The organism is Lysinibacillus sp. RU7, assembly GCF_057837305.1.
Map to the genome: position 1 here is coordinate 1 of NZ_JBYQFK010000020.1, position 57671 is coordinate 57671.

The 57671-nt window shown below is 35.3% G+C and carries 61 protein-coding genes and 1 pseudogene (1 of these 62 running past the window's edge); 40 read left to right on the forward strand and 22 right to left on the reverse strand.

The features are described from left to right. Nucleotides 1-233 (reverse strand): annotated as a pseudogene (locus AC3II9_RS14515) (hypothetical protein); the annotation flags it as partial. A 415-nt stretch (nt 234-648) separates the two neighbouring features. On the opposite strand from AC3II9_RS14515, the gene AC3II9_RS14520 reads away from it, so the two are divergent. Beyond that, nucleotides 649-1314 carry a hypothetical protein gene (locus tag AC3II9_RS14520; RefSeq protein ID WP_489156539.1) on the forward strand — a complete coding sequence of 222 codons (666 nt, stop codon included), beginning with the start codon at nt 649-651 and terminating at the stop codon, nt 1312-1314. Between the two features lie 40 nt (nt 1315-1354). On the opposite strand, the gene AC3II9_RS14525 is transcribed toward AC3II9_RS14520, so the two are convergent. Continuing rightward, entirely contained in the window at nt 1355-2827 is a 1473-nt protein-coding gene (locus AC3II9_RS14525; protein WP_489156541.1) for a DHA2 family efflux MFS transporter permease subunit, read from the reverse strand. Nucleotides 2828-2985: 158 nt separating this feature from the next. Between AC3II9_RS14525 and AC3II9_RS14530 the strand changes: the two genes are divergently transcribed. Further along, nucleotides 2986-3867 (forward strand): TetR/AcrR family transcriptional regulator, encoded by an 882-nt coding sequence (locus tag AC3II9_RS14530; RefSeq protein ID WP_489156543.1) that lies wholly within the window; start codon nt 2986-2988, stop codon nt 3865-3867. 139 nt (nt 3868-4006) lie between these two features. Here AC3II9_RS14530 and AC3II9_RS14535 read toward each other — a convergent pair whose 3' ends face one another. Continuing rightward, a complete protein-coding gene (locus AC3II9_RS14535) occupies nt 4007-4777 on the reverse strand; it encodes an ABC transporter substrate-binding protein (protein ID WP_489156545.1) in 771 nt (256 codons plus the stop codon). A gap of 12 nt (nt 4778-4789) precedes the next feature. Further along, complete coding sequence (locus AC3II9_RS14540) at nt 4790-5557, reverse strand: NRDE family protein (RefSeq protein WP_489156547.1); 768 nt, start codon at nt 5555-5557, stop codon at nt 4790-4792. Between the two features lie 286 nt (nt 5558-5843). On the opposite strand from AC3II9_RS14540, the gene AC3II9_RS14545 reads away from it, so the two are divergent. Then, nucleotides 5844-7256, forward strand: coding sequence for a polysaccharide deacetylase family protein (locus tag AC3II9_RS14545; protein ID WP_489156549.1), 1413 nt, complete (start codon nt 5844-5846; stop codon nt 7254-7256). A gap of 98 nt (nt 7257-7354) precedes the next feature. Here AC3II9_RS14545 and AC3II9_RS14550 read toward each other — a convergent pair whose 3' ends face one another. Then, nucleotides 7355-7567 carry a hypothetical protein gene (locus AC3II9_RS14550; RefSeq protein WP_489156550.1) on the reverse strand — a complete coding sequence of 71 codons (213 nt, stop codon included), beginning with the start codon at nt 7565-7567 and terminating at the stop codon, nt 7355-7357. Between the two features lie 122 nt (nt 7568-7689). Further along, nucleotides 7690-8112, reverse strand: coding sequence for a ferritin-like domain-containing protein (locus AC3II9_RS14555; RefSeq protein WP_489156552.1), 423 nt, complete (start codon nt 8110-8112; stop codon nt 7690-7692). Nucleotides 8113-8342: 230 nt separating this feature from the next. Between AC3II9_RS14555 and AC3II9_RS14560 the strand changes: the two genes are divergently transcribed. Beyond that, nucleotides 8343-9077, forward strand: coding sequence for a polysaccharide deacetylase family protein (locus AC3II9_RS14560; protein ID WP_489156554.1), 735 nt, complete (start codon nt 8343-8345; stop codon nt 9075-9077). Nucleotides 9078-9141: 64 nt separating this feature from the next. On the opposite strand, the gene AC3II9_RS14565 is transcribed toward AC3II9_RS14560, so the two are convergent. Then, the gene (locus AC3II9_RS14565; RefSeq protein WP_489156556.1) at nt 9142-9828 is read right to left on the reverse strand and encodes a DUF421 domain-containing protein; all 687 of its coding nucleotides are present in this window, start codon (nt 9826-9828) and stop codon (nt 9142-9144) included. A gap of 1174 nt (nt 9829-11002) precedes the next feature. Beyond that, on the reverse strand, nt 11003-11869 hold the full coding sequence (locus AC3II9_RS14570) for a hypothetical protein (RefSeq protein WP_489156558.1): 867 nt from the start codon (nt 11867-11869) through the stop codon (nt 11003-11005). A 219-nt stretch (nt 11870-12088) separates the two neighbouring features. Here AC3II9_RS14570 and AC3II9_RS14575 point away from each other — a divergent pair, with 219 nt between their 5' ends. The 3 genes from AC3II9_RS14575 (at nt 12089) to AC3II9_RS14585 (ending at nt 13789) form a co-directional block, all read left to right on the forward strand. Then, nucleotides 12089-12520 (forward strand): ASCH domain-containing protein, encoded by a 432-nt coding sequence (locus tag AC3II9_RS14575; RefSeq protein ID WP_489156680.1) that lies wholly within the window; start codon nt 12089-12091, stop codon nt 12518-12520. Nucleotides 12521-12604: 84 nt separating this feature from the next. Next, nucleotides 12605-12772 (forward strand): hypothetical protein, encoded by a 168-nt coding sequence (locus tag AC3II9_RS14580; RefSeq protein WP_489156688.1) that lies wholly within the window; start codon nt 12605-12607, stop codon nt 12770-12772. Between the two features lie 774 nt (nt 12773-13546). After that, nucleotides 13547-13789, forward strand: coding sequence for a hypothetical protein (locus AC3II9_RS14585; protein WP_489156560.1), 243 nt, complete (start codon nt 13547-13549; stop codon nt 13787-13789). Nucleotides 13790-13861: 72 nt separating this feature from the next. On the opposite strand, the gene AC3II9_RS14590 is transcribed toward AC3II9_RS14585, so the two are convergent. Together AC3II9_RS14590 and AC3II9_RS14595 are read right to left on the reverse strand one after the other, a co-directional pair. Then, complete coding sequence (locus tag AC3II9_RS14590) at nt 13862-14050, reverse strand: hypothetical protein (RefSeq protein WP_489156562.1); 189 nt, start codon at nt 14048-14050, stop codon at nt 13862-13864. A gap of 113 nt (nt 14051-14163) precedes the next feature. Beyond that, on the reverse strand, nt 14164-14352 hold the full coding sequence (locus AC3II9_RS14595) for a hypothetical protein (RefSeq protein WP_489156564.1): 189 nt from the start codon (nt 14350-14352) through the stop codon (nt 14164-14166). Between the two features lie 208 nt (nt 14353-14560). Between AC3II9_RS14595 and AC3II9_RS14600 the strand changes: the two genes are divergently transcribed. The 8 genes from AC3II9_RS14600 to AC3II9_RS14635 all read left to right on the forward strand — a co-directional run bounded on the left by AC3II9_RS14600 (nt 14561) and on the right by AC3II9_RS14635 (nt 18489). Next, nucleotides 14561-14779 (forward strand): hypothetical protein, encoded by a 219-nt coding sequence (locus tag AC3II9_RS14600; protein WP_489156566.1) that lies wholly within the window; start codon nt 14561-14563, stop codon nt 14777-14779. An 85-nt stretch (nt 14780-14864) separates the two neighbouring features. After that, complete coding sequence (locus AC3II9_RS14605) at nt 14865-15062, forward strand: XtrA/YqaO family protein (protein WP_489156568.1); 198 nt, start codon at nt 14865-14867, stop codon at nt 15060-15062. Nucleotides 15063-15065: 3 nt separating this feature from the next. Continuing rightward, the gene (locus tag AC3II9_RS14610; RefSeq protein ID WP_489156569.1) at nt 15066-15593 is read left to right on the forward strand and encodes a hypothetical protein; all 528 of its coding nucleotides are present in this window, start codon (nt 15066-15068) and stop codon (nt 15591-15593) included. A gap of 270 nt (nt 15594-15863) precedes the next feature. Beyond that, nucleotides 15864-15923 carry a hypothetical protein gene (locus AC3II9_RS14615; protein WP_489156681.1) on the forward strand — a complete coding sequence of 20 codons (60 nt, stop codon included), beginning with the start codon at nt 15864-15866 and terminating at the stop codon, nt 15921-15923. Next, nucleotides 15920-17137: a hypothetical protein gene (locus AC3II9_RS14620; RefSeq protein ID WP_489156570.1), complete on the forward strand. Its 1218-nt coding sequence runs from the start codon at nt 15920-15922 to the stop codon at nt 17135-17137. Before AC3II9_RS14615 ends, AC3II9_RS14620 begins: the two co-directional genes overlap by 4 nt. 134 nt (nt 17138-17271) lie before the next feature. Beyond that, the gene (locus AC3II9_RS14625; RefSeq protein WP_489156572.1) at nt 17272-17451 is read left to right on the forward strand and encodes a hypothetical protein; all 180 of its coding nucleotides are present in this window, start codon (nt 17272-17274) and stop codon (nt 17449-17451) included. A 13-nt stretch (nt 17452-17464) separates the two neighbouring features. Beyond that, nucleotides 17465-17908 carry an ArpU family phage packaging/lysis transcriptional regulator gene (locus AC3II9_RS14630; RefSeq protein WP_489156574.1) on the forward strand — a complete coding sequence of 148 codons (444 nt, stop codon included), beginning with the start codon at nt 17465-17467 and terminating at the stop codon, nt 17906-17908. Next, nucleotides 17905-18489 (forward strand): tyrosine-type recombinase/integrase, encoded by a 585-nt coding sequence (locus AC3II9_RS14635; protein ID WP_489156576.1) that lies wholly within the window; start codon nt 17905-17907, stop codon nt 18487-18489. The genes AC3II9_RS14630 and AC3II9_RS14635 overlap by 4 nt, the downstream gene beginning before the upstream one ends. A 412-nt stretch (nt 18490-18901) precedes the next feature. Here the strand turns inward: AC3II9_RS14635 and AC3II9_RS14640 are convergent, their stop codons facing one another. Beyond that, a complete protein-coding gene (locus tag AC3II9_RS14640; protein WP_489156578.1) occupies nt 18902-19705 on the reverse strand; it encodes a hypothetical protein in 804 nt (267 codons plus the stop codon). 545 nt (nt 19706-20250) lie between these two features. Here AC3II9_RS14640 and AC3II9_RS14645 point away from each other — a divergent pair. The 5 genes from AC3II9_RS14645 to AC3II9_RS14665 all read left to right on the forward strand — a co-directional run bounded on the left by AC3II9_RS14645 (nt 20251) and on the right by AC3II9_RS14665 (nt 24600). Next, complete coding sequence (locus AC3II9_RS14645; RefSeq protein ID WP_489156580.1) at nt 20251-21585, forward strand: potassium channel family protein; 1335 nt, start codon at nt 20251-20253, stop codon at nt 21583-21585. A gap of 318 nt (nt 21586-21903) precedes the next feature. Then, entirely contained in the window at nt 21904-22485 is a 582-nt protein-coding gene (locus AC3II9_RS14650; protein WP_489156582.1) for a hypothetical protein, read from the forward strand. Next, on the forward strand, nt 22454-23236 hold the full coding sequence (locus AC3II9_RS14655; protein ID WP_489156584.1) for a phage terminase large subunit family protein: 783 nt from the start codon (nt 22454-22456) through the stop codon (nt 23234-23236). The genes AC3II9_RS14650 and AC3II9_RS14655 overlap by 32 nt, the downstream gene beginning before the upstream one ends. Nucleotides 23237-23389: 153 nt before the next feature. Next, nucleotides 23390-23821 carry a BrxA/BrxB family bacilliredoxin gene (locus tag AC3II9_RS14660; RefSeq protein ID WP_431030067.1) on the forward strand — a complete coding sequence of 144 codons (432 nt, stop codon included), beginning with the start codon at nt 23390-23392 and terminating at the stop codon, nt 23819-23821. Then, nucleotides 23809-24600, forward strand: coding sequence for a class I SAM-dependent methyltransferase (locus tag AC3II9_RS14665; RefSeq protein WP_489156585.1), 792 nt, complete (start codon nt 23809-23811; stop codon nt 24598-24600). Before AC3II9_RS14660 ends, AC3II9_RS14665 begins: the two co-directional genes overlap by 13 nt. A gap of 198 nt (nt 24601-24798) precedes the next feature. Here AC3II9_RS14665 and AC3II9_RS14670 read toward each other — a convergent pair whose 3' ends face one another. After that, nucleotides 24799-25002 (reverse strand): hypothetical protein, encoded by a 204-nt coding sequence (locus tag AC3II9_RS14670; protein WP_489156587.1) that lies wholly within the window; start codon nt 25000-25002, stop codon nt 24799-24801. Continuing rightward, the gene (locus AC3II9_RS14675) at nt 24999-26171 is read right to left on the reverse strand and encodes a DUF418 domain-containing protein (RefSeq protein WP_489156589.1); all 1173 of its coding nucleotides are present in this window, start codon (nt 26169-26171) and stop codon (nt 24999-25001) included. Before AC3II9_RS14675 ends, AC3II9_RS14670 begins: the two co-directional genes overlap by 4 nt. Before the next feature lie 104 nt (nt 26172-26275). On the opposite strand from AC3II9_RS14675, the gene AC3II9_RS14680 reads away from it, so the two are divergent. Beyond that, a complete protein-coding gene (locus AC3II9_RS14680) occupies nt 26276-26977 on the forward strand; it encodes a response regulator transcription factor (RefSeq protein WP_489156591.1) in 702 nt (233 codons plus the stop codon). Next, on the forward strand, nt 26974-28614 hold the full coding sequence (locus tag AC3II9_RS14685) for a sensor histidine kinase (protein ID WP_489156593.1): 1641 nt from the start codon (nt 26974-26976) through the stop codon (nt 28612-28614). The genes AC3II9_RS14680 and AC3II9_RS14685 overlap by 4 nt, the downstream gene beginning before the upstream one ends. Nucleotides 28615-29201: 587 nt before the next feature. On the opposite strand, the gene AC3II9_RS14690 is transcribed toward AC3II9_RS14685, so the two are convergent. Further along, nucleotides 29202-30290, reverse strand: coding sequence for a serine hydrolase domain-containing protein (locus tag AC3II9_RS14690; RefSeq protein WP_489156595.1), 1089 nt, complete (start codon nt 30288-30290; stop codon nt 29202-29204). 1095 nt (nt 30291-31385) lie between these two features. On the opposite strand from AC3II9_RS14690, the gene AC3II9_RS14695 reads away from it, so the two are divergent. From AC3II9_RS14695 to AC3II9_RS14715, 5 genes are all read left to right on the forward strand, one after another. Then, the gene (locus AC3II9_RS14695) at nt 31386-31565 is read left to right on the forward strand and encodes a hypothetical protein (protein ID WP_489156597.1); all 180 of its coding nucleotides are present in this window, start codon (nt 31386-31388) and stop codon (nt 31563-31565) included. Nucleotides 31566-31748: 183 nt separating this feature from the next. After that, nucleotides 31749-31943: a hypothetical protein gene (locus AC3II9_RS14700; protein ID WP_489156599.1), complete on the forward strand. Its 195-nt coding sequence runs from the start codon at nt 31749-31751 to the stop codon at nt 31941-31943. A gap of 494 nt (nt 31944-32437) precedes the next feature. Then, entirely contained in the window at nt 32438-33043 is a 606-nt protein-coding gene (locus AC3II9_RS14705) for a YpjP family protein (protein ID WP_489156601.1), read from the forward strand. Between the two features lie 362 nt (nt 33044-33405). Then, nucleotides 33406-36279: a hypothetical protein gene (locus tag AC3II9_RS14710; RefSeq protein ID WP_489156603.1), complete on the forward strand. Its 2874-nt coding sequence runs from the start codon at nt 33406-33408 to the stop codon at nt 36277-36279. A gap of 1147 nt (nt 36280-37426) precedes the next feature. Further along, a complete protein-coding gene (locus tag AC3II9_RS14715) occupies nt 37427-37621 on the forward strand; it encodes a hypothetical protein (protein WP_391370048.1) in 195 nt (64 codons plus the stop codon). 73 nt (nt 37622-37694) lie between these two features. Here the strand turns inward: AC3II9_RS14715 and AC3II9_RS14720 are convergent, their stop codons facing one another. From AC3II9_RS14720 to AC3II9_RS14740, 5 genes are all read right to left on the reverse strand, one after another. After that, complete coding sequence (locus tag AC3II9_RS14720) at nt 37695-39665, reverse strand: FtsX-like permease family protein (RefSeq protein WP_489156605.1); 1971 nt, start codon at nt 39663-39665, stop codon at nt 37695-37697. Further along, nucleotides 39655-40413, reverse strand: a complete 759-nt coding sequence (locus tag AC3II9_RS14725; protein WP_489156607.1) for an ABC transporter ATP-binding protein — start codon at nt 40411-40413, stop codon at nt 39655-39657. The genes AC3II9_RS14720 and AC3II9_RS14725 overlap by 11 nt, the downstream gene beginning before the upstream one ends. A 119-nt stretch (nt 40414-40532) precedes the next feature. Then, nucleotides 40533-41552, reverse strand: a complete 1020-nt coding sequence (locus tag AC3II9_RS14730; RefSeq protein WP_489156609.1) for a sensor histidine kinase — start codon at nt 41550-41552, stop codon at nt 40533-40535. Then, nucleotides 41549-42295, reverse strand: a complete 747-nt coding sequence (locus tag AC3II9_RS14735; RefSeq protein WP_489156611.1) for a response regulator transcription factor — start codon at nt 42293-42295, stop codon at nt 41549-41551. The genes AC3II9_RS14730 and AC3II9_RS14735 overlap by 4 nt, the downstream gene beginning before the upstream one ends. 220 nt (nt 42296-42515) lie before the next feature. Next, on the reverse strand, nt 42516-43481 hold the full coding sequence (locus tag AC3II9_RS14740; protein ID WP_489156613.1) for an alpha/beta hydrolase: 966 nt from the start codon (nt 43479-43481) through the stop codon (nt 42516-42518). Between the two features lie 231 nt (nt 43482-43712). On the opposite strand from AC3II9_RS14740, the gene lepB reads away from it, so the two are divergent. From lepB to AC3II9_RS14765, 5 genes are all read left to right on the forward strand, one after another. Continuing rightward, the gene (lepB, locus tag AC3II9_RS14745) at nt 43713-44276 is read left to right on the forward strand and encodes a signal peptidase I (protein ID WP_489156615.1); all 564 of its coding nucleotides are present in this window, start codon (nt 43713-43715) and stop codon (nt 44274-44276) included. A 126-nt stretch (nt 44277-44402) separates the two neighbouring features. Next, on the forward strand, nt 44403-45167 hold the full coding sequence (locus AC3II9_RS14750) for a CPBP family intramembrane glutamic endopeptidase (RefSeq protein WP_489156616.1): 765 nt from the start codon (nt 44403-44405) through the stop codon (nt 45165-45167). Between the two features lie 338 nt (nt 45168-45505). Continuing rightward, on the forward strand, nt 45506-46690 hold the full coding sequence (locus AC3II9_RS14755) for a GGDEF domain-containing protein (RefSeq protein WP_489156618.1): 1185 nt from the start codon (nt 45506-45508) through the stop codon (nt 46688-46690). Between the two features lie 290 nt (nt 46691-46980). Beyond that, nucleotides 46981-47325 carry a DUF4288 domain-containing protein gene (locus tag AC3II9_RS14760; protein WP_489156682.1) on the forward strand — a complete coding sequence of 115 codons (345 nt, stop codon included), beginning with the start codon at nt 46981-46983 and terminating at the stop codon, nt 47323-47325. Nucleotides 47326-47730: 405 nt separating this feature from the next. Next, nucleotides 47731-48669: a thymidylate synthase gene (locus AC3II9_RS14765; protein WP_489156620.1), complete on the forward strand. Its 939-nt coding sequence runs from the start codon at nt 47731-47733 to the stop codon at nt 48667-48669. An 89-nt stretch (nt 48670-48758) separates the two neighbouring features. On the opposite strand, the gene AC3II9_RS14770 is transcribed toward AC3II9_RS14765, so the two are convergent. Continuing rightward, nucleotides 48759-48911, reverse strand: coding sequence for a BH0509 family protein (locus AC3II9_RS14770; protein ID WP_489156622.1), 153 nt, complete (start codon nt 48909-48911; stop codon nt 48759-48761). Nucleotides 48912-49931: 1020 nt separating this feature from the next. Here AC3II9_RS14770 and AC3II9_RS14775 point away from each other — a divergent pair. After that, the gene (locus AC3II9_RS14775) at nt 49932-50690 is read left to right on the forward strand and encodes an IclR family transcriptional regulator (RefSeq protein ID WP_489156624.1); all 759 of its coding nucleotides are present in this window, start codon (nt 49932-49934) and stop codon (nt 50688-50690) included. Nucleotides 50691-50738: 48 nt separating this feature from the next. Here AC3II9_RS14775 and AC3II9_RS14780 read toward each other — a convergent pair whose 3' ends face one another. Together AC3II9_RS14780 and pxpB are read right to left on the reverse strand one after the other, a co-directional pair. After that, entirely contained in the window at nt 50739-51728 is a 990-nt protein-coding gene (locus AC3II9_RS14780) for a 5-oxoprolinase subunit C family protein (protein WP_489156626.1), read from the reverse strand. Further along, a complete protein-coding gene (pxpB, locus tag AC3II9_RS14785; RefSeq protein WP_489156628.1) occupies nt 51719-52459 on the reverse strand; it encodes a 5-oxoprolinase subunit PxpB in 741 nt (246 codons plus the stop codon). The genes AC3II9_RS14780 and pxpB overlap by 10 nt, the downstream gene beginning before the upstream one ends. 274 nt (nt 52460-52733) lie before the next feature. On the opposite strand from pxpB, the gene pxpA reads away from it, so the two are divergent. The 7 genes from pxpA to AC3II9_RS14820 all read left to right on the forward strand — a co-directional run. Beyond that, on the forward strand, nt 52734-53498 hold the full coding sequence (gene pxpA, locus AC3II9_RS14790; protein WP_489156630.1) for a 5-oxoprolinase subunit PxpA: 765 nt from the start codon (nt 52734-52736) through the stop codon (nt 53496-53498). Between the two features lie 19 nt (nt 53499-53517). Further along, nucleotides 53518-54753: an NRAMP family divalent metal transporter gene (locus AC3II9_RS14795; RefSeq protein WP_489156684.1), complete on the forward strand. Its 1236-nt coding sequence runs from the start codon at nt 53518-53520 to the stop codon at nt 54751-54753. Nucleotides 54754-54818: 65 nt separating this feature from the next. Beyond that, complete coding sequence (locus tag AC3II9_RS14800) at nt 54819-55610, forward strand: putative hydro-lyase (protein WP_489156632.1); 792 nt, start codon at nt 54819-54821, stop codon at nt 55608-55610. A gap of 220 nt (nt 55611-55830) precedes the next feature. Further along, nucleotides 55831-55986 carry a hypothetical protein gene (locus tag AC3II9_RS14805; RefSeq protein WP_489156634.1) on the forward strand — a complete coding sequence of 52 codons (156 nt, stop codon included), beginning with the start codon at nt 55831-55833 and terminating at the stop codon, nt 55984-55986. A 232-nt stretch (nt 55987-56218) separates the two neighbouring features. Next, entirely contained in the window at nt 56219-56434 is a 216-nt protein-coding gene (locus AC3II9_RS14810) for a hypothetical protein (RefSeq protein WP_489156636.1), read from the forward strand. Nucleotides 56435-56608: 174 nt separating this feature from the next. Beyond that, nucleotides 56609-57064 carry an AraC family transcriptional regulator gene (locus AC3II9_RS14815; protein ID WP_489156638.1) on the forward strand — a complete coding sequence of 152 codons (456 nt, stop codon included), beginning with the start codon at nt 56609-56611 and terminating at the stop codon, nt 57062-57064. A 109-nt stretch (nt 57065-57173) separates the two neighbouring features. Then, a protein-coding gene (locus AC3II9_RS14820) for an enoyl-CoA hydratase-related protein (protein ID WP_489156640.1) crosses the window boundary here: on the forward strand, nt 57174-57671 show its 5' portion. The gene runs 288 nt beyond the window's last position; 498 of the gene's 786 nt are visible here — the first part of the coding sequence; its start codon is at nt 57174-57176; its stop codon lies beyond the right edge, outside the window.

The window sequence follows — 57671 nt, forward strand, 5'->3', positions numbered from 1 at the left end:
AGACCAGCTCGGCTTAAAAAGACGTTTTGTTTCATAAACAGGGCACATAATTTAAATAAACTGGGGTTGATGAAATCACCTTTACATTCAAAAAGGACCATCAGGAAGGCAAATGGATGGAGTGAACGCTGGCGTTGAATGAACCCACTTTCGGTCGCGAGTTGGATGACTTTTTTCGGTCCGATCGCTTGAAACACCTGTTGTAGTAAGGTAATAGATGTTTTCTTTAACATGAAAAATTCTCTCCTGTCGATTGATGTTACTTCTAGCTATCTCTTCATTGGGAGAGGATTAATCCTTTTTGCATGAAATTTTTCTTAAGTTTACACGTATGGGCTGAAGCCATGCCCGTGGAAAGCGAGCCGAATGGAGCGTAAATCAACGGTTAACACAATGGTAATATATGTTTCAGGATTTGTTCATTCTAAGTCAAAAATGATTCCAGTATGCAATAAGCTGTTTTTCATAAATGAATGTGAATACTTTTTCGATAATTATGATTCTAAATGACTATTGAATTTTAAGATATGATGAAATTACGATACTAAGTTTTGTTTTAAAGCAAAAATACTTTAATCCATTGGATAATTATATCTATAGAAATTACATATTTTTAGTTATAATAGTAATATGATAGGGAGTGATCATATGGGAAAAGGTAAAATGGTACTAGTAAGTGGTATCATCACGGTTTGTTTATCAACCATTGCCATTGTAGCCCTTTTATTGATGAGCGAGGATAGCCCTCTTAAAAAGTTAAAAGAGACACCTCTTGAAAATGCAGCTGCTGCAACAGTAGCTCCAGTTGAGGAAGAAGTATATATTGAAGATTCAAATGTTGGCATAAAAACGACGACAGATAAGTTAGGGACTCACGATATTTTATTTGAATCTGGAGTAGTGGCTCATACGGCTACATCCGGTCCAATTCAATTAACAGTAACTGAAGTACGATTAGAGCAGCTCATTCCGGCAAATGATCAAATTAAAAAAGCGGTAGAAGGGCATGATCGTGCAACGTTAGCCGTGTTAGAAGTGACAGTAGAAAATAATGGGGGACAGCCAGTTTTGTTTAACCTCGACGACGCTAAAGTTGTTGCGGATAGCCATGAAACAACCGTTTTAAACCCAAAATTTTCACATAAATTTGACTCCCATTTTAAACCGAATGAGAAAAAGCAAGGCACAATAGTAATTGACTTTGCATCGAAGCCGCGAGATATTGCGAGTATTCAATTAAAAATAGCGCCAGTCTATGACCAAAATTATGATGAATTAGGTGAACCGATTGTGCTAAAGGTGCCGATGTATTAAATAACTAAAAGCGCGAGTGGTATTTCCACTCGCGCTGTTTTTATTGCTTTTCTAATTTTTCAATTTCTTCCGGACTAACATTAACCCGTTTTAAGAAGAATGATAATACTAGTGCTACGACGGTTACAACGGTTGCGACTAAGAATGAGAAATGAATCCCTTCAAGTAACGCTTGTTGTTGTAGCATGGTCATTGCATTTTCTTGTGTCATATCCATCGTTTTAGCTAATTCTGCTCCTTTAGAAGTGGCAACGGAATTCATAATCGTCACAAATAAGGCTGTACCGATTGAACCGACTACTTGCTGAGCCGTATTGTTTACGGCTGTACCATGTGGATTTAAACGAGTTGGTAATTGGTTTAAACCATTGGTCATAATGGGCATCATCACCATGGACATCCCAAACATGCGTAAGGTATAAACAATCACGATATGTGTATATGTTGTATCAAGCTGTAATTGAGATAATAAATACGTTGTATACGTTGTAATAGATAGCCCGATAACTGCTAATGCACGCGGTCCAAATTTATCGAATAGTTTCCCTGTAATAGGCGACATAATCCCCATAATTACTGCTCCAGGTAACATCATTAAACCAGAATCTAATGGTGAAATCCCTCTGACGCTTTGTACATAAGCCGGTGTTAAAATCATGCCAGAGAACATAGCTGCGGCGTTAACCATAGCAATAACCGATGCCAAAGCAAACATTGGGTATTTATAAACACGTAAATCGAGTAAAGGCTGCTCTAAACGGAATTGGCGCACAATAAACCATACTAAACCAATCGAACCTGCAACAAGCGTTGTGATCACGACTGGATCTGACCAACCATCCGCACTTGCTGAACTACATCCGTATAAAATACCACCGAAACCGATAGAAGATAATACAACAGAGAAGTAGTCTAATGATGTTTGACGTGTATCCATGACGTTTTCTAACTTCCAAACGGCTAATGCTAAACTAATGACAGCAAATGGGATAATCATTTCAAACAATAAACGCCAGTCATAGTATTCAACAATGTAGCCAGACAGTGTTGGCCCAATGGCTGGTGCGGTAATCATCACAAGACCGAAAATCCCCATAGCTGCCCCGCGTTTTTCACGAGAGAAGCTCACGAGCATAATATTCATCAGTAACGGACCCATGACAGATGAGCCAGCTGCTTGAATCATACGACCAGCAAGTAAAAAGCCGAAGCTTGGTGCAAGGGCAGCCATGATTGTTCCAAGTGTAAACAGGGCCATTGATGTAATAAAGAGTGTACGGTTTTTAAATCGTGTAATTAAAAATGCCGAAACAGGAATTAAAACCCCACTCACAAGCATATAGCCTGTTGCTAGCCATTGTACCGTAGCATAATCCTTCATACCGAAATCAACCATAATGGATGGAAGGGCAACGTTTAACAATGAGTTATTTAAAAACGATACAAATGCCCCAAAAAATAAAATACCGAGCATTAAATATGGCGGTTTCTTTTCTATAGTGCTACTATTCATTCTTTTCCCCCTATATTTCTATTCTTTATTTTCTTCACTTGAAAGATTTTATACTATAAGTCCAAAAAAATCAAAGAAAAATAACGTGAGTATAAGTTGGTTACTTCCGTCAACGTATCATGTTATACTTAAGGCAAAGAAAAAAAGAAGGAGGCACTATGAATAAACGTAAAAAATTAGTCGTTGATCATGCGTTGTCCTTATTTGTTGAAAAAGGAATTGGCCAAACATCCATTCAGGATATATTAGAACGGGCGAGTATTTCCAAAGGGACATTTTATAATTATTTTTCATCCAAACATGAGTGTGTCGGTGCGATTTTAGAGCAAGCACGTTATGATGCTACATTAGCACGTGGTGAAATTATGATTGGGAAAGACCCTCAAGATGTAGATGTACTAATCGAACAAATAACGGTGCTATCTAGTATTAATCGTTCACGTGGCATAGACCGAGTGTTTGAAGAAATTTTACACTCGGGTGATATGGAGCTGAAAAAGCTTGTTTTAAAATATCGCGTGTTAGAGTTAGATTGGCTTGCCACTCGATTCGTGGAAGTTTTTGGTGACGACATTCGCGATCATGCTTTTGAAGCAGCTGTTTTATATTATGGCATGATGCAGCATTTATCATTTACAGGAAAGCTGATTCATCAAAATACACTAGAAGTGAAAGCAGTCGCTACCTCTACGATGAAATACATGAAAGAAATTGTGCCAATGCTCATTCATCAAGGGACAGGGTTATTTGATATTCAAAATGTGAGCGTATTTATCGGCTCCTTTACGAAAGTCGAAGTCTCAGCAGAAGAAGTGCTCGAGCAATTGGAGACGTTCCAAGCGCAACCGCATTTTACAAAACCACAGCAAGATGTAACAGATGCTTTACTAGAGGAGATTAAGAAGGAGACACCTCGTGAAATTGTGGTCCATGCATTATTGCGGGCGTTTACATATGAATTTAAAGATTCTCCGTATACAAATGAAGTAAAAGAACTATCTAGTGTTGTATGGTATTTGGTCAAACAACTGAAAATGTAAGAAGAAGCTCTTACGCTGATGGAGGCTTTCGAGGGGATCGAAGGATTATATTCATCGCTTCACACGACGAAGCTGTTCCAGAAATGAGTAAACGACTCATTCTTGGAACAGCTTTTTAGCGGATAAAAATTCTTTTGGTTTACTGCCAAAACTGTTTCAAATAAGGGACGGCTTCTTTCATTTTAGCCCCATACCAAAACATTTCACCATCGATGATTTGGATGTTGGTATTTGGCAAATGAAGCGCTAATTCCTCAATATGTTTTTGCGCGAACGGAAAGGGCTCTGTCGATAAAAATAGGTAATCTAGTTGGGCATTTTTTAACGCTTCGATATCGACGACAGGGTACCGCCCTTCATAAGCTGTAAATGGATTTTCAAAGCCAACCGCCTCCAGCACATCATTAATATAAGTAGTAGCGCCAACAACCATATATGGTTTACGCCACATCATATAGGCTGCCTTCCCGGATTTTCTTGGAAGTGCTTTCAATGCTGCGTCAATTTGAAGGACCAACGCTTTACTTTCTTCTACTCGATTGACTAATTGGCCAGCATCTTCAATCATCCGCTGTGCTTCTGAGATCGATTCCACCTGAAAAACATAGACAGGAAAATGCTTTTCAAGCATGTCCACCATTTCTTTTGTATTTTCTTCTTTCTCCATAATAATTAAATCCGGCTGTAACGATTGAATAGTAGCTAAATCCACTTGCTTTGTACCGCCAACTGTTTGGACATGGGCTACTTGTTGTTCTGGGAATATACAATACTTTGTACGTCCCACCATTTCTTGCTGCAAGCCTAGATGAAATAATGTTTCTGTAATCGCCGGGCAAAGAGAAATAATTCGTTTTGGTGGAAATACATAGGTTACGTTTCTGCCTAAATGGTCTACTATCTGTTTCAAATGAATACCCCCTTATAGTTCCTTTTCAATAGGAAGTTGAAATTGTTCGCTTGCATGATATTCTCCCTGTTCAAATGTGCGTTCTGTAAAGTGCCATGCGGTTTGATTTAATCGGACAACGGTTGAGCAGCGTGTACCATACCCTTCAAATTGAATGAAAATCGGTGATAATTTTCTTTCGAGTTCAAGGGGTACACCCGTGGACGGTAATGCCTCATCTGTCGCTTGCTGCTTGTTTGTTAAAATATTGAATAAATCATCGTCAGAAAAAGCGTCATTCATTAAAACGTTTGTGAAATGGTCTTTTAACAATTCGACTTTGGGCCAAGGGGTATTAAGTGTCGCATTTGACACACAATGCATGCCAGGCTGCACTTCTGTCACTTCATCCATCACATTATTGTAATGAAACAGCTTGTCGCCATCATAAAGCAATACATTAAACGGTCCATACAAATCCCGCTTTATTTGTAAGTTCAGTGCAAATTGTTCGGCCCTTTCATCGCTATTTAAAAAATCAGTGGCAATTTGCCCTCGCGAATAGGTTCCTGTGTCCCCAAGCAGGGGATTTCGATAATTGGTAATCGCAACAAAGCGACCTGACTGACTAACACCTAACCATGTCCCACCTTTTTCGCCGTCCCGTCCAGCTAAAATGTGCGGTGCATCTTCCCACATATGCGCAGCTTCCGTTTCACGTATGTAAAACTCATCTCGATTTGCTGCAATGATGATCGGGAAGTCTGGGTGCATCTTATAACTAAACGCGATAATACACATGTTTTCACGCCCTTTCTATCATTACTATTACGGATTCCCCTACATTTGTAAACCCTCTTCTTTTCTTCTATATGTGCCGCTAAAAATAAAAAGATTATTTTCAACTTTTTCACGCCGTCATCCGTCTAACTTATATAGACAATAAAATACTGAAAAAGGAAGGAGCCTTTAGGAGTTAAAGCATCGAGCGCTATCAATCGGATCGTTAAGATAGTGTATTTAAACATATGACATGGTGGAGCTATTTAATAGAAGAACAATACAGACTAGTGAAAGGTGTAAGGAAATGAGGGTTATTAAGCGAATTAAATGGGCAGGGTGGGTCGCACTTATTTTATTTTCAGCCGTAACATTCGGTGCGATTTACTATTTTGTAAGTCCTGCAATAGAAGCTTCTAGCGGTACTAATAAGATAGCTGAGGTAGAAGAAATTAGCGAGGATGCTAGTTTAAATGTAAGAACGGAAATACAAGAAACAAATACATATACAATGTCGATCAGTATGCCGACATTCAAAAGTAAAAGCTTAGATCTCCCTATAAAAGAATGGATGGAGCAGCAGAAAAGTGTATTTATCGAAGAAGTAGAACGAAACAGCGAGATGTTAAATGCCGACAATTTAGCGTATTTAACAATTGACTTAAGGGTAGAAACAACGGGTGAATTATATAGCTTGTTATTTACCGCTTATCAATATGGTGGAAAAGGGAAGCCGACACAAGTTTTTAAAACGTTTACGGTAAATAGGAGGGTAGGCGAAAGCGTACAATTACATGATCTCATCGATTTAAATGATCAAGCTTCAGGAACAATCCGTACATGTATAAAAGATCAATTAATGGAGCGGGAAGACTATATAAGAGAAGAGGTATTAAATGAAAAGTTAAGCGATCTTGATGATTTAACATGGTCGATAAGTAAACAAACACTGAACATTTTCTTTGATCAATATGAAGTGGCGGTCGGCAGTGTAGGTGGAATAGAAATGGAAATCCCGCTTCAGGCATTACGTTCATATTTACATCCTACTCTATTAAATAATGCGCAATTAGAACATATGACAAGTATAGAAAAATCACAATTAGATCCGAATGGAAAATATATTGCGTTGACCTTTGATGATGGACCAAGCCCAAAAGTGACACCACGAATTTTGCAAACGTTAAAGCAACACGGTGCAAAAGCAACCTTCTTTATGCTAGGTAAGCAAGTCAAAACATATCCACATATTGCGGCACAAGTAGCAAACGATGGTCACGAAATTGCCAATCATTCATATAGTCATCCGAAGCTAACAAAAACGACAAGCCAAGAAATAATCAAGGAAATGAGCGAAGCAAATAAAAAAATCGAAATAGCTACAGGCATTGAGCCGATATTATTTCGCCCACCTTATGGAGCTTATAATAATGATGTTGTCCACTATGCCAAGATGAATGACTATTCTATGATTCTATGGTCTGTCGATTCACTAGATTGGAAAAGTCGTAATCCAGTCGCTATCAATGAGATTGTTACAAACAATGTTACAAATGGTTCCATCGTCTTAATGCATGACATTCATGCGTCCACAGCTGAAGCTTTACCTGAATTGCTAGTAAAATTAAAAGCAGAAGGTTACCAGTTTGTAACGGTATCTGAACTGCTCATGTTACAACATGAAAACGGCGCGGGCCCGTATTTTGGGCATGTTTCCTAAGTATATTTCAATTTACTTTGAATCCTTTGCGAAGACTTTTCCTTCGTAGAGGATTTTTTCGTGTTTGCGAATGATTTGTATAAGCTATTTTGAAATAATCATTGAATATGACAAGGTGGAAATCCGTTCACATCTTGAATCATATGAAAGTCATATTGCTTTAAGGCGAATTGGCTTTGATACAAGTATTCAAGGACAAGCAGCTTTCCATTTGAAACGCCGCATAAAACGCCGGAAGTTCCTTGCCCGTTAGACAGAGATACACCAACGGGCTGACCTATTAAGTAGCCAATTTTATATTGCCATGGCATAAGAGTTACTCCTTTCAGTACATGATTTATTCTAAGAGAATGGTAATGGGACAATATAGCTTAGTAGTATGCATTTGGACAAAAATGAGCGGAGAGTGTAACTATGACACCCTCTCCAATCATTAAGAATGATTCATAAAAAATAAAAACCAAACAGCATGATTTTGTTCGTCTGCGGCATTTGATCGAAACTGTTCACTAATATAGGGGATATGACACTGCCTCGCTACTCGGTGATAAAAATCGACAGCTTCTTGTTCATCTTTAAACGCAGCTAGCACACCACTTTTAAAATCAGTAGGTAATGCCTCCGTTATTTGTGGAGATGGGGGATGTCCTGTAAGACTAGTATAGATAGTAGCAAAACCATGATAGTGACGCATTTCATCTTTTCTAATTTCAAGAATGCGTTTTTGAATTTCTGGGGTCGGGGCAAGCTTAGCTAGTTGTTCGTAAAAATGTATAGCCGTATACTCACCATTCATAGCTTTCGTCAGATCACCAATGATATTGCTCGTTAAAGACGGTTGGGAATGATATTGCAAATTCTCACTCCTTTTTAGTCAATATATTAAATTTAAAAAATAAAGTAACATGTCCTGAAAAATTGGAGTGTAGGGTTTAGTTTAACTTAAAATGATGAGGTCGTTATGCCACACATCATACAGAACTTGAAAGAAAAAATGCCAATATTTAATTTTGCTGAATTGAGAGCATTTTTTCGTTAAACGAACAAATAATAAAGTACAAAATTTATTATGTAGGGTGTGAAGCATTGAAAAAAATAATCCTTCTGTTTTTACCGTTCTGTATTTTAATCGTCTCAAGCTTTTATGTAAATGAAAGTTATTCAGCTGATAAGGGGAGAAAGTATTACGAAGAGGCGGGCCATATTGTTTGGGATATTCAAACAGAAGAAAAAATAGTTGCCCTGACTTTTGATGATGGACCTCACCGAAAATATACAACTAAAATTTTAGATTTACTTGCCAAATATGAAGCGAAAGGAACTTTTTTTATAATAGGGGAAAACGCTAAAAAAAATCCTGAAATTGTATTGAAAATGTATGAAGAAGGGCATGAATTGGCCAATCACACCTATACCCATCCTATAAAAACGACTGTTCCTAATTTGATATCAGAAATCAAACAAGCAAATGAAGCGATTTACAATATTACGGGCTATTCACCTGTTTTATTCAGACCCGTTGAAGGACAATATACGGATGGCATGATTAATGCCATTGTACAAGAAGGGTATAAAGTCGTCATGTGGTCATGGCATCAAGATACAGAAGACTGGAGATCGCCAGGTGTAGGAAAAATCGTAAATACTGTACTAAAAGGTGTAGACAAAGGGAATGTCATTCTTTTTCATGATGGTGGTGGAAACCGCGAACAAACCGTGAAAGCATTAGAAGCTATTTTACCCGAATTGCAAAAGCAAGGATATAAATTTGTCACGGTTTCGGAGCTACTGGAAGTACAAAAATCCACGATGCAAAAATAAACAGTCGCAGCGTTTTAGACGCTGCGCAACTTAAAGATATGTTAGTTAAAAGTGATTATACGGCTTAATCCATTTTCTGAATAAACAATTGCCCATTAGATTGAATTTCAGCATAAAACACCTGTTCAATGGACTGTACATCGGCTGTTTTCAATTGTTCATGCAACCAAGCTTTACTCATGCCTGTCTCCAATAAATTTCTTTCTAATAGTTTCCCATCTGTAATTACCTCAATCGGTATAAATGGGGGAGGGGAAGGGGAGAGATTTAAATCGCTTTTTTGTATTTCTTGAAATTCGGGTTTTTTTAGAATGCTGAGGGAACCATTTGGCTCTAAAATGGCATAATCAATTTCAGTAATAGAAAAAATTTGATGTTGTCTGATCATCATCGTTAAGTCATCGAGATTAATTTTAGTGGCGGACAAAGCTTTTCGATCGATTTCCCCTTTTTTTATAACAATCGTCGGTTGTCCATCCAGGATTGTCCGCACTTTTCCTGATTTAAGGCTAATATAACTAATAAAGGTAGCGAGTGCACACCAAATAACAAGGCTTGTTAATTCTTTTGTATAAGTGATTGTGTCGATAATAACCATATTGGCTGCAATGGAGCCGATTGTAATGCCTGTTATGTAATTGAAAAATGTTAGATGACTCAGTTGCTTTTTTCCTAAAAACCTCGTAAATGCAAGCAAAACGAAAAACGTAATGACGGTTTCAATAACGATTTGTAAATAACTTGTATTCATTTCCCCACTCCTATCTCATTCGTAGAGTATCCAAAATGTACAAAATAATACATTCATAACAATGAAAACGGTGCAGAATTGTGTACGGTGACAAATTGTGAAAAGGCACAAAAAAGCTGGAAATCTAATCTTTGTGCAAGTGGGGAAACTTTAGAATATAAGGTTTTGCCCCTTATTTAACAAAAGAGGAGAAACTATCGACACCTTGCTAGCGAATCGCCCTATTTGCTTACATTTTGGCGAAAAAATGACTGTTTTCATTTAAAATGGAGCGCTCTAGGAATAGCTGCTATGTTAAGAAAAAGAGAAATTTACTAAAAGGAGAGCTAGCGTGGAGGATGAGAAAAGTGCCTTTATGGATGAAAAATGAAGATAATTAAGCTTTTTTTGAAAAAATCCACCTTGATTCAACCACGCCTTTGTGATGTAGTTAACCGCAAAAAACAATAACTATCTCTTTAACATAATAAAAAGAAATAAAGCCGTGCGATTTTTTTATAACAAGAATCCCAGGTCCACTTTAAAAATCGACCAAACCGCCATTTGTCGATTTTGATATACAACTTAACTGAGGATAAGTGTCATTTAGGTAAATAGACCTGATTTAACACTTATTTTAAATTAAGTTGTATATGGATTTCGCTATCTGACACGATCAGGGCATTAAAAATAATATGTTTTAATAAACGGAAGTAAAAATTTACTCTTGCTAGTAAAGTGGCGTACGCAAAATGTCAGTATACGGGCTAGTTGTTTTAAAAGGTGCTCTCTTTTTAGAAACGTAATATAGCGATACATATGATTCCATCGTAATTAGAGCGTACATATATAGAACTGATGTAGACGAATATAAAATACGTTGCCATTCGTAATGAACAAACTTCACTAGTTTCAGAAGCTGCAGTACATATAGTGATTGACGTTGAACAAGAGTGTCAAAAGGTTTTGGTGGAGTGAGGTCGAGGGGGTATATTATCACGATAAGAGGTAATAGGTATTTGAAACATATTTCTTAACAAAAAAATGGAAAATGGCTAATAGAAAGAGAACAGTATTTCTATCAAGTTGCCCTTTTAGATGATTATCGTCTACGTAGTGAAGCACAGGGGATTATGAACATCAAGGATAAAAAAAGGAAACCGTTAATTGTCTAGGTTTCCTTTTGATAAATTTTTTAAACTAAACAAGTAAGAGTAGATTGACCACTATTAGGTGTAGTAATACCAGTTAACCAATCATCGAGCAACGCTAAGTGTTTAGCTAAAACAGCATCAGAGTATTTACTCCATAATTCTTTTGTAAATCTAATGTGTGTTTCGTTTAGAGTAAATTCAACCTGTTTTACGGTATTTTTACCACCACTATAAAGCATGGTAACCGAGCTCGAATAAATACAAAACTCAATTTCTTCATCATTGCAGACAATGACATTTTGGGCAAATATATTTTCTGTATTCGCTGTATTCGATCTCGAAGAGGCAGCTTCTGCTAAAGCTTTTAAACTAGCTTTAATTTTCTCTTTATCTCTTTCTGAGATGCCATCATATAAATTACTAATTTCATCAATTGCGGTGTTCCAGTTAGACGTTCGTTTAGTGTATTTTTTTTCATGGTTGCTTTTTAAGTGCATTAAAGGATTTTGCAGCACCTTAGTGATATATTGGTTGTACGCAACTACTCTTGCTTTTTTAGTTTCATCACTTTCTTTATCAGTGGGAAAAGCAGGATTGTAATTGGAAACGATTCTTGCAATATCAAGTATAGTTGTTAATCCAACAATGGGACTTACTTGAACCGATTGTTTGACTTCATTACTGAAACGACCGAATGTTTGCAGTGCATTTTTTACATTATTATTGGCATCAATCGCTTCATTTTGTTTGTTACCAATAAGTAAGCCTCCACTTATAGTATCTTGGACCGGCGTTGCATCTTGTAGAGATGCAGCAAGGTTGAAAGAAAGTGGCGTTTGAATATTTTGGTGGAGAGAAACATCATTTACTGTTAACCAGCTTTCCATCTGTAAATCTTGATTTGACATATAAAAACCTCCTGATAATAAATGTTTAAGGAATTAACAAACTTGAGTTTATAAATACCTTAATTGGAAATATAAGTTATAAAGGTTAAAAATAGGTTAAACTTTTAAAAATAAAAAAATTATGTTTTATCAAATTTGTTACTGAACAATACGTCAATTTTACATAGGAAGGTGTATATATCAAAGCAATCACGATGAAACAAGCCTTGGGTAACGCTGATTGCCTTAGGTGAAAAGAAATTCGAAACACATAGCTGGCGGACGAAACATCGAGGCCCGTTAGCTATTCACGCTAGTAAGTCGATGGATAAAGAAGCTTTTGAAGGTTTGTTGATTAGAGGTGTATTAGTAAACCATAGTATTACATTTTATAAAGACCTACCAACTGGCGTTGTAATCGCCATAACGAACTTGGTTGACTGTTACAAAGTAGGGTGCGATTTAGGAAATGCGTCAGTTTTATCACAAGGAAAAACGGGAGATGGTTTAGAATTAGCGTTTGGTGATTATATAGAAGGTCGTTATGCTTGGGAATTAGATCATATAAAGGTGTTAGATGAACCTATCCTAGCTAAATGTAAGGGAGTGGAACAACTAAGACAAGAAAGAAGCATAGTTAGGGTGTTATCCTTAGCCGAAAATATGCCTTAAAAACACTTCAGAAGTGATGAAATAAAGTACAGCCAAGTATAAATCACTCCAAAAGGGAAAATTTATTAATTGGAGGTGATTACTTTGGCAAAAGAAAAGCGAAATAAAAATGAATTACATCGAGAAGAATTTGGAGTAGAATTAGGTCCTGACGATTTAGATTTACGTGAAGAGAATGATCTAACGGAAGAACAAATGAAGAATTCACATAAAGAAAAACAACAAAGCAAAAATGTTACTAAAAAAAGATAAGGAATTTAACTTTTTTAGTAGAAGCCTGTTACTTTAAGGTAACGGGTTTTTTGTGCTTATAGATAAACGTACAAAAACTACATACATTTTTTAGTTGTTTCTGTAGTGCGGTAATTTCAAAAAGGTCACAAAAAATCTGAAACTATCCGAATAAATATGAATGTTATTAACGTATCTGGTGCCGTTACGGATGCTGATAACAACGATGTGACTGGTAACATTTTCCATCAACAGAGCAGAGGCACAACAGGTGTATCAAGGCCCACCATCAGCATTCACTTTTAATATCTTGTTGGCCGACCTAAAAGTCGGCGCAAACACAGTCATTGTAAAGGCTACGGATATTTACAATACAACCGGCACAAAAACACTGACAATAATAAAAAATTTGGGAGTAGTTTTACAAATAACCACTCCCAAACTTAAAAAAATAATGATGCTATTAACTTTCTCTAGCTATTTTTTCAGGAAACAGTTTCCCGAACAAAGTAACTGTAGAGGCACTTAAACAAACAATAATGAATCCAGTAAGTAGATTTGTAGTGTTTAAGCCGTAATAAGCGAATGCTGATGAAAAAATGTAACTAATCACAAAACCGAGAAGAACTATGAAAAGTATATTTGTATTTTTACCCACTAGTTATTTCACCTCACTTTCTAATTAGAGGATACGTTTGAAAGAGAGTGGAAGTTTCAATATTTTCCATATATAACAAATATTTTTTGTGGTGAGGAAATTAGCGATGGAAGCATTTCGTGTAGGAGAGTGAGTTTATGGAAATGAAAGCAGAACAAATACTTGAAATTACTAAGCGGGCTTTTGAATGGGGAAAATCACAGTTATATGAAGGCAAAGATAACCTCGAAGATGAACACATCGAATGGCTAATTAAACAAGCTGAAACACTTCAAAAAATTGCTGATAGATGGTGTGAAATTGAATTTGATCAAAAAGGTGAACCATCTGATTTCTATAGTGATGTACAAGATGTATTAAAGGAAAACGGAGACTACTAAACATTCCGTCAAAAGGAGTAGCAGATATAGGTGAAAACAACCGGCATAAAAGTTGCCAGTTGTGATTGATAACTATTTATTTTTTGTTTCAACTTGTCGGATTTTCTGATTAATTTCTTTGATATCAGTCTCATTTCCAAATTCCACATTAGAACTCGAACCAGAAGCTTTTCGTTTTTCAGCTTCAGTATGTTGGATTATTTGTTTAACTTGGTCACCATCAGTCCCAAATCTTTCATGTGATTTTTTGTTGTTTGACATGGATTTCACCTCCTGAATTTAGTCTTTACAGAGGGTGTTTAATTATGCGTTTTGTGAAAATTATTTAGTTATAGAAAAAAATGTGCAGTAAAAAAGCCGATTAGAACTACTAATCAGCTCCTGTTTTTTAGTTTTTTTCCTGTTTCAATACCTGCACCGAAAACTGCTGATACCATACAAATGAAATATAAAATTTGTTGGAATCCGTCTGCTGTCCAATATCCTGAAAAATTCATGAATACAAGGATAATAAATAAAATGGCAGAAACAATTAGTGAATAAAAGCTGAAATTATGAGACATTTTATCCCCTCCAGTTTATGTTAATTGAAGTATGGTTTTAGGTTAACACAAATTGGGTATTGAAGGAATATTATTACTGCACATTCCGTCAAAAATGAGGAGTAAAGATGACTAGGAGTAAGCATAAAAAGAAAAGCAAATGGCGTGATTTAGTGGATTTTGTATTATCGATAGTCGATGTATTCTCGTAGAAACTGAGGTGTAAGGTATGGACAATATAAACATTTATGAAATCATCGGTTTGCAAGATGATCCCGTGTATCAAAAGTTAGAGCAGCTCCAGCCAGATGATGAAATTCTAATAGAAGCTCACACAGTCCGTTTAACTGACAAGTTCTATGAAGTGGAGAACGACGATGTGCACCTAGGCTTTAAGGATAAAATAGGCTGCTATCAATTTTTGAGTGGATTATTAGTAAGCAGCTAAAAAGAAGGCTACGGCGGGAACCGTAGCTTAGATTTAGGACAACCCTTTGATTACGTCAATTTAATTATATCAGAGGGGTGTCTGTATGAGAATGCAAGAATTGAAAATAAATGTTGATGGGAAGCTCGCACTTGATATAATGGAATTGCCTGACAGTTGTGTGATTATATTGTCACAAGGTAAAGTCAAAGTCGCCGAGCTTCCTGCCTTTGCCGAAACTAAAATCGTCACACACCAAGGCCAGGTAAAACGAGTGAAATGGGACGAGGGTGAGGAGTTTTGAATATTGAAAAGTAAGAAAAGGCGAGCGTTTGGTAAAATTTTAGATATGTTCCTTCTTAGCTTATTTTTATGGATAGTTGGTTTCATAAGTTTCGTAATGGCCTTCTTGATAATGGGGATTTTTGAAAATACTATTGATTTACCCACATTATATAGTAGTCTTATTGTTAATAAAGGTGCAGATATTTTAGATGTTTTTACACAATATAATATTTTTATTACTATTATTATAATGGGAATGGCTGTAATAATAACGATGCTTTTTATAATTTTTTTATTGAAACTTAGTTTTTTTGAACGATGGTATGTTGGTCAATATAGTATGCTATATGAGATATACACACTTTATATTTTTAGTTTAGGATTTATGCCACTGTTTATTAAAGTACTAAATGAAGGCAATCAACTAAATATAACTTATAATATAGATGTAATAATTTTTGCTGTTTTTATAGGGGCAATGCCTGTTTATATTTATTTAATCTGTTCAAAATTATTTTACGAGGCATATTTTAAAATTGAAAAACAATAGTTCTATAAGTCATCTGGAAGACAACATTTGATAGCAGCAAAACGCAGCAGTCTTTTGCTGTTTTTTATTTCCCTTCATTTTAGCAAGTTGTTAGATAGTTTGAGTATCCCATTTCGAAGTAAATGTGGAATGTCTGAGGATATAAGAATTAAAATAAATGTTGATGGGAAGCTGGTAATTGATATAATGGAACTACCTTACAGTTGTGTGATTATATTGTCATAAGGTAAAAACAAAGTCGCCAAGATTCCTGCGTTTGCCGAAACCAAAATCGTCACACATCAAGGTCAGGTAAAACGAGTAAAGCGGGACGAGGCTGAGGAGTTTTGATTAATTTTTATTTTGCAATTGTAATTGTAATTATTTTAATTATAGTGATTGCATCCGTAGTAGCTATATTTAGCAAGCAAACAGATGATAATGAAAGTATAATAAAAGTTGAAAATATAATCACAATTGGAGGAACGTTTGTTGTAATATTTGCCCTTACGTTACCATTCGTAATTCTATATGGTAATAATTTTGAATTTACAACAAGCACTTTTGCTAAATTAGGGACTGTTGGAGATTATTTTGGAGGAACTACTGTTGGATTACTATCATTTGCAAGTTTATTATTTGTTGCTTCTTCTATGGTAATGCAGAAAAAGGAATTATCCTTGCAAAGAAAAGAAGTTACAGCAACTAGAAATGAATATGAAATTACAAATGCAACAATGAAAAAACAGGCTTTTGATAGTACTTTTTTTAATTTAATTAATTTACATCATCAAAGGTACAATCTAGCAGTTAATAGTTCTAAAGGATTTTTCATTGAAAAGTTTTTAGATGAATATAATGATAATTATATAAATTATTGTATATATATGGAATTGAATGAACTTAATGAACTTGAATTTCATAATGTTGTTGAACAATTAGCTAAATTTGAGGAGTATATAAAAGTTTTTGAGCGTTTAGAAAAAGAAAACCTTGAACAATATAAAGAAAAGAAAATTTATGAGTATTTAAAATTTAAAAAGAAATATTTGGATTATATTTTCTATAATATTTATGATGAGGAGATTCCAGAATTAACTTCTAATAAAGAATTGAAACAAGAAATTTATGACGTTCAAAATACAGGAGCTATTAATCCAATCCAATTTTTGGGTTCTGAAGAAAATGATTTAATTTTTGAAATGAAGGATAAAATCGAAATTTATTTAAAAAAATATAAAAATTATTTAAGTCAAGAAAGAGAATGGTTTGAAGCTTTAGCATATAAAGTGGAAAATGAATTTAAATCAGATGAGGTATATAATAAAGAATTTATTAATCAAATATATAGCGATTATAAAGTTGAAAGTAACGATTATTTAAAAAGTATAGAAACAATAATAGCTTTGCTTATAAGCTCTATAGAAAACGAAGATGAAATTAAAATGTACTTAGGTATTTTGTATTCTCAAATTTCAGAGAATGAAATACGGTTTATAGACCTATATAATAAATATATAGAACAAAAAGAAAGTCTCAAATTAATTTTGCAAGCTAAATCCTAAATAGTTCTACCAGCCATCTGGAGGACAACAATTGATAGCAGTTTTAAGCTGCCGTCTTTTGTTGTCCTCTTTTTTATTTTATCGAATTACTGTTCAAATAAGTATTCCAGTTCGGAATGAAAGTGGTGAGGTAATTGCGCACGATTCAATCAGAGCTTAAGCGACATGGTCTTCATCGAAAGCAAAAGGTGACGACAAATTATCGCAAGCTTAATAATGGAAAAGAGCAACTTAGTAAATGGGAGATTGAGGATTTAATGGGTGTTCGTCGTGACATTTATACAAGACGAAATGGCGTTATTCGCCGTAAATGAGGAGGCATATACAATGGAGATTTTAAAAAGTATTGACGGCAACGCTACACAGAAAGCAATAGAAAAAGTATTACGACAATATCGGACATATCAACTTACGACACCCGAAGATCTTTTACCTACAATTACACCAAAATATACATTAGAGATGCCGTCTTTTGGTGGAACTGTGAACTCAAAAGTAGAGAACGCTGCTGTTAAGAATGTGGAGCATTATAAGCAAGCCGAAAAGTTTTTTGAACGCTTCAACCGAGGCTTTTACAAATTGACTAAAAAGGAACGCCAAATAATCATCATGGCATTTTTAGAAGAAGTGCCAATGTTTAATTACCAAGTTGCTAATGAATTGAATGTGAGTGAGCGTACTTTTTATCGCATGAAGGCACAGGCATTATATAAATTAGCTTTAGCATTACGAGTTGAGGTTTATCAGGAAGATGAGGTGAAGTCCTCATGAATTTTGTTCAGCCGATACGTGATTTAGAAAAGATTTCTGAAGTACGTGAGTTTTTGGCCAGCAAGAATAAAAGAGATGAGTTACTCTTTTGTTTCGGTATTTATACCGGATTAAGGATTAGCGATATTTTAACGATCCGTGTGAAGGATGTATATGGCAAGGATTATTTCTATATTGTGGAGCAAAAGACAAAGAAGGCGAAGCAAAGGAGCAAAAAATATACTGTGAGGAAGCGTGTACCAATCGTGAAGAAGCTGCAACGTCTATTAAATGATTTTTGCGCAACATTACAACCAAATGATTTTCTTTTCAAATCACGGCAGGGAAAGAACAAGCCAATAACTCGTGTACGTGCTTATGATATTTTGCGTGAAGCTGCTCATCACTGTGAGTTGAAAGAAATCGGTACACATACATTACGTAAGACATTTGGCTTTCTGGTTTATCAGAACGAAAAGGATGTGGCGTTGCTTCAAGATATTTTTAATCATAGTGCTTCATACATTACGTTGAAATACATTGGGGTTAATCAGGATGCGATTGAGGAAGCATACAATGCCCTTAATAATTTAAGGATATAAACAGGAGTTTAAGCAATTAAATCAAAAGGGGATAGTGTCAGAAAAAAATGCGGATTTACAACGCTAAGAATATGCAGGCTTTTATTCAGTAACACCAATGACGCAGCGGTCTTTTGAAATCATCTCAACCATTGTTGACACTAACTTTTATCAAAAGTGCATAAATAAACGTATAAACAATGTACCAATAGGGAAGCCACAAACGCTGATTTAACAGTGTTCGTGGCTTTTTATCACGTGTCCAAACTTTTATTTGGGAACGTTATTTTGATAAGAATTGTATAAAACAAATTAAGTAATTATTTTTACTTGTTATATTTTTTATAACGAAAAATTAAATCAGCAATATGGCTGTTTAACCTTTTGTATATTGCATTTCGTTCGGTATAAATAGTCGCATCCTTATACAATTTTATTTTTGAACAAATCCCATACCAACCATGCCTTGTTTTAGTCGATTTTGTTTTGTTGTTAAATAATCTTCCATCCATACTAATTTTGAGTAAACATTAATATTCTCTCTATATTTAACTTTATCACTTGTAATAATTTCAAGCAGTCTCTGTTTAATAATTGGAAGATTAACTTCCTCAGTCTCCAAAAATAACGATTGACTCAACCCCTCTAATTGAAAAAAAATATTAAGAAAATACTTTTCATTAACCACGCCATTTTCATTAACATTACCCTTTTCAACTAACATGGGGCGGCTAGTCATTAAAAGATTGACCATTTCCATATCTGTTTGAGAAAGTTCCCACACACTAAATTCCTCACCTAATTTTGAATCTAATGCAACTATTGGAACATTAGCATATTTACTTTCAAGTCTAAACGCTTCTTCTACAGCCGGTCCAAAAAAGCCGAGTTCATCAAAATAGGCTTTGCCGAATGTAACACCACCTCGAACTAAATATCCTGCGTTAAGAAATCTTAATAATGAAATTGACGTATTATACATTGCTATTTGAATCAAATTCATTTTATTTTTTCTATTTTCTTCTATCCCATCCTTATAAAAATAGAAAAAATATGCGCAATCTGAAAAGCTATATACCTTTCGATCATAGATAACATGATCTAGATTCCTTGATTCATTTTCTTTTACCTCACTGTGAAAAACTTGATGTATAAATAGTTTATCTTCGAATTCTGAATTATTCTGTGTACCTAGTAAATCAACAAAAATAACAACCATCTCGTTATATTCTTTCATTTCTGTCCTCCCCCAATAAGAAACAAATTTTTGGATTGAATTACCAATATATAACTAATTATATCTATTGATATATAATTAGAAAGTGTAAACTATATTTTTTTCTGAAATTTACCAAACAGACGTTTGGTATCCTGATGAAATAAAAAGCTGCTAAGAACTAATTGTAGTCTTTAGCTACTGAATCGAACGTTCCCTATGTGACACCGTCCTTTGGAAACTTAAATTGCTTATCGTTGTAAATCCACATTTTTCTGACGCTACCCAAATTAAGTAAAGCATCTCAAAAAACGAGATGCTTTTATTTTATTGTTTTTAGGAAATGAACATGAAATTTATTTGCTTTCATGCTTTAATGTACGAATAACATTTACTCAATAAGAATTTGTAAAGCTCGAATTAAAGAGTAGGTTTGAAGTATTGATGTAACAAGCTTTTAAAAGCCTTTAGGAGATTAACAGAATATAAGATATGTTAATGTGGTAAAATTAGTAAAGGTGAAAAAATTAAGTTAAAAATGAAAATTATAATATAAGGAGGGTCAAATGAGAAATAAATTTTTTAAGAGGATATTGGAATTTTATTTATATAAATATAGAGTTCCTTATTTAGAATTTATATTTATAATTTATTTTTCTTTAATATTGTTCAATTTCGTAGCTATTCCAGAAAAAGGATTTATAAAATTAATCATTACATATTTTATTTTTCTAATAAGCATTTTTGTTTGGCTAGATTGTATAAAAAGTTGGTATGAATATAGGAATCTAAAAAATTTAGTGGATAATAGAAAATTAGATTTAGAAAAGTCCATTATAAAAACAGTTATTCTTTTAATTTCTATTATAATGTGGGCTTTAGAAAGGGGATTATCCTTTCTATTTTTTACTAATAATCTTTCAAGTTTAGGGCTTATATATTTCCTTTTTATAATAATAAGTTCATTAATTTTTATTGTCTTAATTGTTATATTCGCTAAGAAGACAGGTTTTTGGAAAAAGGGATGGATTTCCTTATTATTTGTTTTATATATATATATAGCTTATTCTTTTGCATTAATTTATTACATAGGTGATTATTATTCTATTAGTAAAGGGAATGGTTTTAGTTTTAGTGAAAAAATAGAAAATGAAATTTTAGTAAGAAATGTTTTTAAAGATTTTGAAAAGGAATTAGATTATTTTCATGAAAGTTCATTAGAGACAATTATTAATGAAAAACAATATAAAATTGGGTATACAGAAATAAATGTTGAAGGAAACGAACTGAATATTACTACTGATAAGATAGGTGAAGGCTGGTCCGACTATTACTATCGTGATTTAATAAAAAGTTATAATTTATTTTCTATTTCAGATGTATCGGATTTTGAGTTTACACAGGATAGTTTTTTAGAGGGACATTATAACGTAGATTATAACAAATTTATAAATGGTGATTTTAAACTATTAAAAATAATTTTGTATAAAATACCTCGTAAAGAATTAGAAGGTAGTATATTAAAATACGAACCTAATAGATTAAAAATTGATCAATTTGCAGAGAAATCTATGTATTTAATTATCAGTGAAGACAACTTTACAAATTATACAGTTCTTGAAACTCAAAGAGATAATTATATATTGTTCGATGAATTATTAGCATTTTCTAATGTTCTGTTAGATGACACAATAATTGATATTAATCAAAGAATTTACGAAGGCAAATCTAAAAGTTTTATTGATTATTTTTATTATAGTTTTGTGGTAATTACAACGCTAGGTTTTGGAGATATTACTCCTGTAAGCAAAATATTTAGATTACTTACAATTTTAGAGGCATTTTTAGGTTTATTAATTATGGGATTGTACTTAGCTAAAGTCTTTGATAAAGAGAAATAGTTAAAAATATTTTATGGCAGACTTTTGGCAGAAACTTGGCAGTAAGTTGGCACACTTTTTCGAAATAAACGTGCTATTATGGTAGTATGTAATATTCATCAAAAATCATAACGACAGGCGATGCGGCACAAGCTGCGTCGTCTTTTTTGTTGTATTTATTATTCTCTAAAAATAAATCTAGGTTCTCTCAGAGCCTTTTGAAAAGCCTGCGGGTCTCGCGAGCCCCGGAAACGGTCTAGATATAAACGGAAAAATAGTGTTCCTTCCACCCTAATTAAAAAAGTTAATTATATCAACAAAAGCAAAGGAGGTTTTAACATGTCAACGGGAAAAGCGAAAGTCGATGAGATTGTAGTCAATACAACAGCAATTGTAAGAATGTTTAATTTAACAGAAAGACGAGTTCGCCAATTAGTTGAAGAAGGCGTCATCCCACGAGTGGGGCATGGTCGATTTAATCTTATCGACACTGTCAGCAAGTACATTACGTTTTTGAAACTATCCAGTGAAGCATTAGATTCAAACGATGTGGCAGAGTCCTATGAATATGAGAAATGGCTACACGAAAAAGCGAAACGCGAGAAAGCCGAAATTGATCTAGCGCATCTAAGACATGAAATGCATCGTTCTGAAGATGTTGAAAAAGTACTAAATCATATGGTCATGGCGTTTAGATCTAAGATTCTTTCTTTATCAACAAAAGCAGCATCTATTTTAATTAATAAAAGTGACCCGAAACTAATTGAGGCCCTTTTAGAAGGAGATGTGCATGAGGCTCTTAAAGAATTAGCTGAATATGATCCTGGCATGTTTGTCGAATTAGGTGAAGAGGACGTTATTGAAATTGAAGGAGAGGAGGTAGAAGGGGATGGCAAAAAAACATACATTAAAGATGTTTAAAAAGTTAGCTAGTATGATAGCTCCACCACCAAAGTTAACTGTTTCGCAATGGGCAGATGAAAATAGGGTACTATCAAAAGAATCGTCAGCGGAACATGGTAAGTGGAACACAGACCGTGCGCCATATCAACGCGAGATTATGGACAGTATTAATGATCCAAATTATGAAGAAATCGTTGTGATGTCATCAGCACAAGTAGGTAAATCCGAAATTATAAACAACATCATTGGCTATCATATTGATTATGATCCTGCACCGATGTTATTAATGCAGCCTACTTTAGAAATGGCGGAGGCGTATTCGAAAGACCGAATTGCTGCTATGATTCGCGATACCCCTTCTTTATCTAAAAAAGTAAATAGTCCAAAAGCAAAGGACGGAAATAATACATTATTACAAAAGAAGTTTGCAGGCGGTCATTTAACGCTTGTAGGTGCCAATTCACCAGCTAGTTTAGCGTCACGACCTGTGCGGATTGTACTTGCTGACGAAGTAGACCGATTCCCATCTTCTGCTGGAACAGAGGGGGATCCTCTTTCTTTAGCACATAAGCGTACTAAGACATTTTGGAATCGAAAGAAGATATCAGTTTCAACGCCAACGATTAAAGGGGCGTCGCGTATTGAGGCTGAGTATGAAGAAAGCACGAAAGAGCAGTGGAGTGTTTCATGTCCGAGCTGTGGTATGTTTCAACCATTTATTTTTGTGTTGATAGGTAAACTTACAAAAAACACAGCATACATTTTTTAGCCGTTTCTGCAGTGTGGCCATTTTAAAAAGGTAACAAAAAGGTCACAAAAAATCTGAAACTATCCGAATAAATATGAGAATCCAATCTTTGTACAAGTAGGAAAAAGCCTGTTATAATAGCATTTGCGAATAAATATGAAAGAAGGCGAAAGTATGAACGCTTATGAAGAATACATGCGTCAAGTAACACAACCGATGCGCCGCGAATTAACGGATGCCGGTTTTACAGAACTAACAACACCAGATGAAGTCAATGAATTTATGGCAACGGCTAAAGGGGTATCATTAGTAGTTATTAACTCTGTATGTGGGTGTGCAGCCGGTTTAGCACGTCCAGCAGCACGTGAAGCAGTAGAAATGGTGAAGCCAGATAACTTAGTGACGGTATTTGCAGGGCAAGATCCAGAGGCAACTGCTACTATGCGCGCATTTTTTGAGGAAGTACCACCAAGCTCACCATCTATGGCGATTTTAAAAGGTGGGGAGCTCGCTTATTTTATCCCACGTGAAAATATCGAAGGTTTCCCAATGGAGCAAATTCGCGACCATATTGCTGATGTATTAAAGCAAGTATGCGCGGAATAACCATTGTTACAACTGCCGGACGACCGGATGAGCTGTCACAGCAACTTGCATATGTTGCTTGTGAAGAGCTTGGTGTGCATTTTGAACCTCGAAAAAAACGCTCCGTAGCGAAAATGAGTAAAGATTATGGTGCACATGTGATCGTGGCAGGTAAAAATCGATATGAATATTATCCGAAAGGTGCAGCCGCGCCTTTCTTTTTTCATCCGAACTCCGCAGCGTTTCGTTTAAAGCGATTAGCGCGAGGGGAAGAGGATCCAATGATTGAAGCATGTCACTTGCAAGCAGGCGATTCTTTTTTAGATTGTACATTAGGCATTGGAGCGGATAGCTTGGTCGCGGCTTTCGTCGTTGGAAAAGCAGGGCGAATTGTAGGACTTGAGGCAAACCCGAATGTCGCTTTTATTGTGAAAAAGGGGATGCAGTCATATGATACAACGGAACTGCCGTTAACTACGTGTATGCGAAATATTGAGGTCGTGTGCGGTGAAGCAGTCGCTTATTTAAAATCACTGGCGGACAATACATTTGATGTGGTCTATATGGACCCAATGTTTGAAGAAGTGATTGAGGAGTCAAATAATTTTGAGGCACTTCGTGGTGCAGGAGAGCACCTTTCACTCTCAAAAGAATGGGTGAAGGAAGCCATTCGTGTGGCGAAAAAGCGTGTTGTCCTAAAGGCGCATTATAAATCGCAATGGTTTGATGAATTTGGCTTTCGTCGTGATATTCGATTAACCTCGAAGTTTCACTATGGATTTATTGAAATCACATCATAAACAATAACGTATTAAAATTCTTTAGGATGCATCCATTTTTGAGTGAAATTTGAAAATGATAGAACATGTTTCGAAAGACACGTCTCCATTAAATGATGTAGAGATGTGTCTTTCTTACATGGGTTAGCCATAAAAATATTGATCGATAATAAAAAATCAGCGTCTCTTTATTGGGAGTTCCGGAACAGTCACTGCACGCTATATATGTTCATTTTTCGCTGCCTTGGGTGAACGAAATAACTGAAATAATTGTTGTGTAAAGGCTATAATAGCGAGACAGCGAATGAAAAAGTGGAGTAGGGATAAGCCTGAAAGCGCATGTAAATTGCTGATACTTTGGCTAATTGAATAGCTTAAAAATAATATAGCTGCTATATAAAGAGTGGCTCTTACTAGCTTCATACAAATTCCTCCTGACTCACCAGCGTTTTTTTCTTCTTCACTTTTCCGTTCCAAGAGAAGTTTGTCCAAATGCGAAGAAGTACCTCTGCTGGACCGCGATGAAATCTTTTTAAATATACTGTGCTCACATAACATTGTAGGATGTAAACTACTAATCCAAATGCGATACCAAGCGTGACACCCATTTTGCCGTACAAACCTAAACCATAGCCGTAAAATACAAATGTACAAATAACAGATTGCATTAAATAGTTTGTTAGTGATAATTTCCCGACGCTCTCAAAAGCAAGCATGACTTTTGAAGTGGGCTTTATAGTAAAAATCCACATAAATAAAAATACATAACCAAGTGCTAAAATTTGCTGCCCAGCTATCAGGGCCATATCTTTCAAAACATGATCAAATTGTCCGATGACTTTCAATGCTAGTGCTAGGGGAACAAGGACTAATGCCAATCGGTAAACTTTCAATTCTGCCTGTAAGTTTTCGAATAACTGCCATTTTGCAAATGCCATCCCTGTTAAGAAAAGAGCGGCATATAATAATGGGGAAATGAAGAGCATGATTAACATAGATAAATCATCTTGCATGCCAGGGATTTCTGCATTTAAGCGAAAGTCGATAATTTCTCCATAGCTTCCGTCACTATAGACCTTTGTTTGCTCTACGTTATATGCTTCGATTTCAGCTTTCTCTGCAGGTGTTAACATAGCATCTCCGTACATCATTGCACTCGTAGTGACAAAAAAGATACTGGCCCAAATGATCAGCGTCTTCGGTTTTCGATTAATAAAAATGAGTAAACAGAAAATTACCATCCCATAAAACATTAAAATATCGCCTTCCCAAATGAAGGAATGGATAAAGCCGAGTGTAAGTAAGCCAATGCCTCTTCTAATAATCGCCCATCGACTTTTTTTCCCTTTAGCACGAATCGATTCAATCATCTTAATCAGAGAAAAGCCAAACAATATTGTAAAGATTGGCATAAAAGATCCTTCAATGACCACTTTCAGACTGTAATATGAAACATTATCAAGTAAGGATAAATTTTTTAGCATGTCTTTGCCATACATCCCATATTGAAAAATTAGTAGATTGGCCATCAAAATGCCAAATAAGCTAAATCCTCTTAATGCATCAATGGCCTTGACGCGTGTAACTACCATTGCATAACCACTTCCTTATCGTTATTCTAATATTAGAATAAATGGAAATTCTTACGAAAACTTAATGTGTACCTTAAAGTAATCTTAAAAGTAGGTGAGCGTATATGGATGCAGTAAATATTGCAGTACTAGAAGACGAAGTGGCAATTGCCCAAATGATTGAAATTATATTGAAAAAAGAAGGTTTTGCGAACATTGACATATTTCATACTTGTGAGGAGATGAAACAAAAACTGAATCGGTCCTATGATTTCTTTTTGTTAGATATTATGCTGCCAGACGGTAGTGGACTTGAAGTGGCACAGCAAATTAGGGAGAAAAGTGATGCACCGATTTTCTTTTTAACAGCTAAAGCGACGGATGCCGATAAACTGATTGGTTTTATGAATGGTGCGGATGATTATATTACAAAGCCATTTAATCCGTTGGAGCTCGTAGCGCGGTTAAAAGTTCAGCTAACACGTTATTTAAAGCAGCATCGCACGAAAGATAGGAACGATATTTATAAAAGCCCGTTCTTTACGTTTAACTATGCAGCAGCGGAGTTAACGGTAGGGGATATAACAGAGCTAATGACGGGGCGTCTCTATCATTTACTTAAATATTTATGTAAAAACGAAGGACAAGTGCTTTCGAAAGAACAGATTTACGAGCGCGTATGGGGCGATACGTACTTTGATGATAATACGGTTATGGTTCATATCCGAAAGCTCCGCGAAAAAATTGAAAAAAATCCAGGCAAGCCTAAATGTTTAGTGACCGTTCGAGGCATTGGTTATAAGCTAGTCGGTGAGGACAATATATGAAGCTCACTTCATCACGTAGATTAACGTTCCAATTTATTGCGCATTTCATTGTGTTTTATTTAATTTTAGTAGCAAGTATTGTGTATAGTATTGTTATTTTTTTATTGATTATTAATAAGGAAATTGGGCTCAATGTCCATTCAAAAGTAGCATTTGAGTTTGAAGGAAGTGTGGATAACGGCAAGCTACCAAAAGAATTACATCATTTGGCTGAAGAAAACTTAGGGCAGTTTTATTTATTAAATGATCATTTGGATGTGCTCGATTATACAGGGGCATCGTGTGAAATTTGTGCTTATAGTGATGAAGAATTACTAGATTTAGAAGTACAAGGGATGCAAAGATGGCAGGCAGACGGCTATACTTTTTTATTTCTTTATAAGTCCTTACCGCATGAGATTTTAGAAACGGTATTAACGATGTGGCATCCGTCAGTACCGTTAACGGATGAGGCGAAGGCATACTTGAAAACACACCAAGCAGCAGTCGATATATATGATAAACAATGGGATAGAATTTTGACATGGGGGGCTTCAAAGAAGTCGCTTAGTAAGGCGGATTTACTGGACGAAAATTATGATATTTTTGAAATGAAAGAGCTAACGCAAAGTAAAAAGGTTGACGACGTCACCGTTGTAATTCGAATGGATAACCCACAGTACCAACCATTCGATAAACCATTTACAAAGGCTTTACTTATTTTAATCGTATCATTTGTCATCACACATGTATTGTTAATTGTTGGAGTCGTGTTGTTTTCGTTAAGTATTTCTAGAAAATTTGTGCATCCAATTATCTATGTAATTGAGCGTATCCAAAGACTTGCAAGTTTCAATTATGACAAGCCGAAAAATGCAAAGCTGTACGACCAATCAACCGGAAAGCTAAAAAGAAAATACCGGTTATATGAACCTGTCGATGCTTCATTAGATCATTTATCGCAACGACTTGTGTCAAATGAACGGCAAATTCAACATGTGCAACAATTGCGAGATGAATGGATAACAGGATTATCGCATGATTTAAAAACCCCTTTAAGCTCCATTCTTGGCTATTCGGCGATGCTTGCTTCGAAAGATTATGAATGGTCGAAAGAAGAAGTTCAAGCTTTTGCGGAGACGATGGAAGAGAAAGCAAACTATATGGATGCTTTAATTCAAGATTTAACATATACGTATCAGCTAAAAAATAGAGCGATTACCCTAGCGAAGGAAACGTTTGATGTGAGGGATTTATTATCAGTGCAGCAATCGCCACGTGTACAAGTAGATATAGGAGAAGATATGACGGTCTATGCTGATCCGCTTGCATCGAAGCGAATTTTAGATAATTTACTATGCAATGCATTACAGTATACACCTGAAGAAAAGGACGTCAAACTGCATGTGATAGAGACAAAGACACATACAATTTTCACAATTACAGATCAGGGGGATGGCATTCCACAAGAGAAGCTTGATAATTTATTTGAACGTTATTACCGAGGGACAAATACGACAACAAATACAGCAGGGACGGGGCTAGGTCTAGCGATTACAAAGCAATTAATTGACCTCCATCATGGAGAAATCTCCGTGAAATCGAGTAGAAAAGGAACGAGTTTTACGATACAACTACCGAAAAATATATCGGGCTAAGTGTAAATACAAGCAATTATATGATAACTATGTTATAATGATTTTATGCTATTATAGGTGGCAAAGTTTATAAATTGGCATTCTAACTAGTTGTTTTTGTTGAAGCTTATTCACACTGGCGCTAGCTTGAGAGCTGCAAGGACGTAGTAGAGGTAGGGACTACGTTGCTTAAGTTGTAGAAAGTAATAGTGGAATTTTACCGCGGTTAAATACAGAAAGACGTGTCTTTCTAAATAATAAAATTCCCCGGATGATCGGGTTGAGACATGACATTTATGAAACTAAGCTATCTATTAAATACTAGAGGGGTACCTTTTAAAAGAGGGTGCCCCTTGTCTAATTTTGATATAAAAAATTAGTAAAAGGTAACAGGTGAAAAGACCTGATTTCACATTAAGTTATACTAGCAATTTAAGAAAGTATTTAAAACTGTATTAGTAACATCATATTTTTTGTTATGCCGTTCACCAAAGTTTTCTATAATAAAAAAATAGAAAAATTTGTTGGTTAATTAAAGCCCTCTCTAGTGAGAAGGCTTGAGTTTACTATAAAGTATCTTCTATTAAACTTTAGAATAGCCTTTATAATTAAAGTTGCTCTTCCCATAACCAAATTGGCTGCTGAAGAACGATGGATGTAAGATTACGGTTGATTCTTTTTGAATTCACCGTCATCTCGTTGCTAAGAACGATCACTGTTAATTCCCCGTCATTTAGCCGTGTAATATAATGACGGAAACCACTTGGATATCCTCCTGAATGCCCAACTGCTTTTTTCCCCATGACATCTTGAGTAAACCATCCATATCCATATTGAGACGGAAATTTTTTAGCATGGGTCATACTCATCAGTTCTGATGTTTCTTTGCTTATCAATACATGATTACGCAAGGCTCTGTCAAACAGTGCTAAATCTTCAGCTGTAGAAATGATATCCCCAGCTGCATACGCTGCAGAATTATGTATTAAAGGTCCGATTTTCCCCTCTATATGTCCTGCTGCTTTCGGTATACCAGCTGGAACCGTAAACATAGAATTAAACATGTTGCACGGTTCAAAAATATGTTCTTCTATATAATTTGCATATGACTGGCCGCTAACTTCTTCAATTATAAGTCCTAACATCACATAACCAGTATTACTATAACTAAAGCTTTTCCCTGGGGTAAACTCTAATTCAGAATTGCTAACGGTATTTACAATATCATTTGGATCCCATTCTTTGCTGTAGTCAAATTCGAAATTCTTCTTTAGATAATCCGAAATTCCCGAGCTATGGCTTAGTAGATGACTTATTGTAATAGTCTCTCCATTCGGAAAGTCTGGAAAGTATTGCGAAATGGGACTATCTAAGCTTAGAAGTTCCTTTTCTACTAGCTGCATGACTGCTACTGCAGTGAATGGTTTAGATAATGAAGCAATCTGATAGAGCGTGCTTGGGGTATTAGGTAAATCAGTGGCTGCCAACCCGTAACCTTTTGTAAATAAAACTTCACCTTCCTTTGCAATTAGGACGGTTCCTTGAAATTTTTCATTTGTTAAATATTGATCAATCTTTTCAGAAATGTTTCCAGATAAATTACTATGGTTGTTACGTCCAAATAATAATAAAGCCACTATAGACGTGAGTACAATAACAAGAATAGTAATAGAGAAAATTTTTAAGAATCTTTTCATATCTATACCTCTCAATCTATTTATTTCCATTTTATTGAACACTCCCTATTATAAGTCGTAATTATACACAAAACATTAAAAATGAAAAAATACCAATTTGTTTATTGTCTTTAAATTAGTAACATTATTTTTATTCCATATCAGAGGTGTTCATTATATAAATACTAGGAGATAATAAGCGTGCTATTTTAGTCGAATGGTTAATAAAAGGGATTTTTGATTCCATGTGAATTTTGGGTATTAGTTAGAAAATTTAACTTCTTTCAAAAATCAAATTATAGCTGTGATTTACATCGATTTTTCGGACAGTCCACTCAGAGATGGCGGTCTTAATAGTTATTCTGCAATTTAAAAAATCTTTACCTATCTCTTTTTAATTAGAACATGTCCCACCGTAATGTCCTAGAGTCAGCATGCTGAAAACCTTTGTGAGAGTAAGCGTAGAGCAATGAAAAATGAACCTTAATCATTTATTCTTTTAATCTTTAAAACATGCTCTTAATAATTAATATAGAAGCAGCTGCATAATGAGCCGAGGTGTTTTTTACGTTTATTTCTTAATTAGTTCTAATAAATCACTTATATTGCATTGTAGTGTCATTATACATGTGTCGAACAGTTTCTACTTTCAAGCCTGCTAGTTCCGCACACTTGCTGATAGATACGCTTCTTTCCTCTAATCGAGACTTAGCACGTGTAACCATTCTCCTAACTCCTTTCATATTCCGAAATCACAAAGTTACAAAATCACTTTATTACATTATATAAAATGACAATGGAATGTAGACGTCTTTATGTTTTTGTCAATGAAATGTAGTCAAAAGCTAATCAAATGGCAGTGATGAATGAACGTTTAACACCTTCATATTTAGATTGGCAACTGCGTAAAGTGAGGAGAGATACTGAACAATGAAAAATCGTACACATGAGCAAGGCGTATGTTGGCCTATACATCTTTAATTACTAAAGCTATTGCTAAATCGGGGGTGAAATAATGCTAGTAAAAGTTAGTGAGTGGCGTGCTTTATCTACACGTAATAAGTTGTTGCTACTCAGAGCAGTAGCGAACAAATAATTGAAATCAGGGAGAAATATATGCAGCAATTAACAGAGCAATTGAAATCATTAGTAAACACATGTGAAGGTGAGACACTTAACTTAAAAACTCACATGGTTAAATTAGAAGCAGTACAAACAACGGTAGCACAGTTAATGGAACGCATTGATGAGATTCAGCATTTTATCTATTGTCTGAGAAAATGGATAGTACAGTAGACAATTTTGAGCTCATCAAAATCTGATTACTGAAAATGCGGGAGTAAACAGTTATAAAATGAATAGGGGGTAGTAGGCATCCACAATTATGTGGGTGCTTTAATTTATTTGCTCAAATTAAGTCATGAAGGTTTTTGGGTTTTTATGGTAATATAATTAAGTATATATAAAGGAGGTATTCTATTGTTTAAACATGTTTCAAAATTTCAAATGGTATCATCTTTTATTATGGCTCTTCTAGGCCTTTCACAAGCATTTAATCACTGGGGAGAAAGGACATTTTTATCTTTATTCTTTTTTGGTGGTAGTATTTTACTTTTAATTCTTACGATTATGGCTCTGATTGTTTATAGGAAACGACAAATGTCTAACGACTGAAGGATGTTAAAAGCTTTCTTTATAATGTGCGGGTAATAATGAAAAAAGATTGAAGCAATAAGCCCCAATCTTATATTTATAAACTTGCCTTCAACAACTTTATTTTATCATCCGTATACACATACCGACCAAAGCGTTATTTTTAGCCCCGAAACCATGCATTTATATGCCTTATTATTCACATTTTCTGAAAATAAAAAACCCTAAAAACATTGTTAAATCAACGTTCTAAGGGCTTTTAGTGGTGTTTTATGCAAAGCGAAAGTATTAGTCAGTGAAACATAATGAAGTTAAGTAACCTAACATTAAAAATAAACCTAAACCGATAACAACTGTTGCACTCATTTTAAAACCTCCTTTAAGTAAAAAAAAACATATAAGTCCATAGACATTGTACAATGAATACGAAAAAGATGAAACCTTTTCAATTATCATTCGTATAAATAAGTATAGAATGAATATGGAAATATGTACATAAACGGACGGTGAAAATTATGAAAAAATGGTTACAAAAAGGACTCATGATTTCCGTGGCGCTCCTTACATTTGGGATTATTGCGCCGAACCATGCAATATGGAATCAATCAGATCAAGATAATGGCAAAGTTCGCTCACACGAACCGAGTGCCAATGATCTTGCGGCAACTATTCAACTAGATCAAATTTATATTGAAGAAGAAACAGATGTTTTAGACCTGGAAACGGTTGGACAAACATTCAAATCTGCTGCAAAAGAACAGGCATACATAAAATTTGGCACGCGTATTGCCCCAGTAATCGGTGATGATTTTGAAACGCGCATCTTCCCAAAAATGGAGGAAGCGATTGATTTTACATTGGCACGTCTAGATGACGATACAATGCGCACGCTTACTATTACAGAAAAACCGAGTGGGAATTACTCAGAGAAAATCTTTCACATTAAAAACACAGCTAACAAGAAAGATGTTATTCGCTTCCATGTGCGGACGGAAAACAGACTGGATGCAGGCTACTACTATAATTTCCACTACCACACATTTGAAGATGATTTCGTCACACACTACGATTTAGGAGAAATATACTGGAGCAAAAATACACCGCCGAAGTGGTTGTCTTAATATATTATGTTTTAGGGGCTATCTGTTAAAGATTAGCCCCATTTTCAATAGGGTGATCAAAAGTGTCGATAATTTTTATTTTCCCTTTTCCTCAGCACCTTTTCGTATGTTGTTTGAATCATTTCTGGTGTATTTCCTAATTATGCGGCAATCGCTTTAACGGGCACGTTGAGTAATTCTTTTAATATAGAAGGGATAATGCATAAGGAAGGTTGTAAAACGCGTAATCAAAAAAAGGTGGAAATTTGTTATGAAATCTAGTGGAAAATACCTCTTTTTATGTAGATTGTGTGAAATACATAAAGTTACACGGAATGTGAACGATATACTTTTATAGATGGACAGAGGAGGACGAAACAACATTGAATAAAAAATTACTTTTCACAGTCGCAGCGATCCCAACAGCATTTATTGTACCAGCAGTGGCGGGGGCAGAACAATTAGCAACGATTTCGATTACAGGAGATGCCGTTGTAAATAAAACACTTACAGCATCCATTACGGGATTACCTGCAGGTACGATCATAAATGGTTATCAATGGTATTATGTTGAAACATCAGAAGCTGATGGTACAACAACGAAAAAACCAATTTCCGGTGCTACACAAGCTACATTTAAAGTGCCAGTCGAAGCGGCGGGGAAAACAATTACAGTTGAAGCTACATCAACATCAGGAACTGTTTATAAAGGGGATTCACGTGTAGTTAGTTCATTATCACTTGCTATTGCGACACCAACTTTTGCAGGGTATTCAGCTTCCACATTTGTAGCGCCAGGAGAAACAGTAAAAGTATCAGGAGCGAAAGTCACTGATCATGCCGGTGCTGATTTACAAAGTAGTCAAATTACATATAGCTATGAGTGGTTTTATAAAGTAGGAGAGGTATTCACAATTATCGGTGGTGCGTCAGGTGATACGTATACAATTCCTAAAGATGCAATCGAAAAAGGCATGATCCATATTGCTGTCAAAGTAACAGCTAAGGCAGGGGCATCCGTTGTGGTGTCAGATCTTTCAGAGGTGTTAACCGTATCTAATGAACCGTCCAGTACATTGATTGAGTCTATCAAAACTTTACGTGTAAGTGACATTAAATATAATGTGACAGATTTTGAAGCATTTAAAGCGGAAGTAAAGGCATTAGATAGTCAATATCAAGCTTTATCGGCCACTGCTAAGGCGAATGTCACAAATTATGATGTACTTAAGCGAGCACTTGCTGATGTAGAAGCAATAAGTAAGTTAAATGACAAAGTGAATAAAGCGGGCGAAGTTGTTGAGAAAGATAAAGCAAAATATTTAAAGGACATTGAAGAGGCATATGATAAGCTTGATTTATTACAACGTAGCTTAGATGTAGGAGATACGTTATTTAATAGTATTAAGGCTATCTTGCAAGCACCTACTGATATTGCTGATATTGCAGAGGTTAGAAAAATCAATCAAGCAATTACAGCATTATTAAAATATGATAATTTCTTAATTAAGTACGAAGCGGATAGCATTGAGTCATTAAAAGCGCAAATTGAAGTTATTGAGGCGGATATTGAAAAGGTATCTAAAAATTATCAATCTACTGTACAAGATCAAACGTTAAAAGATGCAATGCAAGATATTAAAAAAATTGAACAATTTATCAAAAGCTTAGATAAATTATCAACAGATAATACACCAAACAAGCAAGTAACAGCTGCAAAATCAATACGAACTGCATATGAAAAGCTAACATACAAGCAACAACAGCTAGTACCAGCACAATATATTACTAAATTGCTCGATGCAGAAAATGCGGAAGAAAATCAAATTAATCGTTTAAATAGTGAAATTGCGAGCTATCTTGATGACGATACATACCCGATAAATCCGACAGCACAAACATGGCAAATGCATGTGGCGAATGTGAACCGTATGATTTCGGAGTATAAAGCTTTAACGAAAACGTCGGCTGCTAAAATTATTGGCTATGAAGGCATGACTCAGTTACAAAAAGATTTAAAGACAGCTGAGAAGGTCATTAAACAAATTGAAACGTATATGTCACTTTCAACTATGAATGATGTGAAAGAAAGTAAACTAAATTCGAGCTATAGCAGTGCGTTAAATGCTTATAATAAACTAACAAGTTTGCAGCAATCTCTTGTTTATAATGAAGATCAGTTATTAAATAATCCGCCGAATATGAAGGTCGATAATAATGGGAAAGAGCCAACTGATAAAGCGGCAGCAGAAGTGCTAAAAGCGGATATCGCAAAGTTTGCTGACATAACAAAATATTCATTCACAGAATTAGAAACAGCAGTAAATGCAGCAACAACAGCTTATAAAAACCTTTCATCTGCTGCACGAAAATATGTAACGAACTATCCTTTGTTAACGGCTGCTAGTAAAGATGTGAAAGGTGTCGTATCTTTCCATAAGAAAATACAGGCTGCTCGTGAAGAAAAGAACGTTGAGAAGCAAGCGAAAAAAATTGAATCTGTAGAAAAGGCGTATGCCAAATTGCCTGCCAATCAGCAGCATTTAGCGAAACCACAATTTGAAGCACTGTTAGATAATCGTCTTGTAGATGAAAATGCACCCGACCTTTCAACGTTAATCAATAAAATCGATGGACTTGTCGTAAATGGTTTATACACAGCTACAGTAGCAGACATTAAGCAACTTTCTGAACAATATAGTCGCCTTAGCTCCAGCGATAAAAAGCTTATCAAGAATGCTACTATTTTAAAAACAGCAGAAGCAGATGTGAAAAAAGTAGAGTCATTTATGAAGCAGTATGATAAATCGTTTGCTAGTAATCCAACAACAGTCATTCAGGCATTTGCTAAGTTAACTGCCAAGCAAATGAGTTTAGTAAGTGAAGCTGTTCGTGAAAAGATTATTGTTGCAGAAAAAGGGCAACAAGGGTCTAGTGAAGCGGCATTTAGTATTGTGGAATCTATCAATGCACTTCTTCAAGGTGGTGTATACAAAGCCGACTTGCAAGCTGATGTATCGAATATTCGAGCAGCCTATGACAAGCTCAGTACTTCTGAAAAGAGCATCGTGAAAAACTACTCGAAGCTAACACAGGCTGAGGCAGATTTAAAAAAGGTAGCAGAGGTACATGCCTTATATGAAGCTATTCCGGCAGAAAATGGTGATACAGCCCGCAAAGCGTGGCAAACAGCTTTTGCGAAACTGTCGAAAAAATTAGAGCTACTTTATACGGATATGTATAAAGCTGATCTATAAAGGTATAACCAAAAAAACTAATATCCAGTAAAGATGCTAGCCATGGACTGTAGATAAACTCATTAAAGATGAGAGTATCTACAGTTTTTTTTAATGGTCTAAAAAGTGGAGATCGTGCAGAGTGTTTTACTTTGGTTTTCCGGTACTTGCGATTAAAATCAAAAAGTGATTGAAGTTGACGATGATACTGTGAATTTCAGTAAAGTACAAAAATATTATGAGAAACCTATATAAATCATCTTAAAACTGTCAAGATCGAACGGTCAAAAAGGCGCGGTATTTGGTGAAAAAGCCTAGTGCGAGCAAAACTTTACCGTATCCGAGCAAAAGCCCGAGGTAAACGGTCAAAAAGCTAAGGTATCTGAGCAAAAAGGTACTGTATCCGGTCAAAATACCCTAGTGCGAGCAAAACTTTACCGTATCCGAGCAAAAGCCCGAGGTAAACGGTCAAAAAGCTAAGGTATGCGAGCAAAAAGGCACTGTATCCGGTCAAAACACTCCCGTACAAGCAAAAGTCTACAGTGGTATGCGGACTTTTTTGTTTATAGTCTGTTATCACCGACAATAATTATGACGGACACCGACAGAAAAAGTAGTAATAGGGGAAGGGGATTTTCGGAAAACCACCTTTGTCATTTCGGTGCTAATGTTGGTATGATAAAAGTACCATCAATATAAGTTAATATTACTGAAAAATTAAACAAACTAGTAGGGAGAAAAGAATGCATCATAAATGTATTTCCAGTTGGATGTTTATCCTTACTTCGCTTAACAGCTTCTATATCAGAATCTGGTGTATCACAAGAGTAAAAAGAGAAGTACTATCACAATGATTTAAAAGACTTACATTGTTGTATCAAATAATTCTTTTCCTGTACGAAGTATTGTAACAAGCATTACAAAATCATTTTATGTTACAAATACAACAGGCAATACGTGTTTCTGCTAATTTCACAGTAAGTATTGCTAAGAACGGTGCACTATAGTAATTACAAGCGTTTGAAAAGACGATGTTACGCAGTCCTTTTGTCTAAATAAAATCTCTCCATAAAGTCCTTTATATACCAATCGAAAAATTTGGGTATTTAGAAGGAATCGGAGTAACTATATAGAACTATTTGTATAGAAATAGAAAAGGGGTGGAAATGTGCATGACAAATGTATCGTATTAGTTGAGTTCATATTTCGCGTAGATCAGTATGAAGTTGAGGGAAATGCTGCATTATTTTTTAATAAAAATGATGTAATCCCAATGACAGATGAAGCTATTCTAAAGGAGATAAAAGCACAGTATGGTTATGATGCCATCGAGATTTTACACCGAAAGAAAGAAACAGCTTAAAAGTTAAGCCCCCACATTCATACTGTGGAGGGCTATTTTTATTTTAAAATTCCACAAATGTACCCCATTTCAATTACAAAGTACTATCATTTTGCACCAACTGATCTAACATTTTCTTTTTGGAATATAAGAAGAAACCGAATTGGATTAGGTGATATATAGTTGCAATGATTAGAAAATAGCCTAAGATTTCAGGGTTTTTAAGAACGCCGCCAACATCTCTTCCCATCGAGATCATATAAAGAAAAGCAATAATTGTTCCTACGAATGTTGGAATGAAGAATAGTGTCCTAATTTCCATTGAGATCATTCTTTTTACTTCTTTTGTCGTCATGCCAATTCGATAAAGCTTTTTGTATTTGACTTTGTCTTTTTCAATATCTGAAAAAAGATTTAAATATAATAAAATAAATGAACCTAAAAAGAAAATAATACTTAAAAATGTCGTAACAAAGAATAATATCCCGTTTTCCGTTTTATACCGTTCATAGCCCTCAATTTTTGAAGCGATTTGGAACAATGCTTCCTCCGACGTGTTTTCTATACGAATGTCTGTAAGCGGGGGAGTTTGTGCATTATATTTTTCAAATGCTCTTTCAAGCTTATATACGATATCCATTGATTTTTTCCAATCTGCTACATTAATTAAATGAATGTTCGAATGATAGCCTTCGATGTTCTTCTTTAAAGCATTCATCATTGTTTCATGAACGACAATAAAATCACCTGTATTTCCAACAGAGTTCATTCGTCTTTCGACTACCATATCTTTTTGAGTGAGGGTCGTCTCTCCGCTTTCTGTAGGTATTAAAAGCTCTTGATACGCTGTAATATCGCCTGCATATTCTTCCATTTCATTTAAAAAATAAATAAATTCATGTTCTGTCAGTGTAAATTGACGTGATGTTAATTGATTAAAACTTTCGACAGACATGAGCTTGTAAACATTACTCCAACCATCATCTTTTTTTTCATAATATTCATAGATAGGAAGAGTAAGGTGTTGTACGATTGGGTTATTTTCATCATTTAAAATGAGACGTAATTCGTTAAAAGGAAGATGATTTTTGTGATCAGTCTCCATGAATGCAATGTCAAATGGGTTCAGCTCTATTACTTGTTGCTCATTATATTTTGAAAGAAATAAAATAATGGTGCCGTATAAGATGGTTACAGTAATCATTACAGTAACAAGCGTCATAATAGCTGTTAAGCGCTGGAGCTTATATTCAATTGTCGTTAAAAGTAAAATAAAGCGATAGTAAATGGGTTCGTTCTTTTTCAATAACTCAATCAAAAAGCTTGTAAAATGAGAGATACATAAATATAAGCCAAGAAAGGTAACGAATGCCCATATGTATAAAAGATTATCATAGGATGATCTTTCACCATAAGTTGTATATAATCCAATAATGGAACCAACGACAAGAATAATGCCACTGATACCAAATAGGGGGTTTTTTGTTTTAATGCTTTCTGCGACTCGATCACTATTCAAATTTTGAAGGTTATTATCCTTGATAATGAAATAATGGGATTTTTCAACTGCAAACCAATACATAAGCAAAAAAGTGATGATAGGATAGAGAAACATTTTTAATGATAATTGGTAAGGGACTTCATTTAAGCCGATTGTATTCATGAGCAATAGGAAAAATAATCTAGAAAATACAACACCGCCTATAATGCCTGCAATGACGGAGCTAATGGAGATAATGAAGCTTTCCATGTGCAGCAACTTTCCGATGTCTCGATTTGACATGCCAATAGTCATAAATAAACCAAATTCGCTCTTTCTTCTTTTAATGAAAATGTTATGGGCATATTGAATGAAGAAAATAGTAAAAACAATCAAGGCAACTCCTGGAACAGCTAATACATATTTGAGCGATTGCAAGTCTTTCACTTGTACAACTTGTTCATTAAAATACACCGTAGAAAACATAAATAAGAACATGACAGCAAAGCTATTGCATAAGAAATATAATACATATTTTTGATAGTTGGCTTTCGCCATTTTCCAAATGATTTCTTTAAATGTCATGGGTTTTCCCTCCCACAACAGCTAAATTATCTATAATCTGATTGAAAAACTCTTTTTGAGTCCCTTTTTTCACGATGTAAGAATGAAGGAGACCATCTTTAATAAAGAGAACTTTTTGACAATAGCTTGCAGCAAATACGTCATGTGTAACGAGTAAGACGGTTGTATGTAATTCCTTCACTATTTTTTCGAAACACTCCATAATGATAGCGGATGTTTTGGAATCTAAATTTCCAGTAGGTTCATCTGCGAAAATCACACTGGGCTCATTTACTAGTGCCCTACTAACAGCGGTTCTCTGACCTTGTCCACCTGAGATGTTATATGGATATTTATTTAAAATGGAGTCGATTTCAAATAGTTTAGTTAAGCTATTCACCTTTGCTTCCATTTCTTCGCCTGACTTTTTTTCTAAAATCATTGGTAATAATATATTTTCTTTTACGGTTAAACTTTCGAGTAGGTTAAACTCTTGGAAGACAAAGCCTATTTGTTGTCTACGAAATAAAGCAAGTTCATCTCCGTTCATCGTACTTATTTCGTCTCCATTAATGCTAACTTCGCCGGAAGTAGGTGTATCGATACCACTGAGTAAATTTAAAAGTGTCGTTTTTCCACTACCAGAGGGTCCCATGATAGCTATAAACTCGCCTTTATTAACGGAAAAGCTAATACCGTTTAAAGCGATTGTGGCGTTTTCTCCATCTGAGTCTCCATATATTTTTACGATGTTTTTCACTGCTAACATATTGCTTTCTCCCTTCATTCAAGGATTTTAATGTTTAGTATAGTTTCATTTTAAATGAGAGAGAGCAAGTGAAAAATGGAAAACACTAAAAAAAGCTTACATGTTTGTAAGGTTATTAGCTATATTTCATTCGTTGCTTTCCATTGAATGGTTGCCGTTGTTCCGTTAGAAATTTTTGATTGTATCGAAATACGATGTCCAAGTCTATCTGCGATTTTCTTGCATATATACAAACCAATTCCGGATGAATTATATGTTTTTCTACCGTTTTCTCCTGTAAAAAAAGGTTGAAAAACATTGTCGATATCATAAGATGGAATCCCAATTCCCTCATCAATAATTGAAAGGCTAATATAGTTGGCAATTTGTTCGATTTTAAATATCAGCTTTTTATTGCCTTGTTTTAAACTTGAATATTTAATGGCATTGGAAATGATTTGATCTAACAAAACTTCATTCCATTTTAAATCTGTCACAATCATTGCTTTGTCTTGGTTGAATTCGATGATTGGAAAAATGGAGTGATGAATACATTCTTTTTTTCGTTCATTGATTATTTTCCGAATCGTACTTAATAAATCGATTGCTCGAATTTCTAAATCGTTTTCAAAACTTTCCATTCTCACCATCGTTAAAGCTTGGTCAATGGACATATGAATTCTTTTATTTTCATATTCAATCTTTTCTAGGGTACTAGAAGACAGTTCCATGTTTTGCTCTTTACTAATAAGTAGTTCAATTACAGCAACGGGTGTTTTTAAATAGTGCATAAAGTGTGATAAAAAATAAAGATTTTCATTATTTCGTTCCTTCAATTGGTGATATTGTTTAGATGACGCAGCTTTATTTTTATTTAATAGATTGTAGATTAATTTTTGTTCAGTACTTTGAGGCTTCAATTCTGATAGCTCGTTATTTAATTGATTTTTTATTGCTTTATTGAATGGATAATAGTTCGACCAATCAATCATCAAATAAATGATTAATAAAAATAAACTGAGTGCAATCGGATAAGTAATTTCTGTATTTGTACGTTCAGATAAATGAAAAAAAGTAATAATGCAGCTCATATTGAAAATGTAAAATATAATGAGGAGCTTACGATCTTGAATAAAATTTATGAATATATCTTTCTTCATGTATGTGTCCTCGCTGTATAAGGAGACTCCAGCATATAACCGATACCTCTTTTATTTTTAATCGTATTTTTGGACTCTAAATCTTCTAGCACTCTCCTTATTTTTGCGATGTTTACCGTTAATGTATTATCTTCAATGAATGTCATATCATCCCAAACTTCTTCAATAAGAGCTTCTCTTGAGACGAACGAATTGGAATGGAGCATTAATTTTTTCAATAATTTAAATTCATTTTTGCTGAGACTTACTTGTTTATCTCGATAGGATATTTCCATTGTGTCAACATGAAGGCAGAGCTCATCAACGGAGATGATACTTTGTTCTTTTGTGGCGTATTCACCGTAAACTCTTCGAATCGTTGCCTTTACTTTAGTTAATAACATATGTACTGTAAATGGCTTTGTTAAATAATCGTCTGCTCCAAGTTCAATGGCTCTAATCTGTTCAATCTCTTCTTTACGTGCAGAAATCATCAGTATAGGGATGTTTGATTTTTGTCGTATATTTCTACATAAATAATAACCATCAAAATAGGGAAGGTTAATATCTAGTAACACTAAGTCTGGTTTGATACGTAAAAATTCATCTTCAATATTTAAAAAGTTTTGAGGTAGCACGACCTTGTAACCGTAGCGTTCTAAACTTTCTTTAATAGTCGAGCTTAATTGGAAATCATCTTCAATAAGCATCAGTTTGTACATAATGACATCTCCTTGCTTGGCTAATTTACAATTATTTTTCATTTACACAATGGCTCTTTTAGATTTAATAAAGATGGATAGTTTAATTATAATGAAGAAATACAACGGTATGGAATGAAAATTCATTTTTTGACTTATCTTGTTGGACTTTTAACCTTGGTGCTTACCCCCTCGTAATGCAAGTCAACAGTATACTAAAAAAACCCATTTATTAATACAATGAAAAAGGTGAATTGGCCACATGACCAATTCACCTTTTCTATTAATCTATATATTTCCCGACAAAGCGCCAAACCGTTTCCCAATACGTATCGGGGTCTACTTTTACAGCATCACCATGGGCAGCGTTTGGAATAATGAGCTTTTCTTTTTCTACTTGTGCGGCATTGTAGACGTCATCTAACATTTTATATGGTACAAATGTGTCGCCGTCACCGTGGATAAAGAGCATCGGTGTTTTGCTTTTGGCCACTTGTTTGACGGCGGATGCTTCGTAAATATCATAGCCAGCGCGGATATTCGCCACGGTATTTGCTGCATGCATGACCGGAAATTCGGGTAGACCAAATAAGTCATCGAGTTGATAAATAAACACATCGCTCACGGAACTATAACCGCAATCCTCCACGATGACTTTCACATTTGAAGGGAGGTCTTCACCCGAGGCCATCATGACTGTTGCAGCCCCCATGGAAACACCGAATAATACAATTTCAGCATCTGGATTGATGTTACGTATTTCATCAATCCATTGCAGAAGATCTAAACGATCATGCCAGCCCATGCCGATATATTCACCTTCACTATCACCGTGTCCACGCAAATCTGGGGCTAATACATGATAGCCGTTTTCGTAAAATGAGCGAATCCAGCGTGTCATATTATCCGCTCGACTCGTATAACCATGTGCAATCAGGACCCATTTGTCACTTTGGTCCCCGTTTTCATACAGATCCGCATGTAATTTCAACTGCCATTCATCGTTTGATTCAATCCATAAAGAGGACGGCGGATACTCTACCTCGAATTGATCGTCTAAATCAGATGCTTGTTGTTCAAGGATCGGATCAATGGCGGTGCTATCCGCTAAATGTGGATTGTCTTCCATAAACTCTTTTTCATCCGTTGCGCTTAATGCATAATTATAAAAATAATTACCAACAGCAAAATATGCAACACCAATTAAGATGACAAAAATGGTTAAAAAGGTAAGTAATTTCTTTTTCATATATACACCCCTGATAGATTAATATAAAGCAATATTGATAGTGTACCAAATACATCAAAAACCGTCTGTCTTTGTTTTGTATCGTTTGTGGTAAGTAGGATCAGATGTAAAATACTGGTTGCGTTAATGAATTTTGGATATCCCTTTATTTGGATAAAAAATAAAAATGCAACTTTTATTCGTAATTTTCGTTTAAATAAGAAAGTATGTATATTTGGGGAGGAGTTAAGCGTGGAAGAAAAGCAAGATAATTGGCTGGATTGGGTCAAAACAATTGGCATCGCATTTGTATTAGCTGTAGGGGTACGGTATTTTATTTTTACACCGATTGTTGTACAAGGTGCGTCAATGATGCCAACGTTGGAAGATGGAGAAATGTTGGCGGTTGATAAAATCACGCCTAAACTAACACATTTCGAGCGCTTTGATGTCATTGTATTTAAAGCAACAGAAGAGGAAAACTATGTGAAGCGAGTAATCGGTTTACCTGGCGATCACATTCAGTACATAGACGATGTGCTATATGTGAATAGTAAAAAATACGATGAACCGTATTTAGATAAATATAAAGCGGAATTAAAGGATCCTGGTACATTGACGGAAGATTTTATGTTAGAGGACTATTTACAAGAGACGACTGTACCAGAAGGGCATTTGTTTGTATTAGGCGATAATCGTCGTGTAAGTGTAGATAGTCGAGTACCAGCTGTGGGATTTGTTCCGATGGATACAGTCATTGGGGAAGTAAGATTCGTATATTGGCCGCTTTCCAATGCGGAATTAATAAGCAATTAATAGATTAAACGAGACGACACTAAAAATAGTAGTGTCGTTTTTTGTTATTTCATGTAAAATATAGTGCGTAAGGTTTATAACTTATAAACAGTAGATAGATATTTTGGTAGGTAAGGGGGTATTTCTATGAAGGACTCAATCATTTTTACTACTACGATTTGGATTTATGCAATCACAATAATTGTTCATATTTTGTTATTACAGCTAGAGGATGCACGCAATTATATAGGGATCACAATGGCGATTCCTTTACTCGTTGTCTTACTATATCAAGCCGTCATAAAGAAAAGGAAGGTAGAATACAGCTTTGCAATTCAAAAGCCAACATTTTATCCGACAGTGCTAGCTATCCTATTACCGATTTTCTTGGGGGGAGGCTTGCAACTATATTTTTATTTTCTATATGGGGAATACTTTTTATTTACGACATATCGTGAGTTGATGTCTTTACTACTCATTGGAATCACGATTAGTACATTGTCTGCGCTTTTAGAGGAAATTGTTTGGCGCGGGAATTACTATGAGTACTTACGCCGAAAGTATAGTTTTATAAAAACAGCTTTGATTACAGCGAGCATATGGTCCATTTGGCATTTACCAATCGCCTTTTTTTATAAGTCTTATACTCATCAGTTCATGGGCATTGTCATCTATTTGTTATTATTATTTACGATCTCTATCATTCTTACATACATAAGAGAAAAAGGAAATTCAGTTATACCAGCAGCCATTTTACATGGTATGTTAAATGTATTTTATTTGCATGATCCTACACAAGGAACGATTGCAGTGGAAATGTTAGATATGACCAAATGGGTAGTATTTGTCGTCACTTGTATTGTAATGTTTATGTTGGTAGAGCTAAGCGCTACAAAAGTACGTGTTATTTAAATAAGCATAAAAGGGGACGTCTGAAAAGACATTTTGAGACGTCCCCTTTGCGACGAGGATGGTGACATTTTGATGTGACCACCGCAGGAGCAATATTTCTTAATGGATAAATATTAAGAAGTGAAGGGGTGTCCAGAAAGTTTTTACTTTCTGGACACCCCCTTTTGTAAAATAACGATAAATAGAAGAACTAAGTAATAAAACCTTTTCCGTAACATAAAATAAGGTATAAAGACCTTTTTAAACGGAAGTTGAAAAGTGGATAATTTTAGGTAAAAAAGACTAATGCTGTGTAAAATTTTTCGTTTATAAGTTCGAATTCAGAGGTGAGTGATAAAATGATATCTGATTCTCTATCGTTTTATATACACAAAGCAAAAATTCAACACAATTTCAGAAAAATAGCGTTGGTTAGTAAAGTAATGACTGGCATTGTATTATTCATTTTATTAGTCGAAACAGTCATGGTTATTTTCGCCAAAGAACAAGTATCTAATGAGGTGCTGAGTAATGTATGGGGGTATGTATTGTTACTAGGCTTCAATCTGATTTGTCACTATTATATACAAGTAAAACGGGTACATGTAACAGAAGAAAATTACCGAAAACTAGATTTATATATTGCGTTATATATTGGGATCTTAACAAGTTTAGGGGTCATGATAGCACTGACAAGTCAGCCGGACAACAATCAGCTCATGATGTATACGTTAATTATGTTAATTTGTTGTTCTTACTTTGTATTAACGAATAAACAAATACTTCCCACAATTATAATTACTAGTGCTGTATTAGTAGCAGGGTTATATGTCATACAAGGAAACTCGCCACAATTTTATGGGCAAATACTCTATTTGGCGATATTATTTCCTATTACGTATTTACTGTCTCGCGCTTTTTATTTTTCCTTTCATCATATGAACAAAATGCAAGCAAGACTGAAAAGTGAAATTGATGTGACACGGAAATTATCACAAGAACTTAGCGAAGTAAATAAAAAATTAGCTCTTCAAGCCTCGCTCGATCCACTCACAAATCTGTATAACCGCCGCGCGATTAATGAATATATGGAACAGCTTGAAGCCCAAATATTAGATACCCCTTGTTTACTATCAGCAATTGTCTTAGATATTGATTATTTTAAACTTTATAACGATACGTATGGCCATACTAGCGGGGATGAAGTATTACGTAAAATTGGTCATGTATTGAAGGGAGTTGCGACGAAATATAATGTTTTTGCTGCGCGGTGGGGAGGAGAGGAATTTACACTGTTATTTGTTGAACAACAGGAGGATAAGGTTCGTGAAATTTGCGAAGAAATCATTCGGGCAATACATTTGCTACAAATTGAACATAAAACATCAAAGGTTGATCGTGTGATAACAGTCAGTATAGGGGCACATACGCAAAAAGTTACGACAGCAAATGATATTTTACGCTGTATCGAGCAAGCGGATACGGCATTATACAGTGTAAAGGAAAAGGGACGTAATGCATTTGAGCATAAAATGTACATGTAGTGAAGATTTATCTTTGGGAGATGCTGTATTTACAGTTGGAAAATGGATATCCACATAAGAAAGCACGTCTTCTCAGCCTATTTTGATGGAGATGTGCTTTATAGAGCTGGTGGCGCCTATTTAGATCATAGTTAGATGATTGTGTTGATTCATACCTTAATACTGAAACTGTAAATTAATCCATTTCTAAAAATAGAAAAGGAGCAATTGGCAAGGAATTCCTTAGTAAAATTGAACAAGATGCTATAGCTAGTAAAGTTATCGCTAGAGTGATAGTTTATTTACAGGGGGTGATTTTATTGGATAAATATTTCTCTGTTAAATTACTATTTGAATCAACAGCAACATCTTCAAAAAACGAGGGGAAGATATTTGAAGAAAGAATTTTTCTGTTAAATGGCAAGAGCAAGGAAGCGGTTTGCGATTTAGTAAATCAACATTTTCAACCAGATTCATACGAAAATGCTGATGGTGGAATCAACACTGTAGAACTAGTAAAGATTTTAGATGTTTTTGAATTAGTGGACGATTTAAGTGAATCTCTAAATTTAAAGGAGGTTTATAGTCGATATATTTTGTTCGACAAACCTACTACTGCAGAAGAAGCAATTGAATTATATTCTTTAGATAAATAAGAATTATACGTTGCCTAAAGAATGATCTATTCAATAGCTTATGTGAATAGAAATACCAAATGAAGAATTTTAACGTTTAGAAGGGATTTATTAATCACTATCCTTCTGACTAAGAGTGTTATCATAAACTTTTGACGGTTCGCCCATTTTACTTGTTCAATCATCGACCGAGATCATGCTATATTGTTCAGCAGAAAATAGCACATTGGTGGTAGTGGATGAATTTTCACTCGTAGCGCAAGCAGATAGTGACACGATGGTGCTGAAATAAGCCATTACACAAAAAACATTGAAGTTTTCATCGGAAAAAGAAAGATTTAACTTCAAAACTATCTGAAAATATACAACGGAAACTGTTAACATATATAATGGATAAGATAACTGAGTACGAAGGGAAGTCTAGCAATGCAACAATATTTAGCGCTATGTGAGCACATTTTGCAGCATGGATTTGAAAAGGAAGACCGAACAGGAACAGGAACGAAGAGCATTTTTGGCTATCAAATGCGCTTTAATTTACAAGAGGGGTTTCCGTTATTAACAACGAAACGCACTTATTTTAAGTTAATTAAGACGGAGCTTTTATGGTTTTTAAAAGGGGACACAAATGTGCGAACACTCATTCAAGATAAAAACTATATTTGGAACGAGTGGGCGTTTGATAAATGGGTGAAATCTAATGATTATAACGGACCAGATATGACAGATTTCGGATTACGCGCGGCGAAAGATGAGGCATTTGCCAAAGTAGTCGATGAGCAAATGAACATCTTTAATGAAAAAATTTTAGCAGACGATGATTTTGCGCAAAAGTACGGTGATTTAGGTCCCGTATATGGTAAACAATGGCGTAGCTGGCCAGCTCCTAATGGTGAATCGATTGACCAAATTGCCAATGTAATTGAGCAAATTAAGAAAAATCCTGATTCTCGCCGTTTAATCGTATCAGCATGGAACCCAGCAGAAGTAGACTCGATGGCTCTGCCTCCTTGTCATTCATTCTTCCAATTTTACGTAGCAGACGGCAAGCTTTCTTGTCAGCTGTATCAACGTAGTGGCGATGTTTTCTTAGGTGTTCCGTTTAATATCGCGTCGTATGCATTACTTACACATTTAATTGCTAAAGAATGTGGTTTAGATGTGGGTGAGTTTGTGCATACATTGGGAGATGCACATATTTACAAAAATCACTTTGACCAAGTATATGAGCAATTAAGCCGGGATCCACGTGAGCTACCACAGCTACATTTAGCGGACAAGTCAATTTTCGATATGACAGCTGAGGATATTACATTAGGAGGCTACAATCCACATCCGCCAATCAAAGCACCGATTGCGGTGTAAATATTGAAGGAGGGTGTCCCAAGTCATGACAAATGACTTGGGACACCCTCCCGTTTTTTTTTGTTTGAGATTGCTAGTTAGAATGCTTTCTAGAAATCACATTCCATTAACGTTCGAGTGTAGGCGAATTCGTAAGTTTTCTCTAACATGCAATCAGTCAAATGATTTAAATGATTTGGATCTGATCCGAAATACATCATTAAAAACTGAACCATATTTTGACGTTCTTTTTCTGAAATCATTTTGAGTCCCCCTTTTTTGATATATAACAATTAATTTTATTATAATGTATTATATAACAGTTAGGGTGTAAAAACCACTTATTTTACCTAAATTTTAAAAATATTTAGAAAATTGTTACTTTAGTTGGGAATCCATCTGTTCATTAAGTGAAAAATGGATTAATGATGTACATTATCTACATATGGAGTTCATGAATATTTCCTTATTTTATTTAAAATAAAACAGCCATCAACCAGTGGATCTGGAAGATGGCTATGTAAGAGCAATTGATTGCAAATATTCCTCAAAAATAATCGTTTTTCACATGTATAGCCTTTTACAAATGGTAAAGAGGTTGTTACTTGGAAATGTGAATAAATTACATCTGCCTTTTCTTTCATGTGTTTCTTTTTGTTATTTTTGCTACCGCAGCTGAGCTTGTGTCATTGTAGACTGAACAGATACTTGAGCAGTTTGATATTGCGGAGGTGTTTTTGGTTCAACAAATAAGGTTGAGTAATAGGCATCCGCAATCGTAATAAAATAAATAACAAAAAGTAATTTCTTCATTCAATGGTCCAAAATTTCATTTCTCCTTTTAAGTGCTCTCCATTTAAACCGAATGATTATTATACGAATAGAATAGAAAGAAGTTTCATAGATTTAAAAATTTATTTTGTAGAGGATTCCTTTTTTTTATTCAAAGAAAAACGGCAGAGAGTAGGACAAAAAATGAATATCTGTATTTTTTAACTAGCTTGTTAATAAGGTAAAGGAAGTAAAATCACAAGTAAGAGTAGAGCACATGGAAGCAATGCAACCATTCTCTACTCTTTTTTATTTCCAATTTAATCTCGCTTACAAGGGATACAAATACAGTAAGAAGTTAGGTATAATTAGAAATTGAAAAGACATACAAGGGACTTCTACAAGCACTTAAAATGAGAATAAAACAACCCTTATGAAAGTGTAAATTAATATTAAAAAAAGATCCACAATGAGTAGCTTAAAGCTTGTAACGAAAGGAAGAGAAACCTGAATTGACAAATAAAAATAAAACGGTTGTCCGTTCCATGGATATATTAAATCTATTTATCGATCATACTGAACTGTCATTTCAAGAAATCATTGAGTTATCAGGAATTCCTAAAACCTCTGTTTTTCGTATGTTGAAATCGTTGGAGGAAATGGAATTTTTAGAAAAGGGAACTGATGCAAAGTATCGGTTAGGCATTCTCTTCCTTAAATTTGGACATCTTGTCTCCATGCGCCTAGATATTCGGAAAATTGCAGAACCTATTATGAATGCGTTACATAATGACGTAAAAGAAGCGATTAATTTAACTGTTCGTGATGGTAACGATGCGGTGTATATTGAGAAAGTCGATACGAAGCAAAAGGTTCGACTGTACACAGCCATTGGTCGAAAAAGTCCTCTGTATGCAGGGGCGTGTCCTCGTGCGGTATTATCCTTCTTACCCGATGATGAAATCAAGGAATACGTTGAATCAATCGAACTTACATCATTTGCGATGGGGACGATTACGGATAAAGGAAAGCTTTATGAAACAATTGCGCAAGCAAGAGAGGTTGGCTATACGATTAGCCATTCCGAATTGGAAAATTATACGTCCGCTATTGCAGCACCAATTTACGATCATAAAGGAGAAGTTGTTGCATCGATGAGTATCGCAGGACTAGAAACCAATTATCAAGGAGAAAATGTTGGGGTTTTTGTTGAGAAACTGAAAAAGGCTACGGCAGAGATTTCTAAACAATTAGGATACGAACAGTTTTAAAATGGAGGCGTCTCTTGTTAGGAGAGCGCCTCTTTTTACGTACACTAGCTATTTCCTTTTTAAGCGGAGGCCAAATGCTAGTTCTTTTAATTTTTTTTCGCGATGAATGACTGCCCATTGCGCTTCTTCCAGCGTAACTTCTTTAAAGTTTATACGCCCATTTGCTTGCATTTGTGCTAATGATGGTAAATCGGCAGAAATGACTTGTCCGATTTTCGGATATCCACCCGTTGTTTGACGATCTGCCATTAAAATAATCGGTTGTCCACTAGAAGGGACTTGAATCGTTCCAAAGGTCACCCCTTCAGATAATAATTCAAACTGCTCTTTTAATGAAATGGTCTCTCCTTCCAATCGATAGCCCATTCGATCTGCATGGGTTGTAATCGTGTAAGGAGTGGAAAAGAATTTTTTTAAACGATCCTCGTCGAAATGCTCGTATTCAGAGCCTCGAATGATACGGATGGTTTGCGTTTTTTCGAATGTAACGAAGTGCGTGTAATCAACTGACCATGACAGGTAGGCTGAATCTTTTGATAATTGGTTAAATAGTTCCTCTCCTAACGCTGTTCGTTTACCGCATTCAAACACATCATTTTTTTGCAATTTTCTTCCTTGGAAACCACCAATGCCAGCACGAATATAAGTGCTTTTACTGCCCATTACGTTGGGTACTTGAATGCCACCGCTAAACGATACGTAAGCGCGGCTACCACTAATCGCAGCATTGAATTTCAAAATAGATCCTTTTCGAATGAAAAGTGGCCGCCACATTGGTGCATTTTTTCCATCGATTGTAGGTTGCAAATTGCCACCTGTAATAGCAATTAGTTCATCACTTTCAAATAATAGAGTAGTGCCGTAAAGTGTTACCTCCAGCGCACCTTCTCCCTCCGAATTTTCAACGAGTAGATTTGCGATTCGTAAAGACATCGCATCCATTGCGCCTCCTACGATTACACCAAACTTCTGTAGGCCGTATCTGCCTAAGTCTTGAATCGTTGCCAGCATACCTGGTTGCAATACTTTTATTGCCATGTTTTCATCTCCCAATCGCTGTTGTATTGTGCCATTGATATTGGGACAAATTGAATTCGATCCCCTGGTTGTAATAGTGTTGGAGGCGATTGTTCAGGTAAAAACAAACGACAAGGAGTTCGTCCGATAATTTGCCATCCACCTGGCGTTTCTAATGGATAAATTCCTGTTTGATTTCCCGCAATGCCAACAGATCCTGGCGCGATGGCTAAACGTGGTGTTTCTTTACGTGGTGTGGCAATTTGTTTGTCCATCCCGCCCATAAAAGGAAAACCTGGAGCAAAGCCAATCATATAAACAAGATATTCTACAGAAGAATGAATTTTGATAACTTCATCAGGTGTTAAGCCATGATAATTAGCTACAAATTCTAAATCTGGTCCCATCTCGCCACCATATACTACAGGGATTTTTACAACACGTTCCTTTGTTGTTTCGCTGACGTGAGCTTGATTCATTAACGAAAGAATGTTTGTTTTCACAATTTCGTAAGGCATTTTGACTCCTTTTTCTAAATGTGAAAAGTAGACATCAGTCGGATTATAGTAAACTGTCACACTATTATAGGCAGGCACAGCCTCGATAAATCCTTCAAATGGATTTCTCTCTAATAAATTCAATATATTTTTAACTTTATTGTGAGTCGCTTCATTGATCCCTTCACCTACTTGAATAACAAGTGCAGAATCGCTCAAAGGTCTTATTTGTACACGCTCTTTTACATTTAGCATGAAAACCATCTCCTATAGTTTCAAAATTCGGTATATAAGTTTTAAATAACGGATTATTAATATTATATTTTAACGACAAACAAAAACAAGTTGAATTTTAATAAAAATAAAAAAAATGTGTTATTTCTAAAAAATTTAAAAATTATGCTTTTCTCCAAAAAAAAAGTGTGATAATATTTTTTTAAATTTCAAAACTAAAGTTCCGAATAGCGGTACTAAAATTTGTAAACGCATTCATATTTAGAACTTTTGTGGGAAGAAAGTGGGGAAGAAGATGTTTCGAGTTGATTTAAACTGTGACTTAGGGGAAAGTTTTGGTCGGTATCGACTAGGAGAGCAAGAGGAAATTTTAAAGTATGTAACATCTGCAAATATTGCTTGTGGTTTTCATGGTGGAGATCCAACGGTCATGCGAGAAACTGTTAAGCTAGCGATTGCGAATGGTGTAAAAATTGGGGCACACCCTGGATTACCAGATTTAAATGGCTTTGGCAGACGCGAGATGAATATTACAGCTCAAGAAGCATACGATATGGTCATTTATCAAGTTGGGGCATTGCAAGGTTTTTTAACTATCTACAATGAAACGATGCAGCATGTGAAGCCACATGGCGCACTGTATAATATGGCTGCTAAAAATCCAGCCATTGCGGAGGCTATCGCACAAGCCATTTATGATATTTCACCTTCACTTGTGTTATTCGGTCTCTCTGGTAGTGAATTAACAAAAGCCGGTGAAAAAATAGGGCTTCAAACAGCGCATGAAGTGTTTGCAGATCGTACTTATCAGCAGGATGGCTCTTTAACATCTCGTAAACAACCAGATGCATTGATTACGGATACGGAACAAGCTATAAATCAAGTTGTGAGAATGGTGAAAGAAGGCATGGTACTGTCACAGCAGCAAATCGACGTTCCAATACAGGCACATACGGTTTGCATTCATGGCGATGGGGAGCATGCGGTTGAATTTGCAAAATACATTCACACAACATTAACGGAAAATCAAATCACAATACGTGCTATTAAGGAGGGGTAATCCAATGGGAGCAAATAAAATGGAAACGATTACAGAAGGAATCGAGCAAAAGAATAAAAGTAAATTTGTTAAGAAAACAGCAAGTAAAAGTGTGTTACTAGGCGCAGCTTTTTTAATGGCTACCTCGTCTATCGGGCCTGGGTTTTTAACGCAAACAACGGTATTCACACAGCAATTAGCTGCTAGCTTTGGTTTTGTTATTTTAATTTCATTAATTTTAGATATTGTCGCTCAGGTGAACGTTTGGCGAATTATTGCTGTATCTGGCTTGCGTGGGCAAGAGATTGCCAATAAGGTATTGCCTGGATTAGGTGTGATCCTTGCCATTATGATTGTTATAGGTGGTTTAGCATTTAATATTGGTAACGTTGCTGGAGCAGGTCTAGGGCTAAATGCAATGATGGGCATGGATCCGATTATGGGAGCCGTTGTAAGTGCACTATTTGCGATTTTTATATTTATTTATAAAGAAGCAGGGAAGGCAATGGACAAAGTGGCGCAATTTGCCGGCGGCGTCATGATTCTGCTTATGCTATATGTTGCTTTTAATACGTCACCGCCTGTAGGAGAGGCAATTGTGAGCACGGTTATGCCGAAAGAGATTAGTTGGTTTGCCATCGTAACATTAGTTGGCGGATCAGTGGGCGGATACATTACATTTGCTGGTGGTCACCGTCTTTTAGATGCGGGTATTAAAGGACAAGAATCTTTACCAGAAGTAACAAAAAGTTCTGTGACAGGTATTTTAATTACAGGTATCATGCGTATTGCGTTATTTTTAGCGGTTCTTGGGGTTGTGTCAAAAGGTTTAGCAATTGATCCAGATAATCCACCGGCATCTGTTTTCCAACTGGCTGCAGGTAATATTGGTTATCGTATGTTTGGTATGATTATGTGGGCTGCAGCGATTACTTCTGTTGTAGGCGCGGCTTATACATCTGTTTCATTTATTCGTTCATTCCACCCGAAAATTGAGAAATATCATAATTGGGTGATTATCGCATTTATCGTCATTTCAACAGCGACTTTTGCTTTCGTTGGAAAGCCAGTGAATGTGTTAATTTTAGTAGGGGCATTAAATGCACTTATTTTACCATTAGCACTAAGTGTGATTTTAATTGCAGCACATAAAAAAGCAATTGTTGGTACGTATAAGCATCCGATTTGGCTAACTGTAACAGGAGCAATTGTAGTTGTTCTGATGGGGTATTTAAGTATTATCACACTAATTGAACAAATTCCAAAAATTTTCTAGTTAATCTAGCAACCATCCATGAGTCACTTTATCATGGATGGTTCATTTACAAGGAGTGAATAATGATGACTGTATTTAGCACTTTAGAGCCAAATGAAATTCGCCAACTAATTCGCAATCAAGAAATATGTGAGCCAACTTCGGGTATGTCCATTGGGTTTACACAAGCTAATTTAGTTATTTTAAAGAAGGAACATGCCTTTGATTTTCTACTATTTTGTCAGCGAAATCCAAAGCCATGTCCGTTATTAGACGTGACAGAACCGGGATCATTTATACCTGCAAAAATTGCAAAAAATGCAGATATTCGCAAGGACATTCCAAAATATCGCATTTATCGTGATGGTATTTTTACAGAGGAAGTAGTAGATATTACAGATTATTGGGAAGACGATATGGTCGGATTTTTAATAGGCTGTAGCTTTACATTTGAAACACCGCTTCTTGAAGCAGGTATTCCCATTCGACATATTCAAGAAAATTGTAATGTACCTATGTATAAAACGAATATCCCATGTGAAAAGGCTGGTATATTTGAAGGCCCAACTGTTGTTAGTATGCGTCCGATGACACCAGAGGATGCTATTCGTGCCATCCAAATTACTTCACGTTTCCCAAATGTACACGGTGCACCAATTCATATTGGGAATCCAGAACAAATCGGCATTTCAGACATTTCAAAACCAGATTTCGGTGATGCCGTGTCCATTAAGCCAGGGGAAGTTCCTGTATTTTGGGCTTGTGGCGTAACTCCTCAAGCCGTTGCAATGGAAAGTAAACCTGCTATTATGATTACGCATGCACCAGGCCATATGCTTATTACAGATATAAAGGAAACAAGCCTAAGCATACTGTAAATGATGATTTCATAAGCAAATGCCCACCAATCGGATTTGGTGGGCATTTCTTGTGTGCACGATTTTAGATTTGTGTACTATATTAACGAAGGAATTCATTGCAACTAATAAAAAAAGTTAAACATAACGTACTTTTTTAGTTAGGTAAATTTTACTGATTGTAATATATACGGATAAAATCTCACCTATCACTCACACTAATGGTGGAGGTGAGAGGAAAATGGGTAGTAATAAACACAAAAACAATAAAACGCAAGATAACAAAAAACAACAAAATCAAAATCAAAATGCCAACAGAGAGCGTGCAAACAGAGAAGAGTTCGCTCAGGAAGTGGACTTCAATCTCAATCGTAATGAAAATAAAAATAAACAGTAGTAATAGTGGATTTTATTCCTTTTAAGGAAGGCTACTTCTTGAACTTTGCTTAAAATTCATTGTGTACTAAACCTCAATATACACTTTAAAAAGTGTGTATTGGGGTTTTTCTTCGTCAAATACCTCATGTAGATTTCTTAAGTTTTACAGGCAGATGTGTAGGTTAATAGTGTGCTGGAAAATATGGAGATTCAAATAGGCAACTAGATAAATCATCTTAAAACTGTCAACATTGAACGGTCAAAAAGCAGCTGTATCCGAGCAAAAAGTTGCTGCATGCGGTCAAAACAATCCGGTACGAGTAAAACCTTGCCGTATCCGAGCAAAAGCAGTAGCTATCCGGTCAAAAAGCTACGTATCCGAGCAAAAAGTTGCTGCATCCGGTCAAAACCCTCAGTACGAACAAACCCTTGCTGTATTCAGTCTAAATTTTTTAGCCGAAATGTAGGCTAATTTTTAAAGTCAATCGTTATGCTGGAACATTCAACTACACCTATACATAAGAAATAAAAGTAACATTACATGGCAGTTTGACTATTTTAAAAATTAAGTTGTTTTTCATTTTAAAGGACTATATGATGATTTCAGACATCGATGTACTATTAAATGAAAGGGAAAAAATATGGATGCTAAAATTGAAAACATACCGTCTTGTACAATTGCGTACATGAGACAGACGGGTCCCTACGGCACGACAAATGTACAACTCATGGAGAAATTTAAATGTTGGGTGAAAGCTAATCACTTATTTACTGATCAATCTATTCTCCTCGGCATTGCCCAAGACAATCCAGCATTTGTAGCGCCAGAAAATTGTCGATACGATGCGTGTTTAGTCGTTCCTGATGATTATCGTGTAAACGCTGATGGGGTAAAATTGGGTAACATTCGTGGAGGAAGGTACGCTATTTTTAAAGTAACTCATACGGTAGAAGCTGTTCAAAAGGCTTGGGGTGAAGTATTTCTACAATTAGAAAACCAAGGATTTACATTAGATGAAACAAGACCTATCCTGGAGCGATATACAGTGGAACTTGTTAATAATCATATTTGTGAAATTTGTATTCCAATCAAGTGACTCTATTATTCTAGTTAAATCATATAAAAATGGATATTTTTTCTTGACCTTTATTGACTGAACATTCAAAATATACATTATAATGATAGAATTGATAAGGAGTGGGGATATGGAATTTTTATCTTTTAGACAAACAGAGGATATTGCTTATGTGACGTTAGAAAATCCAATGGAATTTAATACATTAACAATGCAACTACTGCAGGAATTAGATGCACTATTAAAGAAAATTGGTGCTGAAAGAGAAGTTAAGGTAGTTGTCATAGAAGGGTCAGAAAAAGTATTTTGTGCAGGACATAGTTTAAGAGAAATCGAGTCTAAAACGGAAAATGAAGTGTTACAATTATTCCAAACATGTCAGATTTTAATGCGGACAATGAGAGACATTCCGCAACTTGTCATTTCAAAAGTACGAAAAGCGGCTGTTGCAGCGGGAGCACAATTAGTTGCAGCGAGTGATATGGCGATTGCCAGTGATGAGGCGAAATTTGCGACGCCGGGCATTAATAGCGGTTTGTTTTGCAGTACACCCGCCGTATTTTTAAGTAGAAATATTGGACGAAAAAAGGCGGTAGAGTTATTATTCACTGGGAACTTTATGTCTGCA

Excerpts from the sequence above, each read along its gene's own strand:
- AC3II9_RS14520 (WP_489156539.1), top strand. The coding sequence starts at position 649 with ATGGGAAAAGGTAAAATGGTACTAGTAAGTGGTATCATCACGGTTTGT.
- AC3II9_RS14525 (WP_489156541.1), bottom strand. The coding sequence starts at position 2,827 with ATGAATAGTAGCACTATAGAAAAGAAACCGCCATATTTAATGCTCGGT.
- AC3II9_RS14530 (WP_489156543.1), top strand. The coding sequence starts at position 2,986 with ATGAATAAACGTAAAAAATTAGTCGTTGATCATGCGTTGTCCTTATTT.
- AC3II9_RS14540 (WP_489156547.1), bottom strand. The coding sequence starts at position 5,557 with ATGTGTATTATCGCGTTTAGTTATAAGATGCACCCAGACTTCCCGATC.
- AC3II9_RS14545 (WP_489156549.1), top strand. The coding sequence starts at position 5,844 with ATGAGGGTTATTAAGCGAATTAAATGGGCAGGGTGGGTCGCACTTATT.
- AC3II9_RS14550 (WP_489156550.1), bottom strand. The coding sequence starts at position 7,567 with ATGCCATGGCAATATAAAATTGGCTACTTAATAGGTCAGCCCGTTGGT.
- AC3II9_RS14565 (WP_489156556.1), bottom strand. The coding sequence starts at position 9,828 with ATGAATACAAGTTATTTACAAATCGTTATTGAAACCGTCATTACGTTT.
- AC3II9_RS14570 (WP_489156558.1), bottom strand. The coding sequence starts at position 11,869 with ATGTCAAATCAAGATTTACAGATGGAAAGCTGGTTAACAGTAAATGAT.
- AC3II9_RS14585 (WP_489156560.1), top strand. The coding sequence starts at position 13,547 with ATGGAAATGAAAGCAGAACAAATACTTGAAATTACTAAGCGGGCTTTT.
- AC3II9_RS14590 (WP_489156562.1), bottom strand. The coding sequence starts at position 14,050 with ATGTCAAACAACAAAAAATCACATGAAAGATTTGGGACTGATGGTGAC.
- AC3II9_RS14595 (WP_489156564.1), bottom strand. The coding sequence starts at position 14,352 with ATGTCTCATAATTTCAGCTTTTATTCACTAATTGTTTCTGCCATTTTA.
- AC3II9_RS14600 (WP_489156566.1), top strand. The coding sequence starts at position 14,561 with ATGGACAATATAAACATTTATGAAATCATCGGTTTGCAAGATGATCCC.
- AC3II9_RS14605 (WP_489156568.1), top strand. The coding sequence starts at position 14,865 with ATGAGAATGCAAGAATTGAAAATAAATGTTGATGGGAAGCTCGCACTT.
- AC3II9_RS14630 (WP_489156574.1), top strand. The coding sequence starts at position 17,465 with ATGGAGATTTTAAAAAGTATTGACGGCAACGCTACACAGAAAGCAATA.
- AC3II9_RS14635 (WP_489156576.1), top strand. The coding sequence starts at position 17,905 with ATGAATTTTGTTCAGCCGATACGTGATTTAGAAAAGATTTCTGAAGTA.
- AC3II9_RS14640 (WP_489156578.1), bottom strand. The coding sequence starts at position 19,705 with ATGAAAGAATATAACGAGATGGTTGTTATTTTTGTTGATTTACTAGGT.
- AC3II9_RS14645 (WP_489156580.1), top strand. The coding sequence starts at position 20,251 with ATGAGAAATAAATTTTTTAAGAGGATATTGGAATTTTATTTATATAAA.
- AC3II9_RS14650 (WP_489156582.1), top strand. The coding sequence starts at position 21,904 with ATGTCAACGGGAAAAGCGAAAGTCGATGAGATTGTAGTCAATACAACA.
- AC3II9_RS14655 (WP_489156584.1), top strand. The coding sequence starts at position 22,454 with ATGGCAAAAAAACATACATTAAAGATGTTTAAAAAGTTAGCTAGTATG.
- AC3II9_RS14660 (WP_431030067.1), top strand. The coding sequence starts at position 23,390 with ATGAACGCTTATGAAGAATACATGCGTCAAGTAACACAACCGATGCGC.
- AC3II9_RS14665 (WP_489156585.1), top strand. The coding sequence starts at position 23,809 with ATGCGCGGAATAACCATTGTTACAACTGCCGGACGACCGGATGAGCTG.
- AC3II9_RS14670 (WP_489156587.1), bottom strand. The coding sequence starts at position 25,002 with ATGAAGCTAGTAAGAGCCACTCTTTATATAGCAGCTATATTATTTTTA.
- AC3II9_RS14675 (WP_489156589.1), bottom strand. The coding sequence starts at position 26,171 with ATGGTAGTTACACGCGTCAAGGCCATTGATGCATTAAGAGGATTTAGC.
- AC3II9_RS14680 (WP_489156591.1), top strand. The coding sequence starts at position 26,276 with ATGGATGCAGTAAATATTGCAGTACTAGAAGACGAAGTGGCAATTGCC.
- AC3II9_RS14685 (WP_489156593.1), top strand. The coding sequence starts at position 26,974 with ATGAAGCTCACTTCATCACGTAGATTAACGTTCCAATTTATTGCGCAT.
- AC3II9_RS14690 (WP_489156595.1), bottom strand. The coding sequence starts at position 30,290 with ATGAAAAGATTCTTAAAAATTTTCTCTATTACTATTCTTGTTATTGTA.
- AC3II9_RS14695 (WP_489156597.1), top strand. The coding sequence starts at position 31,386 with ATGCAGCAATTAACAGAGCAATTGAAATCATTAGTAAACACATGTGAA.
- AC3II9_RS14705 (WP_489156601.1), top strand. The coding sequence starts at position 32,438 with ATGAAAAAATGGTTACAAAAAGGACTCATGATTTCCGTGGCGCTCCTT.
- AC3II9_RS14720 (WP_489156605.1), bottom strand. The coding sequence starts at position 39,665 with ATGACATTTAAAGAAATCATTTGGAAAATGGCGAAAGCCAACTATCAA.
- AC3II9_RS14725 (WP_489156607.1), bottom strand. The coding sequence starts at position 40,413 with ATGTTAGCAGTGAAAAACATCGTAAAAATATATGGAGACTCAGATGGA.
- AC3II9_RS14730 (WP_489156609.1), bottom strand. The coding sequence starts at position 41,552 with ATGAAGAAAGATATATTCATAAATTTTATTCAAGATCGTAAGCTCCTC.
- AC3II9_RS14735 (WP_489156611.1), bottom strand. The coding sequence starts at position 42,295 with ATGAAAAATAATTGTAAATTAGCCAAGCAAGGAGATGTCATTATGTAC.
- AC3II9_RS14740 (WP_489156613.1), bottom strand. The coding sequence starts at position 43,481 with ATGAAAAAGAAATTACTTACCTTTTTAACCATTTTTGTCATCTTAATT.
- AC3II9_RS14750 (WP_489156616.1), top strand. The coding sequence starts at position 44,403 with ATGAAGGACTCAATCATTTTTACTACTACGATTTGGATTTATGCAATC.
- AC3II9_RS14755 (WP_489156618.1), top strand. The coding sequence starts at position 45,506 with ATGATATCTGATTCTCTATCGTTTTATATACACAAAGCAAAAATTCAA.
- AC3II9_RS14765 (WP_489156620.1), top strand. The coding sequence starts at position 47,731 with ATGCAACAATATTTAGCGCTATGTGAGCACATTTTGCAGCATGGATTT.
- AC3II9_RS14770 (WP_489156622.1), bottom strand. The coding sequence starts at position 48,911 with ATGATTTCAGAAAAAGAACGTCAAAATATGGTTCAGTTTTTAATGATG.
- AC3II9_RS14780 (WP_489156626.1), bottom strand. The coding sequence starts at position 51,728 with ATGGCAATAAAAGTATTGCAACCAGGTATGCTGGCAACGATTCAAGAC.
- pxpB (WP_489156628.1), bottom strand. The coding sequence starts at position 52,459 with ATGCTAAATGTAAAAGAGCGTGTACAAATAAGACCTTTGAGCGATTCT.
- pxpA (WP_489156630.1), top strand. The coding sequence starts at position 52,734 with ATGTTTCGAGTTGATTTAAACTGTGACTTAGGGGAAAGTTTTGGTCGG.
- AC3II9_RS14795 (WP_489156684.1), top strand. The coding sequence starts at position 53,518 with ATGGAAACGATTACAGAAGGAATCGAGCAAAAGAATAAAAGTAAATTT.
- AC3II9_RS14800 (WP_489156632.1), top strand. The coding sequence starts at position 54,819 with ATGACTGTATTTAGCACTTTAGAGCCAAATGAAATTCGCCAACTAATT.
- AC3II9_RS14805 (WP_489156634.1), top strand. The coding sequence starts at position 55,831 with ATGGGTAGTAATAAACACAAAAACAATAAAACGCAAGATAACAAAAAA.
- AC3II9_RS14815 (WP_489156638.1), top strand. The coding sequence starts at position 56,609 with ATGGATGCTAAAATTGAAAACATACCGTCTTGTACAATTGCGTACATG.